Genomic DNA, 57,482 nt, shown 5'->3' with positions numbered 1-57,482 from the left:
GGGACAGGTCGGAGTGGCAGACCCCGGCGGCGGCGAGCCGGATCCGTACCCGGCCGGGACCGGGCTCGGGCAGCTCGATCCCGGTGATCTCCAGCGGGGCTCCGACGGCGGACAGGACAGCGGCGCGTACCACGAGGGTGGTCTCCCGGCTCAGAACTGGAGGGACTTGGTCTGGAGGTACTCGGCGAGCCCGTGGACCCCGAACTCGCGGCCCACGCCCGACTGTTTGTAGCCGCCGAAGGGCGCGAGCGGGTTGAAACGGCCGCCGTTGATATGGACCTGGCCGGTGTCCATGCGGCGCGCGAAGGCGGTGGCCTCGGCGTCGTCGCCGGCCCAGACCGCGCCCGCGAGGCCGTAGACGGTGCCGTTGGCGATACGGAGGGCGTCCTCCTCGTCCTCGTACCGCAGCAGGGAGACGACGGGGCCGAAGATCTCCTCCTGGGCTATGGACATGTCCGGGGTGACGTCGGCGAAGACGGTCGGCGCGACGAAGTAGCCGGTCCCGTGGGGGGATCGGGGGCCGCCCGCGACAACCCGGGCGCCGGCCGCGACGCCCGCCTCGATGTACCCCCGTACGCGTGCCTGTTGTGCCGCGTTGACGAGCGGGCCGAGGTGGCTCGCCTCGTCGCGCGGGTCGCCCGCGACGTGGGCGGCCGCCGCGGCCTTCGCCAGCTCCACCGCCTCGTCGTACCGGTCGGTGTGGACCAGGATCCGGGTCCAGGCGCTGCACGTCTGGCCGGAGTTGGACATGACGTTCGCGACGCCGACGGTGACCGCCTTGGCGAGGTCGGCGCTGGGCAGGACGACGTTGGCGGACTTGCCGCCCAGCTCCAGGGCGACCCGTTTCACGGCGGCGCCCGCCGCCGCGCCGATCCGGCGGCCGACCGCCGTCGAGCCGGTGAAGGAGACCAGGTCGACGTCCGGGTGCTCGGCGAGTGCCTGGCCCGCGACCGGGCCGAGCCCGGTCACCAGGTTGAACACCCCTGCGGGCAGGCCCGCTTCGTCGACGAGGTCGGCGAAGAGCTGTGCGGTGAGCGGGGTGTCCTCGGCGGGCTTGACCACGATCGTGCAGCCCGCGGCGAGCGCGGGGGCGACCTTGGCGACGATCTGGTGCAGCGGGTAGTTCCAGGGAGTGATCGCGCCGACGACCCCCACCGGCTCCTGGAACACGGTGGAGTTGCCGACCGTCGTCTCGAAGGCGTAGGTGGCGGCGAGTTCGGCGTACGACTCCATGACCCGTATCGGCAGTCCCGCCTGGACGCGCCGGGCGAAGGTGACGGTCGAGCCCAGTTCGGCGGTGACGATCTCGGCGATGTCGTCCCGGCGGGCCGTCATGGCCGCGGCCAGCGCGGCGATCCCGGCCGCGCGTTCGGCGGGCGGGGTGGCGGCCCAGGCGGGCAGGGCGGCCCGCGCGGCGCGGACGGCCGCGTCGATGTCCTCCGCCGTACCTGCCGGGACCGTGGCGATGACCTGTTCGTCCGTGGGGTTCACGACGGCGATCGTGTCCGTCCCCGCGGCGGGCCGCCACTGTCCGCCGATGTACATGCCGTCGTGTGCCTTCATGGTGATTCCCTCCGGGCCTGCCGAGTCGGCGCCTCGGTCCGCGTGCGCGTCGGCGTCCCGTCCAAACTAGCGGCGTTAGTTTTACGGCGCCAGGGTGTCGCTGCCCACAGTCGTACGGGCCCCGGCCCAGGGGAGGTCCCGCCTTCGACCCCGCTCAGCCGTCGAGGCCCGGCAGGTCCCGGGGCGCCGGGCAGATCCGGCGGCCCTGGTGGTCGAAGACGTAGAGGTGGGCGAGGTCGACGAGGAGGGGGACCTGGGCGCCCGTCCTCAGGCGCAGGTCGGGGCCGGTTCGTACGACGAGGTCGCTTGCCGCGAGGGCGGGGCGCTCCTGCGGGGAGGAGGGCGCATCGCTCCCCGGGTCGTCGAGCACGACGACGGGCCCGCTGACGTGGCCGCCGCCGGCCGGGGCGGCGGTTCGGCCGTTCTCCTGGCCGGTGGGGTGGGCGTCGCCGTGGCCGGTGCCGTTCCCGTACCCATTCCGGTTCTCCGTGCCCGCGCGCTGGCCGCCCCGCCGCCCCGCCGTACGCTCCCGCAGGCGTTCCAGGACACCCGGACCGCCGTTCCTGCGGCGGCGCGGGCCGGTCCGGGGCCTCGGTGATTCCAGATCCGTCACCACCGCCGCCCGCGAGCCGGTGTTGAGGTGCACCAGCGCCTCGTGCCCCTGGTACTCCATGTGCTCGACGATGCCGCTCAGCGCCACCTCCCCGGGCCGGGCCTGGCTGGGCGGTGCGATACGGACCGCCTCGGAGCGCAGTCCGACGATGACCTGCCGGCCCTGTTGGATCCGGAGCAACTGGTGGTCCTGGGTGAGAGGTTCGGGCAGGGGGAGGCGCTGGCGGCCGAGGTCGATCGACATGCGCCCGTCCAACGGGGCGTAGACCACGCCCTGGAGCAGGTTGATCCGGGGGGTGCCGATGAAGGCGGCGACAAACACGTTCTCGGGCAGGGCGTACACCTCGCGTGGCGCGCTGACCTGTTGGAGGACCCCGCCACGCATCACGGCGACGCGGTCGCCGAGCGACATCGCCTCGGCCTGGTCGTGGGTCACGTACACCGTGGTGACGCCGAGGTCGGCGGTCAGGCGGGCGATCTCGGCCCGCAGATGGTTGCGGAGCTTGGCGTCGAGGTTGGAGAGCGGCTCGTCCATCAGGAACGCGGAGGGCCGCCGGGAGATGGCCCGGCCCATCGCGACGCGCTGGCGCTCGCCGCCGGAGAGCTGGCTCGGGTAGCGGTCCAGGATGCTCTCGATGCCGAGCATCCTGGCCGTCGCCTCGACGCGTGCGGTGCTGTCCTCGCGGGGGTTCTCCAGGCGCAGCGGGAAGCCGATGTTGTCGCGGTTGGTCATCCTCGGGTAGAGCGCGAAGTTCTGGAACACCATGGCCATGCCGCGTTCGCGGGGCGGGACGAGGTTGGCGCGCTCGCCGTCGAGCAGCAGGTCGCCCTCGCTGATGTCCTCCAGACCGGCGATCATGCGGAGCACGGTGGACTTGCCGCAGCCGGAGGGCCCGAGGAGCACGACGAACTCGCCGGGCGCGATGTCGAGCGAGAAGCGGTCGACGGCGCGGGTGCCCCGTCCGTACACCTTGCTGACCCTGTGCAGGGAAATGGCGCGACTCATATGTGTTCCGCCCGGAAGAGGAGGTGGAGCGGCTGCGACGCCTGAAACTAGCCGACTACGCGCGGTCAGGGAATGACTCGCGCGAAGGTCGCGCCCGGTGCGGCGGACGGGGCGCGGGGCCCCTGAAGTGGCCCCGGACCTGGGGCTCTTGCGGTACGGGGCGGTTCGGCCGTGGCACGGGGCCGGGGACAACGCGGAAGCAATACGGCGGATGCGGTGGCCGTTATCCGGCCGCGAGACGTAGCTGAAGCGGGCCTGGTTGTGCGTCTGCCCGGTGCGTTTGGCGCGGCTTACTGATTGTCCTCAATCGCCGGACGGGCTTGGGTTTGTCGTGGTGACGGGGGGCGGGGCCTGCGGAGGTACGTATGTCCGGACTGCATGTTTTACGGCGCCTCAGGAACTCGCATAGTTCACCGGTAGCCATGCGCCACAAAACACGCTTTACGTCCGGCCACACGCACCTCCTCCGACCCCACCCCCCTCACGCCGAGGGTGAGCTCAACGACCCCCCGGCGCCACGGAGTGCCTGGCCTCTGCCCGGTGGACGGTGCCGCTTACTGATGTCCTCAATCGCCGGACGGGCTGGAGTGTGGCCCTGCCCGGTACGCGAGCGCGGCTCACCGATGTCCTCAAACGCCGGACGGGCTGGATGATGCCCCGGTGTCCTCCGACGCCGGGGCGGGCCGGGGTTGTCTTGAACGCGGGCGTGGAAGGGGGACGGGCAGGGGTCGTGTCCGGAACGTAAAGCGTGTTTTGTGTCGCGTGGCTACCGGTGAACAAAACAAGTCCCCGAACGCGACGTAAAACATGCAGTGCAGGACACGACCCCTGCCCGGCCCCCGGCAACCGACCCGCACCCAAACCACCGGCCCGCAGCGGGCACAACCAAGCCCGTCCGGCGATTGAGGACAATCAGTAACCCGCACCCACCCGCACCGGGCAGACGCAGAACCGCAACGCCCGACCTCAATCGAGCGCCCCAGCGAGATACGCACGGAGGAGCGTCCGCGTCTCCGCGACTATTCCGGGGTCCCCCGCCCCATCCGTGCGGAACGCCAGCTGGAGCAGGGCGTCCGCCGCCTCCACCGCCACCAGGACCGTGCGGTGCAGGGACGCGTCGGGGCCGCGGCCGAGGTGGCCCGCGAGCAGGACGGTGAGCCGGCCCGCGACCTGCTGGTTCGCGTTCCTGGCGGCCGCCCCCCGGACCCCCGCGGCCGGTCCCAGGTCGGCGCCGAAGTCGACGGAACCGAAGCCCGGCACCGTACGTTTCATGGTGAGGTACTCGTCCAGCACCACGTCGACCGCGCCCCGCCAGTCCCCGGACTCCAGGGCGGCGAACCGGTCGGTGACCCGCTCGGCGTAGCGGTCCAGGTTACGTTGTGCGAGGGCGTCGACCAGGGCGCGCTTGTTGTCGAAGAACCGGTAGACGGAGCCTATGGGGACGCCCGCGCGGGAAGCCACGGCGCGGGTCGTGAGCTGTTCGTAGCCCGCTTCGTCGAGGAGGGCCGCGCAGGTGTCGAGGATCCGGGTGAGCCGCTCCGCGCTGCGCCGCTGCACGGGCGCCCTGCGCAGCCTGCCGCCCGCGCCCACACTCCCGCCGCCCGCGCTCTCCGGGGCGCGGTTCGCGTTCGTACGGTCGTGGGGCACGTACTCCATCATGCCGCGCGTCCCCGTTGACGCGCCGCCCCCACAATCCTACGGTTGACCATAGGATTCCAGAGGCGCGGACCCATGGACTCCCCGGTCGAGCATGGGAGCGGACGATGAGCGGCAGCGGGCAAGGCAGCGGGCACAGCATCGAGCAGGCCAGGAAGACGGCCGAGGATCTGGCCCACTCCCCCGGCTTCGGCAACGAGCACAGCTCCGAGGCGGTGCCGGGCGCGCTCCCGCACGGACGCAACGCCCCGCAGCGCGCCCCGCTCGGGCTGTACGCGGAGCAGCTGAGCGGCAGCGCCTTCACCGAGCCGCGTGCCCACAACAAGCGCTCCTGGCTCTACCGCATCCGCCCCTCGGCCGCCCACCCGCCGTTCCGGCGGACGAGCAACGGCGGGCTGCGCGGCGCGCCCTTCACCGAGACCGTTCCCGATCCCAACCGGCTGCGCTGGGACCCGCTGCCCGACCCGGCGCCCGGTACGGACTTCCTCGCCGGTCTCTGGACGCTGGGCGGCAACGGCGACGCAACACAGCGCACGGGTATGGCGATTCACCTCTACGCCGCCAACGCGCCCATGACCGACCGGGTGTTCGGCGACGCCGACGGCGAGCTGCTGATCGTCCCCGAGCACGGCGGACTGCTGATCCGTACCGAACTGGGCCTGCTCGCCGCCCGTCCCGGCGAGGTCGCCCTCGTCCCGCGCGGGGTCCGCTTCCGGGTCGAGCTGCTCGACGAGACGGCGCGCGGGTACGTCTGCGAGAACTACGGCCGGCCGTTCACGCTGCCCGACCTCGGCCCGATCGGCGCCAACGGCCTCGCCAACGCACGGGACTTCCTCGCGCCGGTGGCCGCGTACGAGGATGTCGAACGGCCGGTGGAGGTGGTCAACAAGTTCTGCGGGAATCTCTGGTCCGCGACGTACGACCACTCGCCGCTCGACGTGGTGGCCTGGCACGGCAACCACGTGCCGTACGTGTACGACCTGCGGCGCTTCAACGTCCTCGGGTCCATCAGCTACGACCACCCCGACCCGTCGATCTTCACGGTGCTCACCTCGCCGTCGGACACCCCGGGGCTGGCGGGCGTCGACTTCGTGGTGTTCGCGCCGCGCTGGCTGGTCGGCGAGGACACGTTCCGGCCGCCGTACTTCCACCGCAACGTGATGAGCGAGTACATGGGCCTGATCGAGGGCGCGTACGACGCGAAGACGGCCGGCAAGGGCGGGTTCGTGCCCGGCGGCGGGTCCCTGCACAACATGATGTCGGCGCACGGGCCCGACCGCGAGACGTTCGACCGGGCGAGCGCGGCCGAGCTGCGGCCGCAGCGGATCGACGACGGGCTGGCCTTCATGTTCGAGACCCGCTGGCCGGTGACGGCCACCGCCCAGGCGGCCGGGGCCGACCACCTCCAGCCCGGTTACGACCGGGTGTGGGAGGGTCTTGAGCGCCACTTCAGGCCTTGATACGGAGTTGAACCGTGACCGCCTTCGCCCCCGACTCGCTGGTCCTGAACCGGAAGCTGCCGCTCTGGTACCAGGTCTCGCAGTCGCTGCGCGCCTCCATACTCGGCCGCCGCCCCGACGACCCGCTGCGGCTGCCCACGGAGGAGCAGCTCGCCGGTCACTACGGCGTCAGTGTGCTGACAATGCGTCAGGCCCTCAAGGAGTTGGAGGAGGAGGGTCTGATCAGCCGGCACCGGCGGCGCGGCACCTTCATCGAGCCGGGCGCGCGGCGGGGCGCGCCGCGCAGGCTGCTCGGTTCGATCGATGCCATCGTGGCGCAGCAGTCGGGCGAGCTGACGACGGTGCTCGGCCACGGGACCACTCCGGTGCCGGGTGAACTCGCCGAGTTCTTCCCGGAGTTGGACGAGGTGATGACGTACAGGCGGCTGCGCCGCGACGCGGAGAGCGGTGAGCCGGTCAACTGGGCGGAGAACGCGGTCCGTCCGGACGTCGCGGCCGGTATCGACGTCGGGGATCTGGCGAGCCGGCCGATGACGAAGGTCCTGCGGGACATGCCGGGGGTACGGATCAGCCGGGTCACCGACACGGTGGAGGCGCGGCTCGCCGACCCGGCGACGGCGGAGCTGCTGCGGGTGCCGCTGCTCAGCCCGATCCTGCACTACACAGGGGTGTCGTACGACGAGCGGGGCCGGGTGGTCGACGTGGCCCGGATCCGTTACCGGGGCGACCGGTTCGCGTTCTCGGTGACGGTGGAGACGGACGGGTAGGACGGTGGGGTTCGCAGCGGAGGTTCCCGGCGGGAAGGTTCCCAGCGGAGGGACCCAGCGGGCGGGTCCCAGCGGAGGGTTCGCTTCCCCCGCCCGGCCGCCGGGGGCGCGGCGTTACGATGCCGCGGGCGGTGCAGAGGGAGGCAAAAGCGACGGGGAGGGCCGCGATGGCATCGACACGGGCCGGCGGGGACGGCGGCCGCGTGCCGTCGGACGCGCCCCTGCTGAGCGACCTCATGCCGTGGTCCACGGCCCCGCTGCGGCTCGGCAGGTCCTGGGTCCTCGCCCCGGACGCGGCCTCGCTCACCGCCCGCTGGGACCGGCTCGTACGGGCCGAAGGGGCCGAGCGGGAGGCCCTGTTCGGGCCGACCCGGGCCCGTACCCCGTACAGCGCCGTCCCCGCGCTGCCCGGACAGGTCGCGGGCACCGGCCGGTTCGTACGGGAGCCGGGGCGCCGCCCCGAGCCGCTGCGGGTGCTCCACGGCCCGTTCGACGAGCAGTGGCTGATCCCCGACCACCGGCTGATCGACGCGGCGCGCCCCGAGTTGTGGCGGGTCGCCGACGCCCACCAGGTCTTCGCCGTGGAGCAGGGGTACGTCCCCGGGGCGGCCGGTCCCGCGCTGCTGGTCAGCGCCCTGCTCCCGGACGGCACGTCGCCCGCCGGGCGCCCCGGCCGGATCCGCCCGCTCTACCGCAGGCCCGGCGGCCTGGAGCCCAACGTGACTCCGGGCCTGACGGCCCTGCTGAGCGCGCGCCACGGCCGGGAGGCCGCCCCGGAAGAGGTGCTGGCCTGGGCGGTCGCGGCGGCCGTCCCCTCGCCGCGCGGACCGGTGGTGCCGCTCGCCGCCGACCCCGGCGTGTGGTCCGCCGGGGTGGAGCTGGGGCGGCTGATGACCGGGATCCAGCTGCGCGGCGCGCACGGCGGCGTACGGCACCGGCTGCCCGGCGGCCGCCGGCCCTACGTACGCGCCACGGTTCCCGACCGACCCGAGTCCCTCGCGTACGACCCCGCGGAGGAGGCGCTGTCGCTCGGTACGGGCCGCATCGCGCCGGTGCCCGCCGGGGCCTGGGACTTCATGATCGGGGGCGTACGGATCCTGGAGTTGTGGTTCGAGCGGCGTGCCGGGCTCCCCGAAGGAACCGAGCCCGGCACACTGGCGGCGATCCGGCCGCCGGGCTGGCGGCGGGAGTGGACCTCGGAGCTGCTCGACCTGATCACCGTACTGGCGCTCCTGGCCGAACTGGAGCCGCGCCGGGAGCGGTTGCTCACCGCGCCGACGCTCACGCGCGACGAGCTGTACGCGGCCGGCGTCCTGCCGGTCCCTGCGGCGTCCCGCCGCCCCGCGTCCGTACTGGACCACCATGAAGAGGGCCCCGAGGGCCAGTTCGCCCTGATCTAGACGAGTGGGGATCGCCGCCCGTCCAGGACCCCGGCGGCCGTCAGACCTCGTCGGAGGCGGCGACCAGCAACTGGGTGTCGATGTCGGTCACGTCGTCCGCGGAGCCCAGCTGGTCCGCCGCCCACATGAGCCGGTCGTACTCGTCCTGCCGGAGCGTGAGCCGACACGCGTTGACCGTGTTGACGAGGTAGTCGACCGCCATTTCCGATTCGTCGCTCTCGACCATGCTCCGGACCGAATCAAAAGCAGGCACGTTCTGCCCCCGAGCCAGGGCTCGCCGCTCCACCGCATCGGCCACCGAGCGAATGACGTCGTCCGCGGAACTGTTCATGAGCCGTCCCGTACCCCGCGCGCCGGCCCGCCGAACGAATCCAGGACCCGGTCCAGCGCCCGTTCGAACACCGCGTCCAGGTCCACCGGTTCGGACGCGGACGTCATCAGTGCCGCCAGGCGCGGGAAGCGGCCGGAGGCGATCTCGCGGCCCAAGTAGGCCATGCGGACGGCCTGTTCCTGTTCCGCCGTCCACGGCAGTGTGCGGTTGCGCTCCGCCGTCTGGAGTTCGTGGGCGACAAAGGTGGTGACCACCCCGCTGATCATCGAGATCAGCTCCATCTTCTCGCCGGGCGGCAGGTCGAGCGGATCGAGGCAGGCCAGGCTGAATTCGAGGTACAGCAGCCCGTTCGGGGTGAAGCCGTAGTTCGACGACATCACGGTCGACATCCAGGGATGGCGGTGCATCATCGCGCGCCCCCGGTGCGCGAGCGCCGCCGTGTCGGCCCGCCAGTCGCCGGAGGGTTTCTCCGGCAGCGGGAACTCCCCCGCCGCCGCGTCGAACATCAGCTCGTACAAATCCTCCTTGCGCGGCACGTAGTTGTAGAGCGACATCGTGCCGCAGCCCAGCTCGGCCGCCACATGGCGCATGGAGACGGCCGCGATGCCGCCCTCGTCGGCGAGTTTCACCGCCGCCGCCGCGATGTCGGCGCGGCTGAACGCCGGCCGGGGGCCGCGTCCCGCCCGCTCGGGGCGGGTCCAGATCACTTCGGGTTCAGCAGGTCGCCCCGCCATCGGTCATCACCTCGCCCACCATCGTAGTTACGTACGGCGTACGTAGTTTGCTATGGTGGGCCCATGACAACTACGTACGCTGTACTTAGTGAAGGTCTGGAGAAGCGCTACGGCGAGGTCCACACCCTGAGAGGCCTGGATCTGGCCGTGCCCGAGGGCACGGTCTGCGGGGTGCTGGGGCCGAACGGGGCGGGGAAGACCACGGCGGTACGGGTGTTGACGACCCTCACCCGCGCCGACGCCGGAAGCGCGCGGGTCGCCGGGCACGACATCCGCCGGGAGCCGGGCGCGGTGCGCCGGGCCATCGGGGTCGCGGGCCAGTACGCCTCGGTTGACGGCGATCTGTCGGGCCGGGAGAACCTCCGGCTCTTCGCGCGGCTGCTCGGCGTCCGGGGCGCGGCCGGCCGCGCCCGCGCCGACGCACTCCTGGAGCGCTTCGAGCTGGCGGACGCGGCCGACCGGACCGTACGGACCTACTCGGGCGGCATGCGCAGACGGCTCGACCTGGCGGCCGGCCTGCTGACCCGCCCGCGCGTGCTGTTCCTGGACGAGCCGACCACCGGGCTCGACCCGCACAGCAGGAACCAGATCTGGCACGCCGTCCGCGACCTGGCGGACCGGGGCACCACGGTCCTCCTCACCACGCAGTACCTGGAGGAGGCCGACCGGCTCGCCGACAGCATCGTGCTCATCGACGAGGGCCGGGCGGCCCATCGTGGCACCCCGGCCTCGCTCAAGGCGCTCATCGGCTCGTACGCGGAGGTCGTCGTCGCCGAGGAGGCGACCGGAGCGGCGGCGGAGGCCGCGCTGGTCGCGGCGGCGGGCGTCCTCGACCGGCTGACCGGGGCCGAGCCGGTGTTCGACCGGACGCGCCGGGCCGTCGGCGCCGTGGCCGCCGACCCCGCGCTGACCCTGCCCCGGATCGTCCGCGAACTGGACGCGGCGGGCGTGCCGGTGGTCGACGCGAGCCTGCGGCCCCCGACGCTGGACGAGGCCTTCCTGCGCCTGACCGGCCGTACGGGTCCCCTCGCCCCCGAACCGGCCCCCCTCACTCTCACCACCGCCCCGCGCGCCGGGCGCAGGTCCGGGAAGGAGCACGCCGTATGAGCACCGCCGCGTACGACCGCGCGCACGACGTCACGTACGACGAAGGAACACGCCGTCCGAGCACGCTCGCGTACGACAGCGCAGCCGTCCTCGGCCGCCACCTCCGGCGCATCAGGCGCGCGCCGGGCGTGGTGCTCCTCACCCAGAGCATGCCGATCAACATGCTGCTGTTCTTCGGTTACGTCTTCGGCAGCGCGCTCGCGACACCGGGGCGGGAGTACCGCGCCTTCCTCGTACCGGGGTTGCTGGCGGCGACGGCCGCGGGCGGCCTCATGACCGGGATGTTCCAGGCGTCCCAGGACGCGCAGCGCGGGGTCATGGACCGGTTCAGGACCCTGCCGATGAGCCGGGCCGCCGTACCGCTCGGCCAGACCGCGGCCGACCTGCTCACCACCGCCGCCGGGATCGTCCCGCTGATGCTCGTGGGGCTGGCGGTGGGCTGGCGGATCGAGGGGGGTGTACCGGGCGCGCTCGGGGCCTTCGGGGTGCTGCTGCTCTTCCGCTTCGCGACGGCGTGGGTGGGCACGTACCTCGGGCTGGTCCTCCGCGACGAGGAGGTGGCGGGGCAGTTGGGCGCGGTCACGTTCGTCCTGCCGCTGCTGTCCAGCGCGTACATCCCGACGGAGGGACTGCCGGGCTGGCTGCGGACGGTCGCGGAGTGGAATCCGATCAGCGCGATCGCGGGGGCCGTACGCGATCTCTTCGGCAACGCGGCGCCGAACGCCGACGCGGCCTGGCCGACGGCGCATCCGCTGGCCGGTTCCCTGCTCTGGTCGCTGGCGCTGCTCGCCGTGTTCGTACCGCTGACCGTACGGCGGTACGCCGACAGCGGGGAGTGAGCCGACCGGTGGCGGGGAGTGGTCCACCGGCCGGGTCACCGAGGGCGGTACGGAAGGAGCGGGGCGGTAGAGTTCAGCCGCGGCTGCCGAAGAGAGAGCGGCGCAGACGCCGCAGCGGCGCGAAGAGCGAGACGCGCGCACTTCTGCTCTTCTGGGTCTCCGTCCGGTCCCGCGAGGTCAGTTCACGCATCAGCAGAGTCGCCTCGGCCGTCTCCCGCTGGGGCACGGCGGGACCGCCGAGCACCGAGAGATGGCGGTCGAGGCGCGAACTGGTCGCGCTGGTTCCGCAGGTGATCGCAGGGACTCGCGCCCTGCTGTGGACCGTTATCTGTTTCATGTCACTCCCCACCCGTACGAGGGCACCCGACCCGGGCAGGTTAACCCTATCGTCCCCTACTGACACTCGTGTATCCCGTCTTCAGGATTCACCACACACATAAGGGCGTTGACGCCCGTTGCCTGATCCATCCTAATTCAGGGCGAGTTGGACAGTTCACCCCGGGGTGCGATGGTTGACCGGCGCACCAACTGGCGCCGGGCGCCCCCGACCTGACACGAGGAGGCCCTGGTCGCCCAGGGCCTCTTCGCACGGCGGTATGGCGCTTCGCGCCCCTTACGCGGCCGAGGTGAAGACCGGCAGGTAGCCGCCGGACTGGCCGGCGGCGGTCGGGTGGTAGGACTCGCTGATGTTGAGCAGGTTGACGCTGTGGAGCCACGAGGAGCCCGAGCAGATCTCGTGCCCCTGGAAGGCCGACGCGACCCCGGCGAAGGTGAAGCCGTGGTCGGCCGCCCGCTTGGCGGTCGCGGTGTTGAGGTAGTCGGAGGCGCTGTTGATCGCGGAGCGCTCCCTCTCGGAGAGGCCGGCGACGCAGGAGCCGCTGAGCTGGTAGAAGCGGGGGTAGCCGAGCACGACCACTCTCGCCGAGGGGGCTCTGGCCGAGATCGCCGTGTAGACGCGGTCGAGGTTGGCGGGCAGCGTGCTGTCGACGAACGCACGGGCCTGGGCGACCCGGTTGAGGCAGGTGGACTCCGACTGGAGGACGCAGGTCGTCATGACGTCCGCGAAGCCGGCGTCGTTGCCGCCGATGGTGATGCTCACGAGGTCGGTGGAGGCGTTGAGGGGGGTCAGCTGATTCGCGGTCACATCACCCGTACGAGCGCCCGAGCAAGCGGTGAACGCGAACGTGGCGGGTGAATGCGCGGCCGCCCAGAGGGCCGGGTACGCACGGGCGGTGCGCTTGCAGTCGCCGGCGGCGGAGTCGTACGCACCGGCGCCGAGTCCGGAGGAGTAGGAGTCGCCCAGCGCCACGTAGTCGGTGGCGGCGGCCGACGGCGCGGCCTGCGCGGAGGCCGCGCCGGTGAGAGCGAGCAGGGCTCCCAGGAGTAACGCGGACGAGAATGCCGTGATTCGGGACAGTTTCATGGAACCTCCCTTTAGCAGGATTTCTGCCTCTCCTTTGGTACCAGGCCCCACCCCTCACTGGAAGTGTCCATGTCAAGAACATTACGGCACGTTCCAGCCCTTGCCATACCGTCCCCGCCCTCAATACCGTCTTACGACCACCCGCATCGGTCCATCACGCAAAGCGGCGTCCTGGGGAGGGCTCATACGTCGCGATGGCTCCCGGGGCGGGGCGCGGTAGGGGGGTGCCGTGCTCGGTGACCGCACGTAGTGCCGAGTCGCGTGCCGCGCGGCCAGTTCCACAACTCACCCGTGCGCCAGGGAGATCCGTGCCGTGACGGCAGGGGTCTCGTTGTCGCCGGGGGTGAGAACCCCCCTTTCGAACCGGAAACACAGCCGGACCGCCCGGGGGTGGGCGGTCCACCGGACGAGAGGGAAACAGACTCGTGAGCTCTTTTGTGCGCCCGGCCCTGCCGGGCGAAGATCCGTTAACGGCGCGGTCGCGGAATTCAGCCGGTTCCGCGCAGACGCACGCTGTCAGGAACGGGTCCCATCGAACAGCGCGTCCGTACCGCCCGGTCTCACTCCATCTGGCGATCGCTCCGCCCGTGAGCGTCGTCATCCCGGCCATGAACGAGGCGGAGAACCTTCCGTACGTCTTCAAGACCCTGCCCGACTGGATCCACGAAGTGGTCCTGGTGGACGGCAGATCGACCGACAACACCGTCCGGGTGGCCCGCGAACTGCGGCCGGACGTCAAGGTCGTCACCCAGCGCGGCAAGGGCAAGGGGGACGCGCTGATCAGCGGGTTCGCCGCCTGCACCGGGGACATCATCGTGATGATCGACGCGGACGGCTCGGCCGACGGCAACGAGATCGTGTCCTACGTCTCCGCGCTGGTCTCCGGGGCCGACTTCGCCAAGGGCTCGCGGTTCGCCAACGGCGGTGGCACGGACGACATGACGCCGATCCGCCGGCTCGGCAACCGCGCCCTGTGCGCGGTCGTCAACGCCAAGTTCGGCGCGCGGTACACCGATCTCTGCTACGGCTACAACGCGTTCTGGCGGCGCTGCCTGGACGACATCACCCTCGACTGCACGGGCTTCGAGGTCGAGACGCTGATGAACATCCGGGTCGTGCAGGCCGGGTTGAAGGTGCAGGAGATCCCGAGCCACGAGTTCGACCGGATCCACGGGGTCAGCAATCTGCGGGCCGTCAGGGACGGACTCCGTGTCCTCAAGGTGATCCTCCGGGAGAAGGGCGTTCCGCGCGCCACGCGGCGGCGCCCTGCCGGACTCCGGATCACGGCGCTGCGGGGAGAGGTGTCTTGACCGGCCGCTCCCACCGTCCGGACCGCCGGCCCCGTCCCCATCGTCCTCACCATCCCCATCGTCCTCACCATCCCCATCGTCCTCACCGTCACCGGCCGTTCTCGGTGGTGATCTGCGTCTACACCGAGGACCGCTGGGAGGACATCCTCGCGGCGGTCGACTCGGTGCGCCATCAGTCCCTGCCCGCGCTGGAGATCCTTGTCGTGGTCGATCACCACCCCGCTCTGCTGGAGCGACTCCGGGTGGAGTACGGGGAGTTCGCGGCGCGCGGGGAGGTGCGGGTGCTCGCCAACGCGGGGGTCCGCGGCCTCTCCGCGGGCCGCAACACCGGGATCGCCGCCGCCCGGGGCGAGATCGTGGCGTTCCTCGACGACGACGCCGTGGCCGAGCGGGACTGGCTGCGGTTCTTCGACGAGTCGTACGACGATCCGCGGGTGCTGGCGGTCGGCGGGCGCACGCTGCCCGCCTGGGCGTCGGGCCGCAGGCCGGTGTGGTTCCCCGAGGAGTTCGACTGGGTCGTCGGCTGTACGTACCGGGGCCTGCCCGAGGGGAAGGCCCGGGTCCGTAACGTCCTGGGCGGGAACGCGTCCTTCCGGCGCTCGGCGTTCGACGCCGCCGGTGGGTTCGCGACGGGCATCGGGCGCGACGGCGACAAGCGGCCCCTGGGGTGCGAGGAGACGGAGTTGTGCATCCGGCTCGCCAGGGCCGTACCGGACGCGGTGCTGCTGATCGACGACCGGGCGCTGATCCGGCACAAGGTCCCCGAGGCACGGGAGCGGTTCGGGTACTTCCGTACCCGCGCCTACGCCGAGGGGCTCTCGAAGGCACTGGTGGCCCGAAGTGTCGGCGCGGGCAAGGGACTTGAGTCCGAACGGCGCTACACCACCCGGGTGCTGCCCGCCGGGGTGGTACGGGGTCTGCGCGACGCGGTACGGGGCCGGCCCGGCGGCCTGGGGCGGGCCGGCGCGATCGTGGTCGGCGTCTCGGCGGCCGTCGGCGGCTATCTGCTGGGGAGTTACCGGGCGCGCGGGGGCGGGGCCACGTTCTCGTCGGGCCCGATCGAGAGGACGGGGCGCCTCGGCAGCCCCAGGGGAGCCGTGGCGTGACGGAAGAACCACGCGACCCGCCGGACCTGCCACGTGCGGCGGGTCCGGCAGGTCCGGCAGGTCCGGGGGACGCGGGGGCGGGTCCTGCGGGTCCGGTCCTGGACGCGCGGGAGCCCGTACCGATCCTGATGTACCACGCCGTGGCGCACCGGCCCGCCGCCGCCACCCACGCCCTGTCCGTCTCCCCCGAAGCCTTCGCGGCGCAGATGGAGTTGCTCGACGCACGCGGGTTCACGCCCGTCACCACGGCAGCACTCGGCGACGCCTGGCGCACCGGACGCGCGCTGCCTCCGCGCCCCGTGCTGATCACCTTCGACGACGGCTACGAGGGCGTGCACCGCCACGCCCTCCCCGTCCTCGCCTCGTACGGCTTCACCGCCACCGTGTTCCTGACGACCGGGTGGCTGCGCGGGCCCGGCAACACCGGCGGCGCGCTCGACACCATGCTCGACTGGGGCCAGGTACGGGAGTTGGCGGCGGTCGGCACCGAGATCGGCGGCCACAGCCACACCCACCCCCAGCTGGACCAACTCGCCCTGGAGCGCCTGCGGTTCGAGGCGCTCCACTGCCGGGAGGTCATCGGCGAACGGCTGGGCGCCGCGCCGCCGGTCTCCTTCGCGTACCCGTACGGCTACTCCAGCCGACGGGTCCGCCGTACGGTCCGCGAGGCCGGGTTCGCCCAGTCGCTGGCCGTGGGCAACGCGCTCGCCCGGCCACGCCAGGGCCCGTACGCGCTGGAGCGGGTGACCGTCCGGCGCTCCACCGGCATCGAGGAGTTCGGACACCTGGTCGAGGGCCGGTCGCTCGGCCGGATCTTCGCCAGGGACCGGGCCCTGACCCAGGGGTACGCCGTCGTCCGCCGGACCCGCGCCGCCGCACGCCGGGTGGTGGGCGCGGGCCGCCGCTGACCGGGGGCGGGGGCGCGGGGGCCACCGCGCACCCGCACACCCGCGCGCACCGACGCGACAACGCGCCCGCGCACCCACACACCCGCCACGGGGCAAAACACCGTGCGTCGGACCTTCGTGTGCCGGATCATGGGCGACATGTCTGCCAAGCCTCAGGACGCACTGCCGATCCGGCTCAACGTCGATGACAGCGACTCGCCGTCGGATGTGGTCGACGCGCTGTTCCTCGGTCGCTTCGCGACGGGCGAGCAGCCGTTCTCGCACAGTTCGACGATCGACCGGGTCAAGTCGGGCGCGCCCCTGCTGCCGCCCGGCGCGACGATCCTGCGCCGCGCCAAGGACGACGACCGCAGCGCCACCCTGGCCGAGGGCGACGGCTGGACGCTGCTGGTGTCCCGCTGGAACCGGGGCGCGGACGTGACCGTGACCGCCGTCAGCGCCGAACTCGCCGAGAAGGTCCACCAGCAGACGACCGACGGCGCCCAGGACGAGCCGGAGCCGCAGCCCGAGAACGTGACGATGGGCTTCTGGTACGTGTCACCCCGGCGCGGCCCGCACCGCACCACCCGCCAGATCGCCGCCGGGACCTGGGACGAGGTCAGGCCCAACTACACCGCGCCCGTGGCCGAGGCGATGGACCGGCTGATGAAGGTGACGCCGGACGACATCGCGGGGCGGCTGCTCCTGCTGCACGGGCCGCCCGGCACGGGCAAGACGTCCGCGCTGCGCACACTGGCCCGTTCGTGGCGCGACTGGTGCCAGGTGGACTGTGTCCTGGACCCGGAGCGGCTCTTCAACGACGTCGGGTACCTGATGGACATCGCCATCGGCGAGGACGACGGCTCGGCGAAGGGGCGCTGGCGGCTGCTCCTGCTGGAGGACTGCGACGAACTGATCCGCGGCGAGGCCAAGCACACCGCGGGCCAGGCGCTGTCGCGGCTGCTGAACCTCACCGACGGGCTGCTCGGCCAGAGCAGGAACGTTCTGGTGGGGGTGACGACCAACGAGGACCTGGAGCGGCTGCACCCGGCGGTGGTCAGGCCGGGGCGGTGCATGGCGAGGATCGAGGTCGGTTCGCTGACGCGCGCGGAGGCGCTGGCCTGGCTGGGCCCGGAGGACGGCGAACGGGAGTCGGCGGTCGGCCGGGAGGGAGCGACGCTGGCGGAGCTGTACGCGATGCGGCGGGGCAGCGGCCCGGCATCGGTCCCGGCCCAGCACGCGGGCTCGGACGCGGGGCTCTACCTCTGAGCGGTCGTCCCGGGCCGCTGCCTCCGGGCCATGGTCCCGGGGCGCCGACGCCGGTCGGGCGTCCGGCCGCTCACTTCGCGTACGCGGCCCGTACCGCGTCCTCCGCCGCTCCCAGCGCCGCGTCCCTGCTGAGCCCGAGGCGCTGGGCGCGCTCCGCGTACGCCTGGGCGGCGGCGGCCGCCTCGCGCTCGGCCGCGTCCCCGGCGGCGGCGACGAACGTGCCGTTCCTCCCCCGGGTCTCGATCACCCCGTCGCCCTCCAGCGTCCGGTACGCCTTGGCGACGGTGTTGGCGGCCAGCCCCAGCTGTTCGGCGAGTCCCCGCACGGTCGGGAGCCGGTAGCCCACCGGCAGCGCGCCGGAGCGGGCCTTCGCCGAGATCTGGGTACGCAGTTGCTCGTACGGAGCCGTCGCGGCGGCCGGGTCGATCACGATCTTCAGGGTCACGGTCCGATTCTCCCCCGTGGGCCGGGAAAAGGAGAGGCGATCCGCCGCCCTGTCCCCGTAACGTGCCGCCCCATGACTGTGCTCGTCCGTGATTTCCGTACCGAGGACGCCGAGGCGGTGACCGCTCTGCGGCGCGTCTGCGTTCCCCACCAGGTGGTGACCGAGGAGTTGGTCCTGTTCGGGGTGGCCACCGCCGACCCGGCGAAGAAGTACCGGCTGTTGGTCGCCGAGGAGGAGGGGGTGATCATCGGCACGGCCCATGTGGGCATCGCGTACGGGAGCAGCGATCCCGGGCAGTCGTCCGTCACCCCGCACGTCCATCCCGGGCGGCGGGGCCGGGGCGCCGGGGCGCTGCTGCTCCGCACGGCGGAGGAGCACCTCGCCGCCGAGGGCGCCACGAGTGTGTACGCCTGGGTGATCGACGAACCGTCGTCCCGCGCCTTCGCCGAGCACCGTGGCTACCGGCCCTCGCGCGGGTCGCACTTCCAGCGGCTCGACCTGACCGGGGCCGCCCTGCCGGAACCGCCGCCGCTGCCGCCGGGCCTCACCCTCGGCACGGCCGCGGACTTCGCGGACAACCCCCGTCCGCTGTTCGAGGCGGACGCGGAGTCGACGTCCGACGAGCCCAGCGACATCGGCGCCGAACTGGACGACTACGAGGACTGGCTGCACCACACCTGGAACGATCCGACGCTCGACCGCGGCCTGTCGACGGTGGTGGTGACGGCGGACGGCCGGGTCGCCGCGTTCACGGCGGTGGTGACGGACGGGATGACCACCTACGCCACCGCATTCACCGGGACCCGGCGCGCGTTCCGCGGCCGGGGCCTGGCCAAGCTCGCCAAGTCCGACTCCCTGCGGCGCGCCCGCGCGGCGGGGTACAGGGACGCGTTCACCGCCAACGACGGGGACAACGGCCCCATCCTGGCGGTCAACAAGTGGTTCGGCTACGAGATCTGCGCGAGCGAGGTCCGGTACGTCCGGACGCTCGGCTGACGTCCGGAGCCGTACACACGCGGCTGATGTCCGAAGCCGTACGGAGCGCTGGGGCGCGCGGTCGTCAGAGCCGTACGGGCGTGGCCGGCGCCACCAGCTCCACCTCGTACCCGGCGGGGTCTTCCAGATAGGCCGCGTAGTGGTCCTCCCCGCCCGCGAACGGGTGGCGGTCCCCGTACAGCAGCGTCCAGCCGTGCTCCGGCGCCCTGGCCACCAGGGCGTCGAGCGCGGTCCGGTCGGCCGCGTGGAACGCGAGGTGGTTCAGCCCCGGTGCCCGGCGGTCGTGCGCTCCGGGCAGCATGCCGGGCGACTGCTCGATCACCACATACGTGTCCGCGCGGCGGAAGCTGCGTCCCTGCGCCCAGCGGCGGTACGGGGCGTAGCCCAGCTCACCGAGCAGCCAGCCCCAGCGCGCCTCGGCGGACGACAGGTCGGGGACCCACAGCTCTATGTGGTGGAGCGCGCCGCCGGTCGTGGCGGGCAGGGGGACGGCCCGGGTCGGTCCGTCGGGGGCGTACCCGATCGGGTCGTGGTCCTCGTGCCGGTGGATGAGGAACCGCTCACCGGCGCGATAGGCCTCCAGACCCGCACGGCAGTACGCGACCATGTCGTCCGGGAGGTCGGCCAGGGGGTGCCAGGAGAGGCCGGAACACTTATGCGGCTCTCTGTTGTACGGCTCTCCTCCCCGTCCGTACTCCGCCTCGAAGAACCAGCCGACGCGCGTGCCGCCCCCGGGGCCGCGGTGCTGCATGACCAGGGCGACCTTCAGGTCGTCGGGCGCCAGCTCGACGCCGATCTCCTCGTCCGCCTCGCGGATCATGGCCGCCCTGACGTCCTCGCCCGCCTCGACGTGCCCGGAGGGGCCGTTGAGCAGCCCGTCCCCGTACCCCGTGCCGGAGCGGCGGGCCAGCAGCACCTCGTCGCCCCTGCGCAGGATGAGGTGGACGTCGACCACCTCGGTGTGGCGCCCGGGGCGGGCGGCCTGCGCCACCAGGACGTACCGCTCGTCGTCCACGGGCCGGCCCCACAACTCGTGGTCGGCGGACAGACGTTCGTAGTGGACGCGCTCGGTGAGCGGGGCCAGCGCCTCCGTGAGGCGGGCCGGGGCCAGTCCCGTACCGGACCACACCCCCTCGATCAGCACGAACCTGCCGCCGGGCCTGAGCAGGGACGCCCAGTGGCGCAGCACCTCGCCGGGATCGGGCAGGAGCCACAGCACGTGCCGGGCGAGGATCACGTCGAAGGTCCGCTCCCCCACCGGCGGCCTCGTCGCGTCCCCCACCAGGATCTCGGCGTCCCGCCCGGCGAGCTTGGCCCTCGCCTGCCCGGCCATGGCGGGCGAGAGGTCGACGCCGGTCACGCGGTGGCCCTGCTCGGCGGCGAGCAGGGCCAGCGTGCCCGTACCGCACCCGAGGTCGAGCACCTGGGAGGGCTCCCGGGGCAGCCAGTCCCGCATGCGGTCGGCCCAGGCCATCCGGACGGCGGAGTCCAGCAGCCCGTGGTCCGGCTCCTGGTCGAAGGAGTCTGCGAGAGCGTCCCAGTCGATCGAGGTCATGTTCCGATGGTGCCAGCCACCACTGACAGCGGAAGCCCATTCACGGTCACCCGCGGTCACCTTTTCCGTCACCCATGCCCGAGTTGAGCGGTTTTCGGCCACGCTGTGTGTCGTCGGGCGCCTCGGGCCGTCCCTCGGCGCCCCCGGACGACGGCGTGCGGTGGCCGGCTTCCGGCCCATGTGAACGGCTGTGGACGGCTAGGGCGTGGACTCGCCACGCCCCCGTCCACGGGCGATCAGCTTGCCCACCAAGGGCCACACCAGCAACAGGAACACCACCGCGTACACGGTGACCGAGAAGGGTGTGTTGACGAGACCGCTCACACTCCCATCGCTGATCTGGAGCGCGCGCCGCAGCTGTTGTTCCGCCGCCGGGCCGAGGATCACCCCGATGACGGCCGGCAGCACGGGCAGCCCGTACCGCCGCATCCCGAACCCGATCAGACCGATGATCAGCAGGATCACCAGGTCCAGCGCCTCCCCGCCGACCGCGTACGCGCCGACGGCCGCGAAGAAGAGGATCCCCGCGTAGAGGTAGGGCCTGGGGATGCGCAGCAGCTTCGCCCAGACCGGCGCGAGCGGCAGGTTGAGCGCGAGCAGCAGCACCATGCCGACGAAGAGCGAGGCGATCAGGCCCCACACCAGGTCGGGTTCGCGTTCGAAGAGGAGCGGTCCGGGCTGGATGCCGTACTGCTGGAAGGCGGCGAGCATCACGGCGGCGACGGCCGTGGTGGGCAGGCCGAGGGTGAGCATCGAGACGAGGGTCCCGGCGGCCGAGGCCGAGGCGGCCGACTCGGGGCCCGCGACGCCCTCGATGGCGCCCTTGCCGAACTGGTCCTTGTGCTTGGAAAGCCGCTTCTCCGTGACGTACGAGAGGAAGGTCGGGATCTCCGCGCCGCCGGCCGGGATCGCGCCGAACGGGAAGCCGATGAGCGGCCCGCGCAGCCAGGGCTTCCAGGTGCGCCGTACGTCCTCCTTGCCGAGCCAGGGACGGCCGACCGGGATGGCCTCGCCCGAGGAGCGGCGCAGGTGGGCGGCGACCCACAGGGCCTCGCCGATCGCGAACAGGCCGACCGCGACGATCACCACGTCGATGCCGTCGGCGAGTTGGAGCGAGCCGAAGGTGAGGCGCTGCTGGCCGGTCATCTGGTCCAGGCCGACCAGGCCGAGGGTGAGGCCGATGAGCAGCGAGGCGAGTCCGCGGATCCGGGACGAGCCGAGGACGGAGGTGACGGCGATGAACGCCAGCACCATGATCGCGAAGTAGTCGGGGGCGCCGATGTCCACCGCGAGGGAGGCGACGGTCGGGGCGAGGACGACGAGCAGGATCGTACCGATCATGCCGCCGGCGAAGTGCCCGCCCGCGGCGGCGGCCAGGGCTTGGGCGCCGCGTCCCGCCTTGGCCATCGGGTTGCCCTCGATCGCGGCGACGACGGCCGCGCTCTCGCCGGGGGTGTTGAGCAGGATCGAGGTGGTGGAGCCGCCGAACATCGCGCCGTAGTAGATGCCGGCGAACATGATGAACGCGCCGGTGGGTTCGAGTCCGTACGTGACCGGGAGCAGCAGGGCGACGGCCATGGCCGGGCCGATGCCGGGCAGGACGCCGATCGCCGTGCCGAGCAGCACGCCGATCGCGGCCCAGAGCAGGTTCATCGGCGTGAGAGCCGTACCGAACCCGTCCATCAGGGAGTTGAGGGAGTCCATTTTTTACAGCACCCCCATCAGCGGGCCACCGGGGAGGGGGACACCGAGCAGGTTGTCGAAGACGAAGTAGGTGACGAGGGAGAGGCCCGCGGCGATCAGCGGGTCCCGGTCGAAATGGCGGCTGCCGAGCGCGTACGCCGAGCCCCAGAAGAGCAGGGCGCCGGATATCGGGAAGCCGAGGGGGCCGATGAGGACGGCGTTGCCGAGGAAGACTCCGGCGAGGAGCAGGACCGTACGCCAGTCGGCCGGTTCGGTCAGGTCGATGTCCTCGCCGCCCTCGGCCTCGCCCCGGCCGCCGCGCAGGACGTCGAGGGTGAGCAGGACGGCGACGACGACCAGGCCGATGCCGACCACGATCGGGACGGTCCTGGGGCCGACGGGGCCGCGCTGGGTGATCTCGACGTCCATGGTGAGGGCGTCGGTGAGGACGAGGACGCCGAGGGCGAGCAGCAGGACGCCGACGCCGATCTCGGAGTGCTCACGCAGCCAGGTGCGGCGTGCGCCGGGCCCGCCGGCGGGTGCCGCGGAGGGTGTCCCGGGGGGTGTCGCGGTGGATTCGGTCGGTGTGGTCACAGTCCCAGCTCCTTGAGGACGGAGTCCACGCGGCGGTCCTCGGCGGCGAGGAAGTCGCCGAACGCGTCGCCGGTCAGGAAGGCGTCGTCCCAGCCGTTCTTCTTGAGGGACTCGCGCCACTCGGGCGAGTCGTGCAGCTTCTTGACGAAGGTGAGGAGTTTGGCGCTCTCGGCGTCGGAGAGGCCGGGCGGCGCGACGATGCCGCGCCAGTTGGTGAAGTCGGTGTCGAGGCCGGCCTCGCGCAGGGTGGGGGCGTCCAGGCCCGGTATCCGCTCCGGTCCTGTGACGGCGAGGAGCCGCAGCTCACCGGCCTTGATCTGGTCGAGGTACTCCCCGAGGCCCGAGACGCCGAAGGCGACCTTGTCGCCGAGGATGGAGGCGAGGAGTTCCCCGCCGCCGTCGAAGGGGACGTAGTTGACGGTCCTGGGCGCGATGCCCGCGGCCTTCGCCATCAGCATGGGGGCGAGATGGTCGGGCCCGCCGGGCGAGGACCCGCCGCCGACCGGCACCTTGGCGGGGTCCTTCTTCCAGGCGGTGAGCAGGTCGGCGATGGTGCGGTACGGGGAGTTCTTGCCGACCACGACGATGTCCGACTCCTCCGTGATCCTGGCGATCGGAGTGGTGTCGGCGAGCGTCTTGGGGGACTTGTTGGTGTGGACGGCGCCGACGACGCCGAGGCCCATGGACATGGCGAGCTTGCCGTTGCCGTGCTCCCCGACGAGCCGGGTGAGGCCGACGGTGCCACCGGCGCCCGGCAGGTTGAACACCTCGATGTTGTGGGTCAGCCCGGCGTCCTCGGCGTTCTTCGCCAGGGTGCGTGCCGTGATGTCGTACCCGCCGCCGGGCGTGTTGGGGACCATGAAACGCAGGCCGGGGATCTGCGTGCCGGTGTCGTCGCCGCTGCCCGCGGTGAGCAGGGGCGGCCCCACCAGCACCAGGAGTGCCGACCCGAGCAGGGCGAGGGGAGTGCGGAGTCGCACGTGTGCCGCCTTTCGGATTTCCTTTCGGATTTCCCTCGGAAAACTGTGAAGTGGCCCACATGTTGCCCGCGTGTTAACAAGCTGTCTCTCTTCCGGAACCAACGGACGTTGTGGTCGTTGTGGTCGCGCCCTACGGTGTCGGCGTGATGAAAGTGCTGGTGGTGGACGACGACTTCATGGTCGCGAAGCTGCACAGCCGTTTTGTGTCGGCGATGGACGGCTTCACGGTCGTCGGGGTGGCGCACAACGGCGCCGACGCGCTGCGCGCCGCCGAGGCGCTGCGCCCCGACGTGGTCCTGCTCGACATCTATCTGCCGGACATGGACGGCATCAGCGTGCTGCGTGAGCTGCGGGCGGCGGAGGAGCGGGACACGGCCCGCGCGGTGGCCGACGCGCTGTTCATCACGGCGGCCAGGGACGCGGGGGTCATCAGGGCCGCCCTGCGGACCGGTGCGCTGCACTATCTGATCAAGCCGTTCAACCAGACCGCGCTCCAGGAGCAGTTGCGGCACGTGGCGGCGCTGCGGACCCGGCTGGCGGGGCTGGGCGAGGCGCGCCAGGAGGACGTCGACCAGATCTTCGGCACCCGGCCGCCGGGGAGCCGGGAGCTGCCGAAGGGGCTGGCCGCCCATACCGCCGACCTGGTGGAACGTACGTTGCGGGAGTACCCGGACGGGTTGTCGGCGACGGAGTGCGCGGACGCGGGCGCCTTGTCGCGCGTGAGCGCCCGGCGCTACCTGGAGTATTTCGCGGATACGGGGCGGGCGCGGGTGACGCTCAAGTACGGGGGGACGGGGCGGCCGGAGCGGCGTTACCGGTGGATCGGCTGAGGTGCGGTGCGGGGTGGTGGAGCCCGCGCGGTGGTTTCCTCAGGGGCTTCTTAGGTCTTCCTTAACAGAGACATAAGGATCGGCTCAGTCCCCTGGTGGAGGCGGATTCGGGGGTCGGGAGCGGCTAGTTTGCTGAGCGCCGGAGCGGGGTCGGGACCGGAGGGCATGGCATCGGGAGGTTGCCTTGTCATCTGGTGCCTCCCGCTCCGGACTGTTCGCCTGTACAGCTCCCGCAGCTGGTGCCGCTCAGAAGGAGAACCACTTCATGACCGTTCGTCGTACCGCCACCGGGATCGTCGTCCTCGGCGCCGCTCCCCTCGCGCTGGCCGCTCTCGCCGCCGGCCCGGCCGCCGCGCACGGTTCGATGACGGACCCGGTCAGCCGGGTGGCCGCGTGCTTCGCCGAGGGTCCCGAGAACCCCAAGTCGGAGGCGTGCAAGGCGGCGGTGGCGGTCGGGGGCACCCAGGCGCTGTACGACTGGAACGGGGTCAACATCGCCAACGCGGCCGGGAAGTCCCAGCAGTTGATCCCGGACGGCAAGCTGTGCAGCGCGGGCAACGACAAGTTCAAGGGGCTCGACCTGGCGCGCGCCGACTGGCCGTCGTCCCCGATGACGGCGGGCAACCGCACCTTCCGCTACAAGGGCACGGCGCCGCACCGGGGTTCCTTCGAGCTGTACGTCACGAAGGACGGGTACGACCCGGCCAAGCCGCTCAAGTGGTCGGACCTTGAAGCGAAGCCGTTCCTCAAGGTCACCGACCCGAAGCTGGTGAACGGTGACTACGTGTTCACGGGGATCGTCCCGAAGAAGACGGGCCGTCACCTGATCTACTCGATCTGGCAGCGCTCGGACAGCCCCGAGGCCTTCTACACCTGCTCCGACGTGGTCTTCGGCAAGGACAACGGCACGGTCGACGGCGCCGTACCGGCCCCGTCCGCGCCCACCGAGCAGGAAGTCGCCGACGGTACGGAGAAGTCGACCATCGAGCACAACGGGCACGGTGACAACGACGCCTCCACCGGCCCCGGCAGCGACTCGGGTACGACCGGGGCGACGGCCGCCGCGGAGAAGCCGGCGGGCGGGGCGGAGGACGACGACGACGCCAACTACCCCGAGGCGAAGAACGCCGCCGCCCCGGCCGAACAGGCCCCCGACTCGGCCGACTCCACCGGCGCCGACGCCAACACCGACGCCGCCACCGCCGCTGACACCGCCGCCGACGCGCAGCCCACCGGCACCGAGGAGAACCTCGCCGAGACCGGCGCCGACGGCACCACCCCGTACTTCGCGATCGGTGGCACGGCGGCGCTGGCCATCGGCGCCGCGGTGATGTTCGGCACGGTCCGCCGCAGGGCCGTACCCTCCGGACGCCACGGCCGCTGACCGCGCACGGACGCGGGTGGGCCCCGGTGTGACGAGCGCTCGTCACACCGGGGCCCACCGCTGTCCGGGACCCTCGGCCAAGGGCTGACGGAGAGCGGCTACGCCTGGTGGAAGATGGTCGCGCCCCAACGCGCCTTCCAGCGACCGTCACCGAACTTCAGATCCGCCGTACACGCGCCGGTGTCACCGTCACACGTCAGCCCGGTCACCGGGACCGGAGCGGCGAGCACCGCCGCACTCCGCTCCGCCGAGCCCGGCGCCTGGTGGAACACCGACGCGTCCCAACGCGCCTTCCACCGACCGTCACCGAACTTCAGATCCGCCGTGCACTTGTACGTGTCCCCGTCACACGTCAGCCCCGTCACCGGAACCGGAGCCGCGAGCACCGCCGCACTCCGCTCCGCCGAGCCCGGCGCCTGGTGGAACACCGACGCGTCCCAACGCGCCTTCCACCGACCGTCACCGAACTTCAGATCCGCCGTGCACTTGTACGTATCACCGTCACACGTCAGCCCCGTCACCGGAACCGGGGCGGCGGCCGTGGGCGCGGCCGCCGTCGCAGCCGTCGCAGCCGTCGTCGTGGCGGTCGCGGTGCTGGTCAGGCCGATGCCGAGAGCGGCGACCGCGGCGAGGGAGCCGGCCAGAATACGCAGCATGGGGTGTCCTTCCGTCGGAACGCGGACACGGGGTGTGTCCGCCGAGGGGAAGAATGCTGCTCCTGGCCGCTCACCAACCGTAATCAACCGGCCCTTCATCACAACGAGTTACGAAACCCGCCGCGGGACCGGCGTGGCGCGGGTCAGCCGATCACCGACGCGCAGGTGGTCGGGGTCGCCCGGCCCGGGTCCAGCGCGTTGGCCACCTCGTGGAAGGCGACCCGGTCGAGAATCCCGATCGCCACATGGTCGGAGAGGTCGACCGGGCACAGGTCCTGGAGCAGCACGTTGCGCACACCGGGACCGGTCAGGAACTGGGAGCGGTACGGCGTGACCACCTGGTCGTACCGCGTGGCGATGACGGTGTAGCGCACACCGGGGACGGTGTCACCGCCCTCGTTGAGCCGCGTCAGGAAGGGGGACCCGGCCACCTGGTCGGCGAGCCCCGGTGTCGCCTCGGTCAACAGGTCCTGCGCGCCCGGGAAGTACGGCAGGAGGCGGGTGAGCCCGAGCAGGGTGGTGCCGTGGTTGTCGGGGGCGATCCCGACCAGGGCGTTCACCTTCGCCGCCCCGCCCAGGAACTTCAGGTAGTGGCGCGGCATCATCCCGCCCTGCGAGTGCCCGACGAGGTCCGCCTCGGCCGCGCCGGTCGCGGCGAGGACCTTGTCGACGTACGTGGCGAGCTGCGCGGCGGACGCGTCGATGGGGCCCAGGCCGTAGAACAGCGGCACGCCGGGGAGTTGGCCGTAGTCGAGCGAGAAGACGCAGTAACCCCGGTTGACCAGGTAGGGCGCGAGCCCGAGCCAGTTGTCGACGGCGTTCCCGAAGGTGCCGTGGACGAGGACGACCGGACGGGGGTGCGCCGCCGAGGGCTTGCAGGAGTAGTTGTTCCACCCACTGCTCACGGCAGAGGCGGAGGAAGCGGCGGAGGAAGCGGCGGAGGAAGCGGAAACGGAAGCGGTAGCGGCGGCGGAAGCGGTGACGCGTGTGGGGGTGTCGATCGTGGTCGCGGCGGCCGGGGTCACCGTGATCGTCAGTGCGGTCAGCAGCGCGGCCAGCGACACCGGCACACGCTTCCACGACCGTCTGTTCGGATCGTTCCAGGGCAGCATCGGGCGATCTCCTTGCGGCTCAAGGGAAATGGCGATGACCGTCAGCCCATATGGCCCGGACCACAAGGTTGGCTGTTCTCCTGCAAGTTACGCACGAGTAGATAGCAGAAGGGAAGTTACGCGTCAGTAAAATGTGACGTGCTTCACGTTAACCTCACGCGGCCAGCGATCCCGGCAGCAACACTCCGGCCCCGAACTTCGCCCGGACCAGGTCGGCCACCGCCTCGATCCGCCGCGCCCGCTCGTCGGCCGGGTCGAACGTCAGCTGCCGGGCGGCCCGGTCGGCCGGGATGAGCCCCTCGGCCCGTACGGAAAGAGCCCGCACCCGCGCCCGTTGCAGTCCGAGCGACCCATGGATCCGGTATACGGCTCCGGCGAGCGCCGCGGAGTGCGCGGTCGGCTCACGCAGCGCGCGGGTACGGACGGTCGTGGACCGGTCCGCGTACCGCACGGTGAGGGTCAGGGCCCCGCACACCTGGCCCGCCCCCCGCATCCCGGCCCCCAGCTCCTCCGTGATCGAGAGCAGCGCGCGCCGCTGCCGCTCCTGGTGCAACTCGTCCAGCGGGAAGGTCCGTTCGGCCGCGATCGAGCGTGCGGCGGCGTTCGGGACGACCGGCGTACGGTCGACGCCGCGCGCCTTCTCGTACACCTCGCGCCCCAGGCGTACCCCGACGAGCCGCTGGAGCGTCGAGAGCGGTACGGCGGCGGCCGCGCCGATGGTGTCGAGACCGTACGACCGCAGCGTCCGGGCCGTCGCCGTACCGACGCCGGGCAGCGCGCCGACCGGTCCCGGCGCCAGGAACCGCTCGACCGCGCGCTCGTCGTCGGGCACCACGTACGTCGTCCCCGGCGCGGCCCGGTCCGCGGCCATCCGGGCCAGCATCGGGGTGGCGGCCACCCCGATCACACAGCCGGTCCCGAGGTGCGCGAGCGCCCGCACCCGCAGGACGGCGGCGATCCCGGCCGCGTCGAGGCCGAAGTACCGTTCGGCGCCGCGCACATCGACGAGCGCGGCGCCGGGGGGCAGCACCTGGACGACCGGGCTGATGTCCTCGATCAGCCCGAGCAGCGCGGGCAGGGCCGGTTCGGCGTCGCGGGGCAGGCGTACACAGAGGATCATCCGGCGCTCCCCGGGCTGGAGTGCCACAACTTCCGCCCGGTGGGCAGGCCTTCGCCGGGCGGCCGGAGGTCGGACCACGGGTTCATCTCGTAACCGGTGGACATCTTGATCCGCCGGCCGTTGTCCCCGGACGGGGCGGGGGCGGGGTCGGGCGAAGAAGCCGGTCCCGGCCCGAGCGCCGGCCCTGGGGCCAGGTCGGGCGAAGAAGAAGGCGAAGGAGCCGCCGCGTCCAGCGCCGCCGCGACCGCCTCCAGGCCGCCCTCCTTCCGCAGCTCCACCAGCTCCGCCAGGTTCCACGCCGCCGCCCCGACCACGCTCAGGCTCCGCGCCCCGCGCCGCTGTACCACCCCCCGTACCAGCAGCAGCCAGGAGTGGAACACCGTGTGCGCGCACGCCTCGTGGCTGTCGTCAAAGAAGGCCAGGTCGACCAGGCCCGTCCCGTCGTCCAGGGTCGTGAAGATGACCCGCTTCCCGGAGCGGATCGGCGGGGTCTGGGTCGCCACCTTGGCCCCCGCCACCAGGACGGTCCTGCCGTGGGGCACGTCCCGCAGCCGTTTGGCCGAGATCGCGCCCAGCTCCTTGAGGAACGCGTAGTGGTCCCCCATCAGATGACGGGAGGCGTCCATGCCGAGCACACCCAACTCGGCGCTGAGACGCTCCGCGTCACCCAGGTCGGGCAGTCCGACGGGAGCGGTCCGCTGCCCCCCGCCCAGGGGGAGTTGGTCACCGCGGGAGCCCACCCTCCGCTGCGCGCCGTGCAGTTCGGACAGGTGCAGCAGCAGGTCCCGGCGGTTGGCGCCGAAGGCGTCCAACGCGCCCACCTGCGCCAGTCGTTCGGCCACCGGACGGCCCGGCCTGGCCCGCTGCCAGAAGTCCAGCAGCGAGGAGTACGGCTGCCCCGCCTCGATCCGTGCCGTCTCCGCCTCGCTGATGCCATGGACGTCGGAGAGCGCGAGCCGCAGCCCCCAGGTCCCCGGCCGCACCTCTTCACCGGACACCAGTTCGATTCGATGAGTGACAGCCGACCGGTTCACATCCAGCGGCAGCACCGGCACCCCCCGCCGCCGTGCGTCCGCCAGCAGCAGCCTCTTCGGGTACATCCCCGGGTCATGGGTGAGCAGCCCGGCGTAGAAGGCGGCCGGGTGGTGCGCCTTGAGCCAGGCCGACTGATAGGTCGGTACGGCGAACGCGACCGCGTGCGCCTTGCAGAAGCCGAACGAGCCGAACGCCTCGATGATCTCCCAGGTACGCGCGATCACGTCGGGCGCGTATCCCCGCTCCCGCGCCAGCCGATCGAACCAGACCCGGATCCGGCCCTGCGACCCGGGGTCGGACAGTCCTCTGCGCACCTTGTCCGCCTCCTCCTTGCCGCAGCCCGTCATGATGTCCACCATCCGGATGATCTGTTCGTGGAAGACGACCACCCCGTACGTCTCGCTCAACGCCTTCTCCAGGTCGGCGTGGGGGTAGCGGACGGGCGCCCGGCCGTGCCGGGCCTCGATGAACGGGCGCACCATGTCGGCCGCCACCGGTCCCGGCCGGAAGAGCGAGATGTCGACCACCAGGTCGTGGAAGGTCGCGGGCTGGAGCCGGCCGACCAGGTCGCGCTGGCCCGGCGACTCGATCTGGAAGCAGCCCAGGGTCTCGGCGGAGCGGATCAGCCGGTACGTCTCCGGGTCGCCCTCCGGTACCTGTGCCGGATCGTCCAGGTCCAGTTCCTCGCCCGTGGCGCGCGCGATCTCCGTGACCGCGTGGGCCATCGCCGACTGCATCCGTACGCCCAGGACGTCGAGTTTGAGCAGCCCCAGCCGTTCGACGTCCTCCTTGTCGAACTGGGACATGGGGAAGTGCTCGCCGCTGGTCGGCACCACCGGGGTACGGCGCAGCAGCGAGGCGTCCGAGAGCAGCACCCCGCACGGGTGCATGGCGATCCCGCGCGGCAGCGCGTCGAGCGCCTCCACCAGGTCCCACAGCCGGGCGTACTTCGCCCCGCCCCGCTCCGACTCCCCGGCCAGCGCGCGCAGTTCGGGCAGTTCCTCCATCGCGGCGCGGGCGTCCCTGGCGCGGATGTGCGGGAAGGACTTGGCGATCCGGTCGATGTCGGCGGGGTCCATGGAGAGGGCCGCGCCCACGTCCCGTACGGCATGACGCACCCGGTACGTCTCCGGCATGGCGACGGCCGCGACCCGCTCGGGGCCGAACCGGTCGAGGATCGCGCGGTAGACCTCCAGGCGCCGCGCGGACTCGACGTCGATGTCGATGTCGGGGAGTTCCAGCTCACGCCATCCGGTGGACTGCCTGGGCGGCTGTCTGCGGGTGGAGAGGAAACGTTCCATCAGCAGGCCGTGCGCGACCGGGTCCGCGTGGGCGATGCCCAGCAGGTGGTTGACCAGGGATCCCGCGCCGGAGCCCCGTGCCGCGACCCTGACCCCCATCCCCTTCACGTCGTCCACGACCTGAGCCACCGTCAGGAAGTAGGAGGCAAAGCCGAGTTGGTCGATCGTGCGCAGCTCGTCGTCCATCCGGTCCCAGTACTCCCGGTGGTCACCGCGCCGGTCGTAGCCGCGCAGCACCATCCCGGCGGCGGCGCGTGAGCGCAGGACCCGCGCGGCGCTGCGGCGGTCCGCGCCGACCAGCCGGGGCTCGGGGAAGTGGACGGTGCCGATGCCCAGGTCGTCCTCGGGATCGACCACACAGCTCGCGGCGGTCTCCTCGGTCAGGGCGAGCAGCCGGTGGGCGATGTCCCGCCGGAATCCGGCGGCCTCGGCGACCAGCTCGGCGGTACGGACCATCGCGTCCGGCTCCTTGAGCCAGCGCTCCCCGCTGTCGAGGCCGCCGCGCGGGTCGATGGGCATGAGCCTGCGGGCCGAGTCGAGCACGTCGGCGACCGGCCCCTGCCCGGGGTCGGCGTAGCGCACGGCGTTGCTGAGCACCGCCCGTACCCCCTGCTCGGCGGCGAACCCGAGCGTGCGGGCGGCGTGCCGCAGCGATCCGGGTCCTGTGCCCGTACGTCCGTGGTGCACGATCTCCAGGCGCAGCGCGTCCCCGTAGATCTCGCGCCAGGGCGCGAGGAGCCGCGCGGCCCGGTCGGGGCGTCCCGCGGCGAGGGCCCGGCCGGTCTCGGAGCCGGGTCCGAGGAGCACGGTCAGCCCGTCGCCGTGGTTGTCCTGCCAGGGCAGCAGCGGGCCGCCCTCCCCGGCGGCATGCGCGGTGGAGACGAGCCGGCACAGGTCCGCCCAGCCGGTCGAGCCGTCCCGGGCGAGGAAAACCGCGCGGGGCGCGGACTCGTCCACGAAGGCACCGCCCCGCACAGGCACCCGCCGGCGCTCGGTGCCACCGGCCCCTGTCGTACGGGCCCACTCGCCGCCGCCGGATCGCGCTGCCGTACGGGCGGTACGGGCCCCCTCGGCATCCCGCTCCCCCACCGCCAGCTCCACCCCGAACAGCGGACGGATCCCCTCCGCGACACACGCCTTGGCGAAGCGGACCGTGCCCGCGAGGGTGTCGCGGTCGGTCAGCGCGAGGGCGTCCATGCCCCGCGCGGCCGCGCGCCCGGCCAGCCGCTCCGGATGCGAGGCCCCGTACCGCAGGGAGAACCCGGAGACGGTGCGCAGATGCGTGAACCTGGGCATCCGCACCTCCTGGCTCCGTCCGTTCTCACCGTTCTCACCTCCCCCGTCCCCACCATAGACCAAGTTTCGAACGTGCGTACGATTAGCGTTCTCTCGACCATTCAGCCCCCTCCCACCTGCGGGGATACCCCGGGCCCCGGACCGTGAGGGCATGACTTTCCTGGACGAGGTGAAGACGGCGGTCACTCCGAGGGCGGCGCTGCTGATCGCCGGCGTGCTGGGGTTGCAGCTGCTCTTCATCGCGTCCTACGTGGGGGCGCTGCACAGCCCGAGGCCCACGGATGTGAAGGTCGCCGTCGTCGCCCCGGGGCAGCTCGCCGGCCAATTGGCGGCCGAGCTGAGGCAGCTGCCGGGCGAGCCGCTCTCCCCGCGCACGCTCCCCGACGAGGGGACCGCGCGCCACCAGATGCTGAACCGCGACATCGACGCCGCGCTGATCATCGACGCCCAGGGCACCACCGACACCCTGCTGGTCGCGTCCGGGCAGGGGTCCACCGAGACCAGTGTCCTGGTGAGCGTCTTCGACCAGATCGAACAGCAGCAGCGGCGCGGCCTCCGGCTGGACGACGTGGCACCCGCCTCGGGGCACGACGCCCACGGGCTGTCCTCGTTCTACCTGGTCGTCGGCTGGTGCGTCGGCGGCTACCTGTGTGCCGGGGCCCTCGCGATCAGCGCCGGGGCGCGGCCGGCCAACCGCGGCAGGGCGACGATCCGGCTGCTCGTGACGGCGGTGTACGCGATCGTCGGCGGCCTGCTCGGCGCGGTGATCGCCGGGCCGATCCTGTCCGCGCTGCCGGGCAGCCTGTTCGGGCTGTGGGGACTCGGCGCGCTCACCGTCTTCGCGGTCGGCGCGGCCACCCTGGCGCTCCAGTCGGTCTTCGGCATCGTCGGCATCGGCGTGGCGATCCTGCTGATCGTCATCGCCGGCAACCCGAGCGCGGGCGGCGCCGTCCCGATCCCGCTGCTGCCGGACTTCTGGCGCTCGATCGGGCCCGCGCTGCCGCCGGGCTCCGCCACCTGGGTCGCCCGCTCGATCGCGTACTTCCACGGCAACGCGATCGCCGTGCGGCTGATCGTGCTCTCCGCCTGGGCGGTCGGGGGCACCCTGCTCCTGCTGGTCATGTCCTCGCTGCGCGGGAGGGGCGGGAGGGGCGGGAGAGGCGAGAGGGGCGGGAAGGCCGCCGGGCCGGACGGGGAGAGCGGGGAGCCCCCCGGCACCGCCCCGGGAACGGCGCACGCGCCGGACGGGTCCGATCCAGGCCCGTCCGGCGCGTGAGGTCGATCAGTCGATCAGTCGGCCGGTTGGCCGGTCAGTCGGCCAGTCGGCCAGTCGGCCAGTCGGCCAAGAGGGGAGGAGCGTCAGCCGATCTGCACCCCGAACGCCGCCAGCGCCTCCGGCACCGGCTGGAAGAACGTCGTCCCGCCCGCCGTGCAGTCGCCACTGCCGCCCGAGGTCAGCCCGAGCGCCGTGGAGCCCGCGAACAGCGAGCCGCCGCTGTCGCCCGGCTCCGCGCAGACCGTGGTCTGGATCAGCCCGTTGACGATGTCGCCGTTGCCGTAGTTCACCGTGGCGTCGAGCCCGGTGACCTGGCCGCTGTGCACCTGGGTGGTGGAGCCGCTCCGGGTCACCTGCTGCCCGACCGTCGCCGCGCCCGCCCCGGTGATCGCCTGCGCGCTGCCGTTGTAGAGATCGACCTCGCTGGGGTGGGCGATCCCGGCGGCGTACTTCACCAGGCCGTAGTCGTTGTCCGGGAAGCTGGAGCCCGCGTTGGCCCCAATCGGGGTGCCCTGCGCGTCGGACCAGGTCTGGATGGCCGCCGTGCAGTGGCCCGCCGTCAGGAAGAACGGCTCGCCGTCCTTGACCACGTTGAAGCCGAGCGAGCAGCGTCCGCCGCTGCCCGTGATCGCGTCACCACCGGCCACGAAGGGCGTGAACTCCCCGGCCACCTTTGACAGTTCCGCCCTGCCTCCCAGATCCTTCACCACACCGCTGAGCCGGTCCCAGGCGGCGCCCGCGACCGTGCTGTCGGCCGTGACGGCGAGTTTGTTGGTCACCGGGTCGACCGCCCAGGACGTGCCGGGGAGGGACGCCCGGTCGGCGAGGGTCTCCGACGCGTCCTTGAGTTCGCCCAGGGTGTTCTCGACCAGTCTGGCCCGGCCGCCGGCCTCGCGGACCGTCTCGGCCGCCCGCTCGTCGACCACGTTCACCACCAACGCCTTGGTCCTGGCGTCGTAGTACGAGCCGGCCGTGTCGCCGCCCAGGCTGTCGTCGAGCGTCGAGGCGAGGTTTCCGGCCGCCGCGGCCGTCAGTGTTTTCAGGGTGGGAGGAGGCGTTCCTTCGCTGGCGTTCGCAGTCTGGAAGGTAAGGCCGGCCGCCACCAACGCGACCACCGCACCACCTGCCAGCGTCGCCCGCTTCTTCGAAATGCGCCGGTGCTGCACCATCGACCTCCTGTGGGGGGAACCGCGCCGGAGCATGTGGGGTGTCCTGGCACGGGGATGAGGCGCCCACTATTCCGAGACCGGCGAGTGGCACACAAGGCCGAGTTCAGGACGCGCTCACCGCCAGCCGAACAGCCCCGGGCCCCTCGGCCATCCGGGGTGGGACAGGAACGGTTCCAGGTGCGAACACCCGGTGCGACCACCGGGGCAGCAGGGGGTAAGGACTAGTCCTGTCCTGAAACCGACCCTCACTGCTCACATCCGCCCCAGAGGCCCCACAGCCGCCACGGGACAAACGGCGTGAACCGGCCGCGCGGCCCGGCCTGATGGGTGATCAGCACGCCGGCGGGGAATGCAGGAACACGGTGCTTGTACACGAGGAAGGGGTGGGGGTTGCGACGTCGCGTGCGCGGGGCGGACGGGCGGCATCTGATGGTGGAGCGATTGGGCGACCCGCACGGCAGACCGATCTTCCTGATGCACGGCACACCGGGCAGCAGACTGGGCCCCGCCCCCCGCGGCCTGGTCCTGTACCAGCGGGGGATGCAGCTGATCGCCTACGACCGTCCGGGGTACGGGGATTCCGACCGGCTCCAGGGGCGCAGCGTCGCCGACGTGGCCCAGGACGTGACGACGATCGCCGACGCCCTGGGCCTGGAACGGTTCGCCGTCGTGGGCCGCTCGGGCGGCGCTCCGCACGCGCTGGCCTGCGCCGCGCTGCTGCCCGACCGGGTGACCCGTACCGCCGCGCTGGTCACCCTCGCGCCCCGGGACGCGGCCGGGCTCGACTGGTTCGAGGGCATGGCCGCCTCGAACGTCCTGGAGTACACCACCGCGTCCGTGGACCCGGACGGGGTGGCGGCCCGGCTCACCCCGCGCGCCGACGCGATCAGGAAGGACCCGGTGCGGCTGCTGGACGATCTGCGCAGGGAGCTGACCGACTCCGACCGGAGGGTGGTCGCCGACGCCGGTGTCAGGATGATGCTGCTGCGCAACTACCAGGAGGCGCTGAGGACTTCGGCGTACGGCTGGATCGACGACGCGCTCGCCTTCTGTAGCCCGTGGGGCTTCGACCCCGCCGACATCCAGGGTCCTGTGCTGCTGTGGCACGGCGAGCAGGACGTGTTCTCCCCGGTCGGTCACACCCGCTGGCTGGCGGAGCGCATCCCGGACGTGACAACCGTGCTGGAGCCGGCCGCCGCGCACTTCGCCGCGCTGCACGCCCTGCCCCGTACCCTCACCTGGCTGCTCAACGACTGACCCCGGCCTCGGTCCGGCTGTTCTCCCGTAGTGGGTCCCCCGGCCGCCGCCGTGGTGCGGTGTGACCCCTCGGACAGCCGCGCCACTTGTTTCAAAAACAGCGGCAACGGCAACTCCTTGTCCATGCGCACATCGAAGCCGGCCCCTGCCGCCGCTCGTGTGGAACGGGCGGACGAGACGGTCAGGCGGGCCGAGACGGCCCTGCTCGCGTCCGTGGACCGCCTCGGCCACCTCGAAAAGCTGGACCCGCTGATCACCGGGATGCGACGGCGGGTGCGCGCGCTGCCCCTGGGCCGCTATCGGGACGTACTGCACGGCAGGCCGCTGGGACACCCTCTCCATCCGGTCCTGGTCCAGGTCCCGACGGGCTCCTGGCTGTCGGCCGCCGTGCTGGACGTCGTGCCCGGTGGGGGGCGTCACGCACGACTTCTGGTGGGGCTCGGCGTGGTGTCGGCCCTCCCGGCCGCCCTGGCGGGATGGGTGGACTGGGCGGAGCAGCACGAAGAGCAGGGCCGTGTCGGACTGGTGCACGCGCTGGCGAACGGCGCGGCCATCGGGCTGTACACGGCGTCCTGGGTGGCCCGTGGCCGTCGCCGGCCCGTGCTCGGCCGGGCGCTCGGTCTCGCCGGCCTCGGAGCGGTGAGCCTCGGGGGAGCGTTGGGCGGGCACCTCGCCTATCGGCAGGCCGCCGGTGCCAACAAGGCGGAGCCGGTGTCGCATGTGATGGAACCGGGCTGGCAGACCCTGGGGCGGATGGAGGAGTTCCCGGTCGGTGAGGCGGTACGCCGGCTCGTGGGTGAGGTGGCCCTGCTGGTGGTACGTGAGGCGGGGGGTCACATCAACGTCCTGGCCGACCGGTGCAGTCACGACTCCGGCCCGCTCTCGCAGGGGACACTCGCCGACGGCTGCGTCACGTGCCCCTGGCACGGCAGCGTCTTCCGGCTCTCGGACGGCTGGAACGTGCGCGGTCCCGCCACCTCGCCACAGCCCTCGTTCGAGACCCGCACGGCCGGCGACGGCACGGTGGAGGTACGGGCACCGCAGGCGCACTGAGAGGCTTCGCCCGTCTCGCCTCCGTCCCGCCTCCGCCGCGTCGGCTCCCTCATCCGGTGCATCATCCGAACGCGCCGGCATGAGCAGCCGCACAGCGGCGACGGCGCTGTCGGCGGGGGACCGGGTCGTTGTGCCGTTCAACATCTCCTGCGGCACCTGCTGGATGTGCGGCCAAGGGCTCCACTCCCCGTGCGGGACGACACAGGTGCGCGACCGCGGCACGGGAGCCGCATTCTTCGGCTTCTCCCAGCTGTACGGAGAAGTCCCGGGCGGCCAGGCGGAGTTCCCGCGGGTCCGCTTCGGGAGCGCGCTGCCCGACGTCCTGCCGACGGCATGGCAGGCGGTCGAGTACGCGGGCGGGGCAGCGGCGCCGTCATCGACGCGGTCGGCATGGAGGCACACGGGGCGGGAGCCGCCGGCGCCGCGCGCCTTCACCATCGCTGTGGACGCGGTACGGCGCGGCGGGACCATCTCCGTCATCGGCGTCTACGGCGTCTACGGCGGAACGGTCGACCCGGTGCCGATGATGACCCTCTTCGACAAACAGATCCAACTGCGCATGGGCCAGGCGAACGTCAAACGCTGGGTGGACGACATCCTCCCGCTGCTGAACGAGAACGACCCCCTGGGAGTCCACGACTCCGCCACGCACCACCTCCCCCTGGAAGAAGCGGCGCAGGCGTACAAGACCTTCCAGGAGACGAAGGACGGCATGGTCAAGACGCTGCTCGTCCCCTGAGTTCGTCCCCTCAGGACGCCCGGCTCACCGATCGCCCCAGGGCCGACCGGAAAGCCCGATCGGGTGAACCCGTCGGGCGGCGGGCGGCTTCACCGCGTCGAGGATCTCAGAAGGGGCACCCGTCTTACGCGGATTCCGCACACTGCCCCCTGCGGCAGCCGGCGTCACTCCGCCCCCTCCCCCCAACGATCGGAACACAGTGAGCGCCAAGAAGAAGAACCCCGTGACGGCTGTCGCCGACAAGGTGGCAGAGAAGGTGCAGGACGCCGTCCGTCCCGGCAACGAGACCCCGGGTGCGCCGGGACCGGTGCCGCCGCCGCTGGACGAGCCGACCGAGCCGGCCGGTCCGCTGCCGCCCAAGTCCGACCAGCGCGGGCCCGACACGTACAGCCCGACCGGGCAGGAGACCGGAGTCCCGCCGAAGAAGGTGGCGCAGGGCGGGGAGCGGCTGACGACCGCGCAGGGTGCCCGGCTGTACGACACCGATCACTCGCTCAAGGCCGGCCCGCGCGGACCGGTGCTGTTGCAGGACCACCACCTGCGGGAGAAGATCACCCACTTCGACCACGAGCGCATCCCCGAGCGGGTGGTGCACGCCCGGGGCGCCGCCGCGCACGGCGTCTTCCAGGGCTACGGCACCGCCTCGGGGATCAGCAAGGCCGCGTTCCTCGCGAAGGACGTCGAGACGCCGGTGTTCGTCCGCTTCTCCACCGTGCTGGGCTCACGCGGTTCCGCCGACACCGTTCGCGACACCCGGGGCTTCGCGACGAAGTTCTACACCTCCGAGGGCGTTTTCGACCTGGTCGGCAACAACATCCCGGTCTTCTTCATCCAGGACGCGATCAAGTTCCCCGACGTGATCCATGCCGGCAAGCCGCACCCCGACCGCGAGATCCCGCAGGCCCAGAGTGCGCACGACACCTTCTGGGACTTCGTCACCCTGCACACCGAGGCCACCCACCACACACTGTGGAACATGTCGGACCGGGGCATCCCGCGGTCCTACCGCATGATGGAGGGCTTCGGCGTCCACACCTTCCGGCTGGAGAACGCCGAGGGCACCAGCACACTGGTGAAATTCCACTGGAAGCCGAAGCTGGGCGTCCACTCGCTGGTCTGGGAGGAGGCGCAGATCACCGCGGGCGTCGACCCGGACTTCCACCGCAGGGACCTGGCCGACGCGATCGAGGCGGGCGCGTTCCCCCAGTGGGAACTGGGAGTGCAGACCTTCCCCGACACCGACGACCAGATGTTCGAGGGCATCGATCTGCTGGACCCGACCAAATTCGTGCCCGAGGAACTCGCACCGATCCAGCCGATCGGTCTGATGACGCTGGACGCGAACCCGTCGAACTACTTCGCCGAGACCGAGCAGGTCGCCTTCCACGTCGGCCATCTGGTGCCCGGCATCGACGTCACCAACGACCCGCTGCTCCAGGGCCGCCTGTTCTCCTACCTCGACACCCAGATCAGCCGGCTGGGCGGCCCCAATTTCGGCCAGCTGCCGGTCAACCGCACCCACGCGCCGGTCAACGACATGCTGCGCGACGGCATGCACCAGAGCGCCGTCCACAGCGGTGTGGCACCCTACCGGCCGAACTCCCTCGACGGTGGCTGCCCGTTCCTGGCCGGCGCCGACACCGGTGCCTACATCGAGGTACCGGTCGAGGTACCGGCGTCCCGCAAGGTCCGCGAGGCCGCGGCGTCCTTCGACGACCACTTCAGCCAGGCCCGGCTGTTCTGGGTCAGCATGACGCCCACGGAGCGCGAGCACATCGTGGCCGCGTACACCTTCGAGCTGAACAAGTGCTGGGAGCAGACGATCAAGGAACGGGCCCTGCTCGTCCTCGCCAACATCGACGGCGAGCTGTGCGAGCAGGTCGCCGCCGGACTGGGTCTGCCGGCGCCGGGGGCGACCGTACCCCTGACCGAGCCGCGGCCCAGCCCCGCCCTGTCACAGCTGGGCGGCAGGTGGCCGAGCGACGGCCGGATCATCGGCATCGTCACCGCCGGCGACCAGGATCTGTCCGGGGTACGGGCGGTCCGCCGGGCGGTGTCGGACGCCGGCATGGTGCCGCTGGTCATCGCCCCGACCGGCGGGAAGCTCGACCAGGACGGCGACCCCGTGACCGTGCAGCGCACCTTCGCCACCGCCCGCTCCACCGAGTTCGACGCCATCCTCCTCGCCGGCGCACCGGCCCCCGGCGCCGACGCGAGCGGTGCCCGCGACGCCAAGGTCGACGACGACCTGGCGGTGGCCGCCGGGATCGACCCCCGGGTCCTTCTGCTGATCACGGAGGCGTACCGGCACGGCAAGGCGCTGGGCGCGTGGGCGGACGGGGCCGACGTCCTGGAAACCGCCGGCATCGCACCCGACGCCCCCGGCGTGGTGACCACCGCCACCGACCCCGCGGCGGTACTGGACGGCGTCACCGAACTGCTGGCCCACCACCGCGCCTGGGACCGCTTCGACCCGGCAGTGGGGCGCTAGGGCGTGTCCGCAAAGTGGGGCCTGGCTCACCGGCCGCCGCACAGAGGCGCTGACCACGGGACAGTCCGTGGTCAGGGCCTCCCTGCGGCCCGCGTTCACCGTCCGCCCTCCGGTCAGCCGAAGGTTGATTCCGCAAGCTCCTCGGGTTCCTTCTGTTCGTGCTGGGCCAGCGCCAGGCCCAGGCCGAACCAGGTGGCAGGCCACGTGCCCACCCAGGTCCCTACCCGGTCGGCCCGGTCGATCCCGGCCGGTTCGACCTTCATGGAGGCCGCCCACGAGACAACGGACAGCCCGATCGTCAGGCACGCCACGGTGTATGCGTGATCGCTGCGCAGTCCTTTGTCGTGCAGAAACTTGACGATCATGACACTCCCAGTGGTAGCAGGACAGTCCTACCACCGTCGCGTACATGTCCACGCGCCGCATCCTGGCGACCACCGGAGGAGCTCCCCGCGCTTCCGGCTGCCGGACGGGCCCGGGCCCGTCCGGCAGCCGGAAAAGGAGACAGCCTACACCACCAGGGGCTCCAGGTCGCGGTGCACCCTGCGCTCGTCCCGCGCCAGCCGGGTCAGCGCGTGGTCCTCGCCGAGCAGCTGGGTCAGCTCCTCCACCGTCTCCGCGCGGATCGGCGCCGCCTCGTCCTTGCGCCCCGAAGCCCCCAGCGTCACACAGAGGTTGGAGACGACGGCGAGCATCTCGGGGTGGTGCGCGCCCAGCGACTCGCGCAACCCGGCGACAGCGGCCCGCTCGATGGCCAGCGCCTCTTCCAACTCCCCCAGGTCCGCCTTGGCGTTGGCGAGGTTGACCGTGCAGAAGAGCGTGTGCGGATGCTCGTCCCCCAGCACCTCCCGCATGGCCCGCAGAGCGCCCTGGAGCAGTTGCTCCGCCAGCTCGGGTGCCCCGCAACCCCAGTGGTAGATACCGAGGTTGTTGATCGCGGCGAGGGTGTACGGGTGCCGCTCCCCCGGCACCTTCATGTACTGGTCCACGACCTCCTGCGCCAGGTCCCTGGCCGCCACCGGCTCCCCGGCCGAGAAGTGGTCGGCGGCCAGGTTCAGGTCGCAGGCCAGCGAGTCCGGGTTGACCTCCGTGCCGTACTTGGCGCGGTAGCGGTTGCGGGTGGCCGTGGTCAGCCGCCGCGCGTCCTCCAGGCGGCCCGCCCTGCGCAGCGACACGGCCAGGCTCTTGGCCGCGACGAGCGTGCCCGGGAACGCCTGCCCCATCTGCTCCTTGAGCGTCGCGTACGTCCGGCTGAGCAGCGCCGCCGAGTCCTCGTACCGGCCGATCTCCCGCAGGTCCCGCCCGAGGCTGGCGGCGGAGGAGAGGGTGTACGGGTGCACCGGGCCGAGCACCTCGGTGCGCCGGTCGAAGACGTCCTGGTCCAACTCCCGCGCACGGGCGAAGTATCCGACCATCCGCAGGTTGAGGGCCAGGTTGTTGGCGGCGGCGAGCGTCCGGGGGTGCGACTCGTGGAAGATCGAACTGAACCCTTCGTGCGCCTCCGTCGCCAGCTCCATCGCCTTGCCGTACTCGCCGAGTGTGCCCAGGTCCATGGCGAGTCCGCTGGTGGTCATGTACGTGTGCGGATGGGACGCCCCCAGCACCACGCGCTGGCGCGCCAGGGTCTCCTCGTCCAGCTCCCGGGCCTCCACGTAACGGCCTTGCGAGCGAAGGATGTTGGAGAGGTGGAACCGCAGGTAGAGGTATTGGAGATCGTCGTTGCCGAGCTTCTCCCGCCATACGTCCCGCAGGTCGTTGGCGAGTTCGAAGGCGGCCGGCAGGTCGCCGCGCTTCCAGAGGTAGCGCACGCGGTCGATCATCAGCCGGCGGGTCTCCGGCTTCCTGCACCGGGCGGCGTCCGACGGCACGAGGTGGGGCCAGATGGTGTTGAACCGCTCCCAGGTGCCCGGGTTGTCGATCGGCTCGTCGTCGTCGGGCCTGGCGCCCGCCAGGATCCGGTGGACGGCGTGCCGGGCGTCCTGCTGCTCCTCCTCGGTGAGCTGGGCCTTGATGATCGCCTGGACCAGCCGGTGCACCTGGATGCTGTTGCCGACCTGGTCGACCTTGGCCAGCGCGAACCGGCCGATCTCCCGGATGACACGGCCGAGGACCAGCGTCTCCTGGAGCGAGGCGTCGTACGGCTTGAGCGCCTCGATCATCTCCTTGCTGTAGAGGAGGTTCGCGGAGATCGGCTCGGGGGCGAAGAAGGCGCAGAGCTGGAGCAGCCGTACCGCCGCGGGCGAGCGCTCCTTGAGCCGCTGGATGGAGATGTTCCAGGTGGCGGCGACCGGTTCCGGGTAGCCGGCAGGCTGGTTGAGCGCCAGCACGCTGGGTGCCTGCTGGGCCAGTTGCTCCAGGTAGTCGCCGACGGGGGTGGCGGTCTCCGCGATCCAGGCGGCGGCCTGTTCGACGGCGAGGGGCAGATCCCCGACGGCGGTGGCGACCTTGTCGGCGTCCACGGCGCTCAGGCCGGGCGCGCGCCGCTGGAGGTGTTCGACGGACTCCTCGCGCAGGAAGACGTCGACGGGCAGCGCGTCGCCGTACTGCGACCAGGTCTGGTTGCGTGAGGTCACCAGTACGTGCCCGGGACCGCCCGCCGGGAAGAAGCGCTTGAGGAGTTCGGGGTCGTCGGCGTTGTCGAAGACCAGCAGCCAGCGCGAGGACGGTACGCCGCGCCGCAGCAGGTCGACGGCCTCCTGCGAGGCGGCCGCCATGTCCTCGCCGCCCTGGGCCCCGAGCCGTACGGCCAGTTCGGCGAGGCCGGCCACCACGTCCGCGACCTGCTCGGAGGAGATCCACCAGACCAGGTCGTAGTCGGCCATGAAGCGGTGCACGTACTCCAGGGCGACCTGGGTCTTGCCGATGCCGCCGAGGCCGTACAGGGTCTGCGGCTGGGGCAGCACCACGGCCATGCCGCCGCCGAGCTGGTCGCGCATCCGCTCCAGGACGAGGGAGCGCCCGGTGAAGCCGGGGTTGCGGGCGGGCGCGTTCCAGATCTTGGGGACGGTGCCGGGGAAGCGCGGGCCCGGCGCGACCGCGTCGGTGAGCTGGACGGGCCGCTCCAGCGCCCGTAACAGGGCGGTGGTGGCGTGGACTTCGTCCAGCCGGTAGAGGTCGACGGGGTTGCGGTCGATGTACGGCGTGGTGAGCCGTACGTCCCCGACCCGCAGCGGCACCAGCTGCCGCCGGCCGCCGCCCGGGTCCTCGGACGCGGCGCGGGTCCACACCTCCACGGCCCGCGCGGACTTGAGGTAGGCGGTGGACAGGAGCACGACGGTACGGGCCGCCGTCTCGGCGGTCGTGGCGCTTGTGGCCGCGCCCTTGCCGGTCCCGGCAGCGTCCGGATCGGCGGAGACGTCCCGGGGCACGACCCGGAACCCGGCCCGGGTGAGCACCGATTCGACCCAGTCGGCCCACATCCGGTTCTCGGCCACGTAGCTGAGGAAGAGGTCGGCGGGCAGCGAGGGGCGGCGGCGGGTGAAGGCGTCCCTGATGCGCAGTCTCGCCTCCTCCCCGACGGTGGGCATCGCGGTGACGGCGCCCTCGGTGACATAGGCGGTGACCCGTTCGAAGGCGGAGAGCAGGGAGTTGCTCAGCCCGGCCTCGTCGCCGAAGGTCGCGAGGGTCTCCTCGTAGGCGTAGTAGGGGCGGTACGGAATCTCCACCGCGCCCCAGTAGGCGGTGAGTTCCTCCCCGGAGAGGCCGCCGGGGAACCGGTCGAACTTGAGCCGGGCCAGGGCGCGTCCGGCGTCGGCCTTCTCCTTCTCGCCCTCGTCGATCCGCATCGGCACGGGGAAGATCTTGATGCCCCGGCCGCCGTAGCGCTCGTCGATCTGGCGGGCGACGGCCGCGGCGCCGTCGATGGACTGGTCGCTGAGGGTGAAGCAGTCGACGAGGACGTCGGGCAGGTGGACGGTGCAGATGTCGGCGATGTCGCTCAGACCGGTCCTGCTGTCGATGAGGACGTAGTCGTAGTTGGCCTTCATGTCGTCGCGCAGCGCGTCGAAGAAGTGGCCGCCGCCGAGCCGGTCGTAGAAGTTGTCCCAGTCGAAGGTGGAGACCGTCGCGGAGTACTCGCGGTTCTGCTTCCCGGCGGAGACGAAGTCGAGCGTGCCGCCGGCCGGGAACTCCCAGCCCAGGTTCTCCGGGGTGAGGGAGACGGCGTGCGGCTGGATACGCGCGTAGTCGCGGTGCCAGTCGTCGGAGCGCTCCACGGGGCTGGTCGCGGCCCACGCGTACTCGGTGATCAGGTCGATGACCCCGGTGGTGGCACCGAGCGTGGAGGGGTCGAGGAAGGGGTGGAAGAACCGGTGCAGGCCGGGTGCCTCCAGGTCCCAGTCGACCGCCAGGACGCGCTTCCCGTTGGCGGCGAGAATCCAGGCGGTGTTGGCCAGGGCCATCGTGCGGCCCGTACCTCCCTTGTACGAGTAGAAGGTGACGATGCGTCCGTCACGACGTTCTGTCATCCGTGTCCTCCGCATCGGGCGCCAGGTCGTGCGTCTCGGGTATGTAGTGCGTCGTCGCGTACTCGGCGGCCATCGGGCCGCGCAGGCGCGGCCGTTCGGTGTGGCTGCCGCCGGCCGGCGGGTAGACCGCCGCGTGTCTCAGGTACTGCTGGGCCGCCGCCTCGACGACCTGCGGCAGGATCTGGCCGAACGCCTCCATGCTGGGCACGCCCTTGGCGGCGGCCCGGCAGGCGGTACGGCCCTGCCCCATCTTCCTGGGCATGGTCCGCTCCAGCTGTTCGCTCAGCTCCGTCTCGGCCGCCCTGCTCTGCTGGTCCTCGCGGTTCCACGGCACGACGACGCTCACCCAGGGCCGGTGCTCGGCGTCGAACGCGGCGAGCCGCTGGCGCTGTTCCTCGTCGTGCAGCGCCCACCGGTCGACCAGCAGGATCTCCGGCCGGGTGGGCGCCTGTTTGCCGTCGTGCGGTACGGCGACGTCGTCGAACGACATGATGTCCGCCTGGTAGTTGAGCGAGCGCACCAGATCCCGTGCGACGTACGCCAACGGCCTGACGGAGTCAGGGTGGTAGGGATTCCAGTCCTGGGCCGTACCGCCGTAGTAGTGCGGGGTCCGCCCCTCGGGCAGGTCGTGGTGGGTGGGAGCGGCCACGGTGACCTGCATGGGGCGCGGACCGCCGTTGGCCCCGAACGCGCTGGGCACCTGGCGGTAGTCGAGGGGCCGGCCGGGGCCGACGGCCGCGGTGTCGGCGACGCTGACGATGCGTTTGGCGAGTTCGTAGACCGCCCGCTCGTACTCCTCGGCGAAGATCCGGAGCTTGATCAGCCCGTAGAGCCCGTCGGTGACGTAACGGTCCCCGAAATCGCGGTGGTTGAACTGCAACCGCTCGGCGGGTCCGGGGAGTTGCTGCGGTGGCACCGGCACCCACAGGGCAGGCACAATCGCGTCCGACGGGTTGTTGCTCTTCGCCTGCTGGTAGATGACGCGCTGGGCGAACGCGTACCACTCCTTGCCGCACATCTCGCTGGCGAAGTAGCGCGGCGAGAACAGCGGCACGAACACCCGGCACGTGGAGAGGACTTCGCCGAGCCGTTCCGACCAGCCCTCGCCGGAGCGTATCTCCCGGTCGATGAAGCCGGGCGGCGCGCCCGCCGGCAGGTCGGTCATGGCCAGCACATGGCCGCACAGATCCCGGAAGAGCCGCTCGACCCACATGTCCGGGTCGGGCCCTCCCGCCCCGTCCCTCGGTGTGTGTGCGTAACTCAGAAAGAAATACGGCCGATGGTCAGCCGCTCGCTGCTGTGGTGACGCCTGCACACGACCCCCGTCCTGTGTCTTGGCGAACTAATCATTCCGGAGCGAAGCCCTCTCCCTCCCTTGACGTTCGGTCAATCAACGCCGCTTTTCGGTCATCCACGACTCCGCGTGATCAACCGCGTCTTTGATCGGGAACAGCCTCGCGGATGTTCCTCCCAGTTGTCCCTTCTGTTCCATACCCCAGGGGAACGAAGCGCCCACGGCCTCGAAATCACTGTCGTCGAGGGTGACATCCTCATATTCCACCCACCGCGCGATCCCGTCAGGGCCTTTCAGCACACAGCGGTAGGAACGCGTCGGCGCGCCGACCCGGTATTCCGCGAGATGGAACGCGGTGCAGACGGCGAATCCCACATTGACCATCAGAACGTGCGCACCGGCCGCGGCGAGAGCGCCCAGCGGGGAGTCCTCGCCCAGATGACTGTGCAGGGGATGCTCGGCCAGCAATTCCTTCGCCCGGCGTCCGACGGCCGCGAAAGAGGTCTGCGGATGGGCGCTGCGCACCGCGCCCGGATGGGTGCGTACGGACTCGGCCAGCCGGCCCATCCCCGTCGAGGGCGTGGTCGCCGGGTCGAAGGCGGGCATCCGCTCCCGGAAGGCGGCCGCCTCCCGGCGTGTCTTCCCCCGGATACGCGCCAGATGGGCCGAGGAGGTGTCGGAGTTGTCCTCCGTGAACGCGGGCACGACCAGGGTGCCCGTGTCGCCCACGGCCGTCAGCAGGGCGGTGCGCAGGGTGTCGGCGTCGAGGCCGGTGGAGCCCAGGGAGGCGTGGACGAGGAGGATCGACCCGTCCATGACCCCCAGGGCCGCCAGCTCGGCGGCCAGCGCGCCCACGGTGGCGGGGCGGTCCGCCGCCCCGGCCGCCGTACTCGCCGTCGCCTCGTCCGTCGCGTCAGGCATGGTCGACCTCTTTCCACAGGGCGGCCAGCAGGCTCTTCCCGCTGACCGTGAGTTCGGCCGTGTCCTCCAGCGTGTCCAGCGCCCGGCGGGCGTGGTCCCGGTAGGCGGTGTCGTACGCCGCGAGGCCCACGCGTTCGTACGCCCCCGCCAGCAGCTCCGACACCGGGACCGGCGTGTCCCGCCAGGGCGCCCGGCGGGACTGGCCGGGCGCGGTGTCCAGCGCGTACAGGTCGGTGACCTCGGTGAGCGCCCGCAGCTTCGCCGCGCGGAAGCCGCGCAGGAGCGCGAGCGCCAGCTCCCCGGCGTCTCCGTGGACGGGGACCCCCAGGGCTCCGTAGCCGGGCGGCCCGCTCACCGCTCCGGTGTCCGCCGACAGCAGCGGCGTCAGCGTGGACAGCGTCCCCGCCGCCTCCGCCGCCTGGTCCGGTACGGCGTCCCGCAGCAGCCCCCAGGCCGCCGCGAGACGGGCGCTCCAGCCCGCCGCCTCCGCGTCCCCGAGCCCCGGGTGGACGGGGGCGCCGAAGCGGTCGCGGTACGGATCGAGGTCGTCGAGCGCGAGGTCGGGTGCGCCGTCCCGGCCGAGCCGGCGCACGGGCCGCCAGTACGGGGTGGCCTCCCCGGGGCGTACGACCAGCCGCTCCACCGCGCCGGCGCGCACCAGGAAGCCCTTCTCCACGACGCGCACCTCGGCGTCCCCGTACGCGCCGTAGGAACCGGCGCCGTCCGGTCCCGCGCCGTCCGGTCCCGCGCCGTCGTCCAGCCGCAGCACCCCGAGGGTCGGGAGGTGCAGGGCGCCGTCCCGGTGGCCGACCCGGACGGGCACGTCCAGGCCGCCGCGGATCACGGCGGCGGCGACGTAGGCCGCCAGGCGGCGCGCGGTGCCCGGCGCCCCGGGGCGCTCCTCGCGCAGGGCCGCGACGGAGTCGACCAGCCAGGGCCGGGTGTACGGGTGGGCGAGCAGCTCGTCCAGGCCGTCGGAGTGCCGCTCGACCACCCCGGCCAGCTCCCAGGCCTCCTGCCAGGACGCGCCGCCCCGGCCGGCCAGTTCGGAGTGCAGCTCCGCGAGGAGCGAGCGGGTCAGGTCCAGCTGGGCGGCGAGCAGCTCGCCGGTGTCCGTGACGGCGGGCGAGGTGGTCGCGGCGGCCGTACGGGACTCGATGCCGCGGATCAGGGCTTCGAGGTCCGCGCAGTAGACCGAGGTCCGGTCGAACCCGGCGGGTCCCGCCGCGGGCCCGGACGCGGCGCCGGAGCCGTACCGGTGGGTGTAGAGGCCGCCGCCGCAGGAGCGGACGACCGGGCACTGCCGACAGGTCTCGCTCACCCCGGCGAGGCCCAGCTGACGGGTCCGTACGCCGGGGTGGGCGGCGACCTCGTCGAAGGTGTGGGAGAAGACGTCGAACCCGGTGGCCGCCGCGCCGTCGTAGGCGCTCTTGAGCGAGTCGACCTGCTCCAGCGTGCCGTCCGTCTCCACGACGACCAGGTCGGTGGGGGCCAGTCCGAGGGATTCGGTGAGGCTGGGGCCGCCGCCGAGGGTGGAGAGCACCGACTCGAAGAGCCGTACCGGCATGGGCCGGCCCTGCTCCTCCCAGCGGTCGAAGACGGTCAACAGCCAGTCGGCGTACGCGGTGGGCGAGCCGTCGGGGCGCGGCGGGGGCTCGTCCCAGGTGGCGTGCGGGAGCAGGAAGTCGATGCGCGGCGGATCGAGGGCGGCGAGCGCGTCGTACACGGCGAGAGGGTCGTTGGCCGCGTCGATCGTGCAGAGCAGCCCGAGGTCGAGGTGGCGGTAGCGCTCCTCGCGGAGCAGGGCGACGGCCTTGAGGACCTGGGGGTGGCTGCTGCGGCCGTCCGCGTAGCGACGGTGCCGGTCGTTGGCCGTCCGGTCGCCGTCCAGGGAGATGCCCACCCGGACGCCGAATTCGTCGAACAGGTCTAGATAACGGGGAGAAAGCTGGAGCCCGTTGGTGTGGATGCGCAGATCGAGGGCAGCGATACCGTCGAGAGCCGCGGTCAGCTCGGCGCAGACCTGTCGCAGCCGGGCGGGGCCCGCCAGCAGAGGCTCCCCTCCGTGCAGGATCACTGACACGGAGGGCAGGGCATGAGTCTTGGCATGCTCTGCCAGTCGCAGAGCCGTCCAGGAAATCGCCTCTTCAGAGATCACCTTGGGGCGGGTGCGCCAGCTCTGATCGGCGTGCTCGTAGATGTAGCAGTGGTCACAAGCGAGATCGCACCGGCTGTGGACCTTTAAGACGATCTCGCGGAATGGGACCAGGGGTCCAGTCATTCCGCCAGTCTAGAGGGCGGAGTTGAAGCTCGAAACGCGCGCGACACGGCCGGTGGGCATGGGCAGTACCCGGTTGAGCTTCTTGGCGACCTCGGTGTCGCGTACGTCGATCTCCGCGAGGGGGACTCGGTTCTTCTTCGCAGGAGCGAAGGTGACAGAGGTCTGAAAGGTCACGACGGCCGTCCTTGATCATCAGGTGCGAACAGGAGACACGGCACCGTTGCAGTGTCAGCGGCTCGACTTTACTCTTCAGAACTCGTACAGCAACTCGGCACGGGCGGCCGAGACAAAAGCGTTGTCAGGAATTCGCGACGCGGTGCGGAAGGCGCCATTCAGCTGAACGAGTGACAACACCACAGCAGACGGGGGCGCGCGCATGGCCGAGTTACGCGGACCACTGCACAGTATGGTCTTCCGAAACGCTGATCTGCCGGTTCTCTTCCACTACGCGGACGCGATCGCCATCACGCGCCAGCGGCAGGCGGTCAACGCCAACCGCAGCCAGCTGGTGCTGCTGGTCCTGGCCGCCGCGCTGGCCGCGCTGCCGTGGGAGGGGAAGCTCGGGGGTACGTTCCAACTCGTGGGCGCGTTCAGCGCGTTGGCGTACGCGGGCGTACTCCTGTTCACCCTCAGGTCCGCCGGGCACCGAGCAAAGTCGCATTGGCAACTCAACCGCTCCGCCGCCGAGTTCATCAAGTCGATGTCCTGGCGGTACGCGGTGCACGGGGCCCCCTTCGATTCCGGGGCCGAGGACCCGGCGGGACTCTTCACCACCCGGATGGAGGCGGGTCTGAGGGAGCTCAAGAAAGTGGGCTGGGAGGATCCGCGCGATGGGGACGGGACCCCGGCGGGAGCGGACCGACTCATCACTCCTCCCATGCAGATGCTGCGCGACAAGGCGTTCAGCGCCCGCAAGGAGACCTACGTCAGGGACCGGCTCATCGAGCAGCGCAACTGGTACCACCGGCGCACGGTGATCTCCCGTCACGCCACCACGCTCTGGGGGGTGAGCATCACCCTCATCACCCTGCTGGCGCTCTTCCTGGCCGTTCTGCGTACGTTCTCCGTCACCGGATCGTCCGCCGTGCTGGGGCTGTTGTCGGCGTCCGCGGCGGCCTGTCTGGCGTGGAGCGAGATCCGGCGCCATCAACCGCTCATCTCCGCGCACTCGTTGGTGGAGGACGATCTGGCGGCGATGCACACGGCGATGGCGACGATGGTCACCGAGGCGCAGTGGGCGAACGCCGTGTACGAGACCGAGCGGATCGTCTCGCCCCAGCACACGGACTGGCTGGTACGGCACCGGAGTTGAGGCGCGGGAGTGCAAAGGGCGCGGCGGGAGTGCAAGGGGGCGGGAGTGCGGGGGCGCGGCCGGTCAGGCCCGCTCCACCCCGTCGCACCAGATCACCGTCACCGGCTTCCCGCGCTCACGCGCGTACCGCACGATGTCGCCCGTCCCGCCGAGGCCGCGGGCCGGGCGGCCGTCCCACACCGCCAGCAGCCGGTCGCAGTGGTCGGCGATGTACGCGCCCGCCGCGTAGTAGGCCTCGTCCGTGGAGTGCGGGAACTCCATCCTGACCTCCAGGGTGGCCCGGTCCTTGAGGTGCCGGTAGCGGGCCAGTTCCTCGGGGTCGTCGAAGCCGTCCTCGTAGTCCCCGCTGGGGATGACGACGGTCAGTTCCGCGCCCCGGTCGAGCGCGAGGTCCGCGAAGAGCTGGTCCGCGCCCGCGGCCAGGCTGGAGAGCGCCTCCAGCGAGCCCTGCTGGGCGCGGAGCACGGCCAGGATGGCGGCTCTGATGTGTGCCCTGGCCGCCGCGGGGATGTCCCGGTGACCGGTCACTCCGATGCGTTTCACTGCCCGCGGCCCCCCGTTCCGTACCACCGACCACCCGGCATTGTCGCAGAGGTGAGCCCCCGTCCGGTCCGGACGGGGGCTCAGCGAGCGCGCCGGAGCCCCCGTCAGTAGACGCTGACGCCGTAGGCGCTCAGCGCCTCCGTGACCGGCTGGAAGTACGTGGTACCGCCGGAGGCGCAGTTGCCGCTGCCGCCCGACGTCAGGCCGATGGCGCGGCCGGCCGAGTGGAGCGGGCCGCCGCTGTCGCCCGGTTCCGCGCAGACGTTGGTACGGATCAGGCCGGAGACGATGTCGCCTCCCCCGTAGTTGACCGTGGCGTTCAGGCCGGTGACCGTGCCGCTGTGGGTGCCGGTGGTGGAGCCGAGGCGGGTGACGGACATGCCGACCGTGGCGTTGGCGGCGCCGGTGATGTCGACGCTGCCGACCGTGCCCGGGTGGGTCACGGCGGGGTTGTCGTACCGGACAAGGCCGTAGTCGTTGCCCGGGAAGCTGGAGCCCACCGTGGGGCCGATGCTGATGGTGTGCGCCGGGTCCGCGTACCAGGGCGGGTAGCCCTCCGTGCAGTGGCCGGCCGTCAGGAAGTAGTAGGTGGTGCCGCTGCGGACGTTGAATCCCACGGAGCAGCGCCAGCCGGGGGCGTAGACGGCGTCGCCGCCGGATATGAAGCGGGAGAGCGTGCCCGGGGTGCGTTCGATGCGCAGCGCGCCGGCGTTGGCCCCGGCCGCCCGCCGGATCGAGGCGATCTCGGTCGCGGAGACCGTGCTGTCGGCCGTGACGACCAGTTCGCCGTTGGCCCGGTCCGTGTACCAGGCGGTGCCCGCCACGTCGGCGGTGAGGACGGCGTCGTGCGCGGCGGTGAGCTGCTGGGCGCCGAAGGCGGCGGCCCGGTCCTGGGCGCTCGCTCCGGCGCCCGGTATCGCGAGTGCCACGGCGGCTGCCAGTCCGGCGGTGACGGCCGACAGCCGGGTCCTTCTCGCCCTTGAGCCTGGGGGGTTGGTGCGCTTGATCCTCACGTGTCGTTCCTCCGGGGGAATCGGGGGCCCGGCGGTGGGGTGCCCGGCCCGTGAGGCGCGGCCGGGACGCCCGTCCGGATCCCGGACAGGCGTCCCGGCAAGCGCTGTTGGGGAGTATCGAGGCCGCCGGCTCCCCGGCGCAAGGGCGCCCTCGGGCCCACCGCGACGGATGGTGTCCAGGGGCCGGAAGTGCCGGATCAGCCGGTCACGAGCCGCCGTTCGCCGGCCGGGACCGCGATCGGGAGCCGGTTGCCTGGCGGCGGGAACGGGCAGAGGAAGTGGTCCGCGAAGGCGCAGGGCGGCAGCACCGCCCGGTTGAGGTCGACGCTCACCGTGCCGTCCGCGTCCGGGGCCGGCGGCCGCAGGAAGCGGAACCGGAAGCTGTCCGTCCCGCTGGTCGTGTCGGCGAAGACCACCCAGAGGGAGCCGTCGGGCTCCACGGCGGCCTGGAAGGTGTGGTCCGTACCGTCCACCGTGAAGGAGATCTCCCCGCCGAGGGTGAAGTCCCGCTCGCGCCCGTCCGCGTTCGGGAGCAGGATCGTACGGCTCTCGTACGGCCGGAAACGCCCGGTCAGCGCCCAGTCGCTGTCGTACGGGGCCGCCTCGATGCCCAGGAACGACCGCCGGGCCGGCGATCCCGGGTCGAAGTCGCGTACGGCCCACAGGCCTTCGCGGCGCAGCACGACCAGCCGGCGCGATCCGGCCGCGATCCTGCTGTCCTCGAACGCCCCGGTGTCGGCCGTCAGCCGGATCTCACCGGTCAGCGGTGCGCCGTCGGCGGTGAGCCCGTCGCCGTCCCCGGCGGTGAGCACCACCTCGTCGCCGTCCGCGCGCCACACGCCCGGTACGGCGGGCAGGCGGCCCTCGGGGAAGTCGGTGAGCCAGTGGGTGCCGGTGAGGGAGAGCGGGCCGTACGGCGCGGAGACGGCGAAGACCCGCTGTTCGTGCCAGCGCTTCCACTCCTGGGCCGGGTCGGTGTCGGTCGCTGTGCCGGGTGCGCCGGACGTGTCGGTGGTCATGCTGATCAGCCTTTCCAGACGGGGTGGGGAAGCCCCAGGTGGGACCGCAACGTGGTCCCCGCGTACTCCGTACGGAAGACACCGCGTTCCTGGAGCAGCGGTACGACCCGGTCGACGAAGTCGTCCAGGCCGCCCGGGGTGAGATGGGGAATGAGGATGAAGCCGTCCGCCGCCTCCTGCTGGACGAAGGTGTCGAGCGCCTCGGCGACGGTCCGGGGGGTGCCGATGAAGGACTGCCTGGCGGTGGTCTCGATGACCGTGCCCCGGAGGGACAGCCCCTTGGCCTCGGACAGGGCGCGCCAGCGCGCGGCGACCGCGAGCGGGTCGCCGTCCGTCACCCGGCCCTGGGCGATGACGGCGGTGGGGTCGGGGTCGAGGTCCGGGAGCGGGCCTTCGGGGTCGTACGCGGAGAGGTCGCGGCCCCAGACGCGTTCCGCGGCGAGGAGGGCGTTCTGCGGGGAGACCTGTTGCCGTCGGATCTCGGCTGCGCGCTCCTGGGCCTCGGCGTCGGTGTCGCCGAGGACGTAGGTCACGCCGGGCATGATCTTCAGGTCGCCGGGCCGTCTGCCGTACCGCGCCAGCCGGGCCTTGGTGTCGGCGTAGAAGGCCCGGCCCGCCTCCAGGGTGCTGTGGCGGCTGAAGACGACGTCGGCGGCCGAGGCGGCGAACTCCCTGCCCTCCTCGGAGTCACCGGCCTGGATGACGACGGGGTGGCCCTGCGGGGAGCGCGGGACGGTGAACTCGCCCTCGATCTCGAAGTGTTGGCCCGTGTGGACGAAGGGGCGCGGGACGCCGTACGGGGCGCCGGGTGCGGCCGGGGTCCAGGAGTCCCAGAGTTCACGGGCGGTGGCGACGAACTCGGCGGCCCTGGTGTAGCGGTCGGCGCGGTCGAGGTAGCCGCCGCGCCGGAAGTTCTCCCCGGTGAAGGCGTCGGAGGAGGTCACCACGTTCCAGGCGGCGCGGCCCTCGCTGAGGCGGTCGAGGGTGGCGAGCCTGCGGGCCAGTTCGAACGGCTCGTTGAAGGTGGCGTTCACGGTGGCGGCGAGGCCGAGCCGGTCGGTGACGGCGGCGAGGGCGTTGAGCACGGTGATCGATTCCGGCCGGCCGACGACGTCCAGGTCGTGGATCAGTCCTCTGTGCTCGCGCAGCCGCAGCCCCTCGGCGAGGAAGAAGAAGTCGAAGAGGCCGCGCTCGGCGGTACGGGCCAGCCGCTCGAAGGACGCGAACGCGATCTGCGACTTGGCGCGGGGGTCGGCCCAGACGGTGGTGCTGTTGACGCCGGGGAAGTGGGCGGCGAGGTGGAGGGTCCTGCGGCCGGAAGTGGCGGTGGGGGTGTCGGTGGGGGTGTCGGTGGTCATGAGGCTCCCCCGGCGTGGGTGTACCGGTTGGCGGGCCGGGTCAGGCCCAGGTGCTCGCGCAGCGTGCCGCCCGGGTAGAAGGTGCGGAACCGGCTGCGGTGCTGGAGCAGCGCGACCGTACCGTTGACCAGCCGTTCCAGGTCGCGGGCCGGCTCGGCGGGCGCGACGTGGAAGCCGTCCACGGCGCCGCCCCGGTGCCAGGCGGCGATCAGTTCGGCGAGGTCGACGGGGCCGCCCCGGTAGTACGGGCCGCCGGCGCCGCCGGTGGTACGGGGCGCGCTCTCCAGCCCTGGTTCCGCCGGGCGTTCGCCGTCGCCGAGGTCGACCGTGAGCGCCGCGAGCACCCGCAGGGCGTCGGGCCGCCGGCCGTGGGCGGCGGCGCGGGCGCGGAGCCGCTCGCGGATCCCCGCCGCCTCCTCCGGGCGGGTGGCCCTGACGAGGACGACGTCCGCGTGGCGCGCGGCGATGTCCTCGCTGTGCTCGCCGGCCGCGTCCACGACGGTGACGGGGTGGCCCTGCGGGGGCCTCGGCACGATCGCCGGGCCGCGGACCGTGAACGTGCTGCCCTCGAAGTCGACATGGTGGAGCTTGGCGCGGTCGATGTAGCGCCCTGTCGACGTGTCGCGGATCTCGGCGTCGTCCTCCCAACTGTCCCACAGCCGCGCCGCCACCTCGGCGACCTCGCCCGCCTCCCGCCACAGGGCCTCGGCGGGCGCCGCGTGGCGGCGGCCGAAGAGCCGGGCCTGCGCGGGGGTGGTCGACACGTCGACCACCCAGCCGGCCCGGCCGCCGCTCACCCAGTCCAGGGTGGCCACGGCGGAGGAGACGTGGAACGGCTCGGTGTGGGTGGTGGTGACCGTCGCGACCAGCCCGATCCGCTCGGTGGCCGGGGCGACCCGGGACAGCACGGCGAGCGCGTCGAGACCCGGCCGGGTGAACGAGTCCTGGAGGGTGACGAAGTCGAGGGCGCCCCGCTCGGCGAGCCGGGCGAGGGTGACGTAGTCGGCGGCGTCGTACCGCGGCGGACCGCCGATCTCGGCGGCGAGATGCAGGGGTCGGATGGCGGACAATGTCGGGCCTCTCAGCTTCGGTTCAGGAGTCGGACACGACACGGGGACGGTCGGTACGGACCTCACCCCCGGGGTCCTGATGGTCGGCGGGATCCCGGAGGAAGGTCAGTACGGCCCGTGCCACGTCGTCGTTCTGGCGGAAGGCGGGGCCGCCGGTGCGGGGCCGGGTGAAGGCGCCGCTGGACCGGGCGGTGGTGTACGGGCCGAGGGCGAAGCGGCGCGGATGCGGGCGGCCGTCGCTCTCGACCAGCCGCCCGTCGTCGGGGTCGACCCGGACGAGCCCGGCGGAGGTGGCGGCGGCGCCCTCCTCGTACAGCGCGCGCAGCAGCGGGCTGCGGGTGCGCTCCGGCGACGGGTCGGGGAGCCGGGCCTCCACCAGGGCGCGCGCTTCGACGTCATGCCCCGGTACGGACGGGCTCCCCGCCCGGAAGAGTCCGTTCCGCTCGTCGGCCTCGACCGTCGTGTCGGCGCCGAGGAAGCGGACGATCCCGGCCCGGGACAGGGCGAGGAGCTGGCGCAGCCGGGGTCCCGGCGGCCCCGAGGCGAGGTAGCTGAAGAAGCCGTGCCACTGCCCGCCCATGTCCCCGAGGTCGCCGAGCCGGGTCAACTGCCCGTAGACGGAGAGCAGTCCGAGGAAGACGGCGAGGTCGGCGCTGTGGGCCGGGTCGTGCCGACGGGTGAGGTCGGCGGTGATGTAGGCGCGCAGCCCGTCCTGGAGCGCCTCGGGCGACGCGAAGCTCACGCCGGTCAGCGGACGGTCGAGAAGGCCGAGGTCGAGCCGGTCGGCGGGGTCGGGCACGGCGGCGGCGGTGAGCGCGTCCAGCTCCGGGCTGCCGGGCCCGGCGGCGGCGTACTTCTCCTCGAAGTCCGTCCAGGCCATGCGGGTGCGCTCGGGATGGGCGGTGAAGAGGCGGTGGTAGTGGGCGAAGCCCAGCTCCTTGTCGACCAGGGGCCGGACGTCGCGCCGGAAGTCCAGCGGCCGGGGCCCGCGGAGCAGTTCGTCGATCTGCTCGGGACCGAGGAAGCGCGGCAGCGGCGGTCGGTCGCCGGTCAGGCCGTATCCGATCTTGGAGTGGTACGGGACACCGCGCCGCGACCCCACGTACAGCACCGGCTCCCGCCCCGAGGGGTGGTAGACCAGCTCCTCGCCGACGCCCTCCCCCGGGGTGCCGGGTGCCACCGAGTAGCGCCCTCCCCGGCCCTCGGTGAGCAGCACCATGAGGTCCACGAAGGCGAGGCCGAAGCCGCGCACGATCACGGGCTCACCGGCGGGCAGGGCCGACAGGTCGCTGTCGGCGGTGAAGTCGGGCGGCACGTGGGTCAGCCCGTGCCGCCGGGCGAACCCCGCCAGCTCCACGTGCTCGGGCTCCGGTTCCGCGTCGAGATGGCCGAGGGTCAGGACCACCAGGTCGGCGAGCAGCGGTTCCGTACGGTCCTCCAGCCAGACGCGCTGCCTCCCGCCGCGCGGCCCGCTCACCCGCAGGGCGCGGGCCGGGTGCCGGTGCAGGGTGACGCCGGGCGGCAGGGCCGCCACCGTCCGCTCGTACACCCAGCTCAGATAGGCGCTCTGCACCCGTCTGCTGGGAAAGGCCTGGCCGCTCAGGGCGACTATCTCGGCGCGCAGTCCCGGGTCGGCGCGCGCGGTCTCCTCGGAGAGGCCCGCCCTGCCCTCCCGGACGTCCCGGGCCCACTGGTGGAGCGCGGGCCCCTCGGTGACGGGACCGCCCAGCTGCACCGTGTCGTCGGTGAACATCGTGACGTCC

Annotated in this window: 47 protein-coding genes and 1 pseudogene (2 of these 48 running past the window's edge); 18 read left to right on the top strand and 30 right to left on the bottom strand. The window is 72.2% G+C overall.

From position 1 onward, the window contains the following. The 4 genes from OG349_RS28635 to OG349_RS28620 form a co-directional block, all read right to left on the bottom strand. Positions 1-133 carry the 5' end (the start) of a Zn-dependent alcohol dehydrogenase gene (locus OG349_RS28635; protein ID WP_327237322.1) on the bottom strand. The gene continues 947 nt to the left of window position 1, outside the view, so 133 of the gene's 1,080 nt are visible here — the first part of the coding sequence; its start codon is at positions 131-133; the stop codon falls past the left edge of the window. A gap of 17 nt (positions 134-150) precedes the next feature. Beyond that, positions 151-1,563 carry an aldehyde dehydrogenase family protein gene (locus OG349_RS28630; RefSeq protein WP_327237321.1) on the bottom strand — a complete coding sequence of 471 codons (1,413 nt, stop codon included), beginning with the start codon at positions 1,561-1,563 and terminating at the stop codon, positions 151-153. Between the two features lie 154 nt (positions 1,564-1,717). Further along, complete coding sequence (locus OG349_RS28625; RefSeq protein WP_327237320.1) at positions 1,718-3,181, bottom strand: ABC transporter ATP-binding protein; 1,464 nt, start codon at positions 3,179-3,181, stop codon at positions 1,718-1,720. Between the two features lie 966 nt (positions 3,182-4,147). Next, entirely contained in the window at positions 4,148-4,837 is a 690-nt protein-coding gene (locus OG349_RS28620; protein ID WP_442806430.1) for a TetR/AcrR family transcriptional regulator, read from the bottom strand. A gap of 107 nt (positions 4,838-4,944) precedes the next feature. Here OG349_RS28620 and hmgA point away from each other — a divergent pair, with 107 nt between their 5' ends. The 3 genes from hmgA (at position 4,945) to OG349_RS28605 (ending at position 8,464) form a co-directional block, all read left to right on the top strand. Next, positions 4,945-6,297: a homogentisate 1,2-dioxygenase gene (gene hmgA, locus OG349_RS28615; protein ID WP_327237318.1), complete on the top strand. Its 1,353-nt coding sequence runs from the start codon at positions 4,945-4,947 to the stop codon at positions 6,295-6,297. A 14-nt stretch (positions 6,298-6,311) separates the two neighbouring features. Then, positions 6,312-7,064, top strand: coding sequence for a GntR family transcriptional regulator (locus OG349_RS28610; protein WP_327237317.1), 753 nt, complete (start codon positions 6,312-6,314; stop codon positions 7,062-7,064). Positions 7,065-7,231: 167 nt separating this feature from the next. After that, positions 7,232-8,464: a type ISP restriction/modification enzyme gene (locus tag OG349_RS28605; protein WP_327237316.1), complete on the top strand. Its 1,233-nt coding sequence runs from the start codon at positions 7,232-7,234 to the stop codon at positions 8,462-8,464. 40 nt (positions 8,465-8,504) lie between these two features. Here OG349_RS28605 and OG349_RS28600 read toward each other — a convergent pair whose 3' ends face one another. Continuing rightward, positions 8,505-8,690 carry a hypothetical protein gene (locus OG349_RS28600; protein ID WP_327237315.1) on the bottom strand — a complete coding sequence of 62 codons (186 nt, stop codon included), beginning with the start codon at positions 8,688-8,690 and terminating at the stop codon, positions 8,505-8,507. Positions 8,691-8,791: 101 nt separating this feature from the next. After that, positions 8,792-9,529 carry a TetR/AcrR family transcriptional regulator gene (locus OG349_RS28595; protein ID WP_327237314.1) on the bottom strand — a complete coding sequence of 246 codons (738 nt, stop codon included), beginning with the start codon at positions 9,527-9,529 and terminating at the stop codon, positions 8,792-8,794. A 63-nt stretch (positions 9,530-9,592) separates the two neighbouring features. On the opposite strand from OG349_RS28595, the gene OG349_RS28590 reads away from it, so the two are divergent. Both OG349_RS28590 and OG349_RS28585 read left to right on the top strand, forming a co-directional pair. Then, positions 9,593-10,636 (top strand): ATP-binding cassette domain-containing protein, encoded by a 1,044-nt coding sequence (locus OG349_RS28590; RefSeq protein WP_327237313.1) that lies wholly within the window; start codon positions 9,593-9,595, stop codon positions 10,634-10,636. Further along, complete coding sequence (locus tag OG349_RS28585) at positions 10,633-11,475, top strand: ABC transporter permease (protein ID WP_327237312.1); 843 nt, start codon at positions 10,633-10,635, stop codon at positions 11,473-11,475. The genes OG349_RS28590 and OG349_RS28585 overlap by 4 nt, the downstream gene beginning before the upstream one ends. 73 nt (positions 11,476-11,548) lie before the next feature. Here the strand turns inward: OG349_RS28585 and OG349_RS28580 are convergent, their stop codons facing one another. Together OG349_RS28580 and OG349_RS28575 are read right to left on the bottom strand one after the other, a co-directional pair. Further along, positions 11,549-11,812, bottom strand: coding sequence for a hypothetical protein (locus OG349_RS28580; protein WP_327237311.1), 264 nt, complete (start codon positions 11,810-11,812; stop codon positions 11,549-11,551). Positions 11,813-12,088: 276 nt separating this feature from the next. Then, the gene (locus OG349_RS28575) at positions 12,089-12,898 is read right to left on the bottom strand and encodes an SGNH/GDSL hydrolase family protein (RefSeq protein WP_327237310.1); all 810 of its coding nucleotides are present in this window, start codon (positions 12,896-12,898) and stop codon (positions 12,089-12,091) included. A gap of 425 nt (positions 12,899-13,323) precedes the next feature. Between OG349_RS28575 and OG349_RS28570 the strand changes: the two genes are divergently transcribed. The 4 genes from OG349_RS28570 to OG349_RS28555 all read left to right on the top strand — a co-directional run bounded on the left by OG349_RS28570 (position 13,324) and on the right by OG349_RS28555 (position 17,470). Next, positions 13,324-14,208 (top strand): glycosyltransferase family 2 protein, encoded by an 885-nt coding sequence (locus OG349_RS28570; protein WP_327237309.1) that lies wholly within the window; start codon positions 13,324-13,326, stop codon positions 14,206-14,208. A gap of 107 nt (positions 14,209-14,315) precedes the next feature. Then, complete coding sequence (locus tag OG349_RS28565) at positions 14,316-15,314, top strand: glycosyltransferase family 2 protein (protein WP_327237308.1); 999 nt, start codon at positions 14,316-14,318, stop codon at positions 15,312-15,314. Between the two features lie 128 nt (positions 15,315-15,442). Continuing rightward, a complete protein-coding gene (locus OG349_RS28560; protein WP_327238772.1) occupies positions 15,443-16,222 on the top strand; it encodes a polysaccharide deacetylase family protein in 780 nt (259 codons plus the stop codon). 138 nt (positions 16,223-16,360) lie between these two features. Then, positions 16,361-17,470, top strand: coding sequence for a DUF5925 domain-containing protein (locus OG349_RS28555; RefSeq protein WP_327237307.1), 1,110 nt, complete (start codon positions 16,361-16,363; stop codon positions 17,468-17,470). Positions 17,471-17,540: 70 nt separating this feature from the next. Here the strand turns inward: OG349_RS28555 and OG349_RS28550 are convergent, their stop codons facing one another. Continuing rightward, positions 17,541-17,915: a GntR family transcriptional regulator gene (locus OG349_RS28550; RefSeq protein WP_327237306.1), complete on the bottom strand. Its 375-nt coding sequence runs from the start codon at positions 17,913-17,915 to the stop codon at positions 17,541-17,543. Positions 17,916-17,987: 72 nt separating this feature from the next. Here OG349_RS28550 and OG349_RS28545 point away from each other — a divergent pair, with 72 nt between their 5' ends. Continuing rightward, positions 17,988-18,911, top strand: coding sequence for a GNAT family N-acetyltransferase (locus OG349_RS28545; RefSeq protein WP_327237305.1), 924 nt, complete (start codon positions 17,988-17,990; stop codon positions 18,909-18,911). A gap of 64 nt (positions 18,912-18,975) precedes the next feature. Here OG349_RS28545 and OG349_RS28540 read toward each other — a convergent pair whose 3' ends face one another. The 4 genes from OG349_RS28540 to OG349_RS28525 all read right to left on the bottom strand — a co-directional run bounded on the left by OG349_RS28540 (position 18,976) and on the right by OG349_RS28525 (position 23,723). Next, on the bottom strand, positions 18,976-20,466 hold the full coding sequence (locus tag OG349_RS28540; RefSeq protein WP_327237304.1) for a trifunctional class I SAM-dependent methyltransferase/NUDIX hydrolase/VOC family protein: 1,491 nt from the start codon (positions 20,464-20,466) through the stop codon (positions 18,976-18,978). Between the two features lie 198 nt (positions 20,467-20,664). After that, positions 20,665-22,170 (bottom strand): tripartite tricarboxylate transporter permease, encoded by a 1,506-nt coding sequence (locus OG349_RS28535; protein WP_327237303.1) that lies wholly within the window; start codon positions 22,168-22,170, stop codon positions 20,665-20,667. A 3-nt stretch (positions 22,171-22,173) separates the two neighbouring features. Continuing rightward, complete coding sequence (locus tag OG349_RS28530; protein ID WP_442806328.1) at positions 22,174-22,743, bottom strand: tripartite tricarboxylate transporter TctB family protein; 570 nt, start codon at positions 22,741-22,743, stop codon at positions 22,174-22,176. Next, complete coding sequence (locus tag OG349_RS28525) at positions 22,740-23,723, bottom strand: Bug family tripartite tricarboxylate transporter substrate binding protein (RefSeq protein WP_327237302.1); 984 nt, start codon at positions 23,721-23,723, stop codon at positions 22,740-22,742. The genes OG349_RS28530 and OG349_RS28525 overlap by 4 nt, the downstream gene beginning before the upstream one ends. A 146-nt stretch (positions 23,724-23,869) precedes the next feature. On the opposite strand from OG349_RS28525, the gene OG349_RS28520 reads away from it, so the two are divergent. Both OG349_RS28520 and OG349_RS28515 read left to right on the top strand, forming a co-directional pair. Further along, entirely contained in the window at positions 23,870-24,553 is a 684-nt protein-coding gene (locus tag OG349_RS28520) for a response regulator (RefSeq protein WP_327238770.1), read from the top strand. 265 nt (positions 24,554-24,818) lie between these two features. Beyond that, entirely contained in the window at positions 24,819-25,937 is a 1,119-nt protein-coding gene (locus OG349_RS28515) for a lytic polysaccharide monooxygenase (protein WP_327237301.1), read from the top strand. A gap of 98 nt (positions 25,938-26,035) precedes the next feature. Here the strand turns inward: OG349_RS28515 and OG349_RS28510 are convergent, their stop codons facing one another. From OG349_RS28510 to OG349_RS28495, 4 genes are all read right to left on the bottom strand, one after another. Beyond that, positions 26,036-26,593, bottom strand: coding sequence for a hypothetical protein (locus tag OG349_RS28510; RefSeq protein WP_327237300.1), 558 nt, complete (start codon positions 26,591-26,593; stop codon positions 26,036-26,038). Positions 26,594-26,736: 143 nt separating this feature from the next. Beyond that, the gene (locus OG349_RS28505) at positions 26,737-27,705 is read right to left on the bottom strand and encodes an esterase/lipase family protein (RefSeq protein WP_327237299.1); all 969 of its coding nucleotides are present in this window, start codon (positions 27,703-27,705) and stop codon (positions 26,737-26,739) included. A gap of 154 nt (positions 27,706-27,859) precedes the next feature. Continuing rightward, positions 27,860-28,825 (bottom strand): DNA polymerase Y family protein, encoded by a 966-nt coding sequence (locus tag OG349_RS28500; protein WP_327237298.1) that lies wholly within the window; start codon positions 28,823-28,825, stop codon positions 27,860-27,862. After that, positions 28,822-32,457, bottom strand: a complete 3,636-nt coding sequence (locus tag OG349_RS28495; RefSeq protein WP_327237297.1) for a DNA polymerase III subunit alpha — start codon at positions 32,455-32,457, stop codon at positions 28,822-28,824. The genes OG349_RS28500 and OG349_RS28495 overlap by 4 nt, the downstream gene beginning before the upstream one ends. A gap of 151 nt (positions 32,458-32,608) precedes the next feature. On the opposite strand from OG349_RS28495, the gene OG349_RS28490 reads away from it, so the two are divergent. Continuing rightward, a complete protein-coding gene (locus OG349_RS28490) occupies positions 32,609-33,733 on the top strand; it encodes an ABC transporter permease (protein WP_327237296.1) in 1,125 nt (374 codons plus the stop codon). A gap of 83 nt (positions 33,734-33,816) precedes the next feature. Here the strand turns inward: OG349_RS28490 and OG349_RS28485 are convergent, their stop codons facing one another. Further along, the gene (locus tag OG349_RS28485) at positions 33,817-34,899 is read right to left on the bottom strand and encodes a S1 family peptidase (protein ID WP_327238769.1); all 1,083 of its coding nucleotides are present in this window, start codon (positions 34,897-34,899) and stop codon (positions 33,817-33,819) included. A 393-nt stretch (positions 34,900-35,292) separates the two neighbouring features. Between OG349_RS28485 and OG349_RS28480 the strand changes: the two genes are divergently transcribed. The 4 genes and pseudogenes from OG349_RS28480 to OG349_RS28465 all read left to right on the top strand — a co-directional run bounded on the left by OG349_RS28480 (position 35,293) and on the right by OG349_RS28465 (position 40,442). Then, positions 35,293-36,159, top strand: coding sequence for an alpha/beta fold hydrolase (locus tag OG349_RS28480; protein ID WP_327237295.1), 867 nt, complete (start codon positions 35,293-35,295; stop codon positions 36,157-36,159). A gap of 123 nt (positions 36,160-36,282) precedes the next feature. After that, entirely contained in the window at positions 36,283-37,212 is a 930-nt protein-coding gene (locus OG349_RS28475; RefSeq protein ID WP_327237294.1) for a Rieske 2Fe-2S domain-containing protein, read from the top strand. Positions 37,213-37,312: 100 nt separating this feature from the next. Further along, positions 37,313-37,951 (top strand): annotated as a pseudogene (locus OG349_RS28470) (hypothetical protein); the annotation flags it as partial. Positions 37,952-38,195: 244 nt separating this feature from the next. After that, the gene (locus OG349_RS28465; protein ID WP_327238768.1) at positions 38,196-40,442 is read left to right on the top strand and encodes a catalase; all 2,247 of its coding nucleotides are present in this window, start codon (positions 38,196-38,198) and stop codon (positions 40,440-40,442) included. Positions 40,443-40,555: 113 nt separating this feature from the next. Here the strand turns inward: OG349_RS28465 and OG349_RS28460 are convergent, their stop codons facing one another. The 6 genes from OG349_RS28460 to OG349_RS28435 form a co-directional block, all read right to left on the bottom strand. Then, positions 40,556-40,807, bottom strand: a complete 252-nt coding sequence (locus OG349_RS28460; protein ID WP_327237293.1) for a hypothetical protein — start codon at positions 40,805-40,807, stop codon at positions 40,556-40,558. A 144-nt stretch (positions 40,808-40,951) separates the two neighbouring features. Beyond that, positions 40,952-44,908, bottom strand: coding sequence for an FxSxx-COOH system tetratricopeptide repeat protein (fxsT, locus tag OG349_RS28455; RefSeq protein WP_327237292.1), 3,957 nt, complete (start codon positions 44,906-44,908; stop codon positions 40,952-40,954). Beyond that, positions 44,892-46,223 carry an FxsC protein gene (gene fsxC / locus OG349_RS28450; protein ID WP_327237291.1) on the bottom strand — a complete coding sequence of 444 codons (1,332 nt, stop codon included), beginning with the start codon at positions 46,221-46,223 and terminating at the stop codon, positions 44,892-44,894. The genes fxsT and fsxC overlap by 17 nt, the downstream gene beginning before the upstream one ends. A gap of 75 nt (positions 46,224-46,298) precedes the next feature. After that, a complete protein-coding gene (locus OG349_RS28445) occupies positions 46,299-47,018 on the bottom strand; it encodes an aminoglycoside N(3)-acetyltransferase (RefSeq protein ID WP_327238767.1) in 720 nt (239 codons plus the stop codon). A 97-nt stretch (positions 47,019-47,115) separates the two neighbouring features. Continuing rightward, positions 47,116-49,404, bottom strand: a complete 2,289-nt coding sequence (gene fxsBH, locus OG349_RS28440; RefSeq protein ID WP_327237290.1) for a radical SAM/SPASM protein FxsBH, inactivated beta-hydroxylase extension form — start codon at positions 49,402-49,404, stop codon at positions 47,116-47,118. A gap of 9 nt (positions 49,405-49,413) precedes the next feature. Then, positions 49,414-49,578, bottom strand: a complete 165-nt coding sequence (locus OG349_RS28435; protein ID WP_327237289.1) for an FXSXX-COOH protein — start codon at positions 49,576-49,578, stop codon at positions 49,414-49,416. Positions 49,579-49,810: 232 nt separating this feature from the next. Between OG349_RS28435 and OG349_RS28430 the strand changes: the two genes are divergently transcribed. Next, on the top strand, positions 49,811-50,716 hold the full coding sequence (locus OG349_RS28430) for a DUF4231 domain-containing protein (RefSeq protein WP_327237288.1): 906 nt from the start codon (positions 49,811-49,813) through the stop codon (positions 50,714-50,716). A 63-nt stretch (positions 50,717-50,779) separates the two neighbouring features. Here OG349_RS28430 and OG349_RS28425 read toward each other — a convergent pair whose 3' ends face one another. From OG349_RS28425 to OG349_RS28400, 6 genes are all read right to left on the bottom strand, one after another. Continuing rightward, positions 50,780-51,259 carry a hypothetical protein gene (locus OG349_RS28425; protein ID WP_327237287.1) on the bottom strand — a complete coding sequence of 160 codons (480 nt, stop codon included), beginning with the start codon at positions 51,257-51,259 and terminating at the stop codon, positions 50,780-50,782. 104 nt (positions 51,260-51,363) lie between these two features. Then, positions 51,364-52,272: a S1 family peptidase gene (locus OG349_RS28420; protein WP_327237286.1), complete on the bottom strand. Its 909-nt coding sequence runs from the start codon at positions 52,270-52,272 to the stop codon at positions 51,364-51,366. 197 nt (positions 52,273-52,469) lie between these two features. Beyond that, positions 52,470-53,291: a DUF1684 domain-containing protein gene (locus OG349_RS28415; RefSeq protein WP_327237285.1), complete on the bottom strand. Its 822-nt coding sequence runs from the start codon at positions 53,289-53,291 to the stop codon at positions 52,470-52,472. A gap of 5 nt (positions 53,292-53,296) precedes the next feature. Next, positions 53,297-54,649, bottom strand: a complete 1,353-nt coding sequence (locus OG349_RS28410; protein ID WP_327237284.1) for an NtaA/DmoA family FMN-dependent monooxygenase — start codon at positions 54,647-54,649, stop codon at positions 53,297-53,299. After that, positions 54,646-55,719: an LLM class flavin-dependent oxidoreductase gene (locus tag OG349_RS28405; RefSeq protein ID WP_327237283.1), complete on the bottom strand. Its 1,074-nt coding sequence runs from the start codon at positions 55,717-55,719 to the stop codon at positions 54,646-54,648. The genes OG349_RS28410 and OG349_RS28405 overlap by 4 nt, the downstream gene beginning before the upstream one ends. A 22-nt stretch (positions 55,720-55,741) precedes the next feature. Next, a protein-coding gene (locus tag OG349_RS28400; protein WP_327237282.1) for an FAD/NAD(P)-binding protein crosses the window boundary here: on the bottom strand, positions 55,742-57,482 show its 3' portion. The gene runs 239 nt beyond the window's last position; the window shows 1,741 of its 1,980 coding nt (coding positions 240-1,980); its start codon lies off the right edge, out of view; its stop codon occupies positions 55,742-55,744.

It is taken from the genome of Streptomyces sp. NBC_01317 (genome assembly GCF_035961655.1).
Taxonomy (GTDB): Bacteria; Actinomycetota; Actinomycetes; order Streptomycetales; family Streptomycetaceae; genus Streptomyces.
This window is presented reverse-complemented; position numbering and strand designations above follow the sequence as displayed.

Coding starts and splice junctions, on each gene's coding strand:
- OG349_RS28505 (WP_327237299.1), bottom strand. CDS start 27,705: ATGCTGCCCTGGAACGATCCGAACAGACGGTCGTGGAAGCGTGTGCCG.
- OG349_RS28495 (WP_327237297.1), bottom strand. CDS start 32,457: ATGCCCAGGTTCACGCATCTGCGCACCGTCTCCGGGTTCTCCCTGCGG.
- OG349_RS28540 (WP_327237304.1), bottom strand. CDS start 20,466: ATGACCTCGATCGACTGGGACGCTCTCGCAGACTCCTTCGACCAGGAG.
- OG349_RS28585 (WP_327237312.1), top strand. CDS start 10,633: ATGAGCACCGCCGCGTACGACCGCGCGCACGACGTCACGTACGACGAA.
- OG349_RS28430 (WP_327237288.1), top strand. CDS start 49,811: ATGGTCTTCCGAAACGCTGATCTGCCGGTTCTCTTCCACTACGCGGAC.
- OG349_RS28605 (WP_327237316.1), top strand. CDS start 7,232: ATGGCATCGACACGGGCCGGCGGGGACGGCGGCCGCGTGCCGTCGGAC.
- fxsBH (WP_327237290.1), bottom strand. CDS start 49,404: ATGACTGGACCCCTGGTCCCATTCCGCGAGATCGTCTTAAAGGTCCAC.
- OG349_RS28515 (WP_327237301.1), top strand. CDS start 24,819: ATGACCGTTCGTCGTACCGCCACCGGGATCGTCGTCCTCGGCGCCGCT.
- OG349_RS28510 (WP_327237300.1), bottom strand. CDS start 26,593: ATGCTGCGTATTCTGGCCGGCTCCCTCGCCGCGGTCGCCGCTCTCGGC.
- fxsT (WP_327237292.1), bottom strand. CDS start 44,908: ATGACAGAACGTCGTGACGGACGCATCGTCACCTTCTACTCGTACAAG.
- OG349_RS28520 (WP_327238770.1), top strand. CDS start 23,870: ATGAAAGTGCTGGTGGTGGACGACGACTTCATGGTCGCGAAGCTGCAC.
- OG349_RS28575 (WP_327237310.1), bottom strand. CDS start 12,898: ATGAAACTGTCCCGAATCACGGCATTCTCGTCCGCGTTACTCCTGGGA.
- OG349_RS28600 (WP_327237315.1), bottom strand. CDS start 8,690: ATGGTCGAGAGCGACGAATCGGAAATGGCGGTCGACTACCTCGTCAAC.
- OG349_RS28590 (WP_327237313.1), top strand. CDS start 9,593: ATGACAACTACGTACGCTGTACTTAGTGAAGGTCTGGAGAAGCGCTAC.
- OG349_RS28460 (WP_327237293.1), bottom strand. CDS start 40,807: ATGATCGTCAAGTTTCTGCACGACAAAGGACTGCGCAGCGATCACGCA.
- OG349_RS28595 (WP_327237314.1), bottom strand. CDS start 9,529: ATGGCGGGGCGACCTGCTGAACCCGAAGTGATCTGGACCCGCCCCGAG.
- OG349_RS28410 (WP_327237284.1), bottom strand. CDS start 54,649: ATGACCACCGACACCCCCACCGACACCCCCACCGCCACTTCCGGCCGC.
- hmgA (WP_327237318.1), top strand. CDS start 4,945: ATGAGCGGCAGCGGGCAAGGCAGCGGGCACAGCATCGAGCAGGCCAGG.
- OG349_RS28490 (WP_327237296.1), top strand. CDS start 32,609: ATGACTTTCCTGGACGAGGTGAAGACGGCGGTCACTCCGAGGGCGGCG.
- OG349_RS28555 (WP_327237307.1), top strand. CDS start 16,361: ATGTCTGCCAAGCCTCAGGACGCACTGCCGATCCGGCTCAACGTCGAT.
- OG349_RS28625 (WP_327237320.1), bottom strand. CDS start 3,181: ATGAGTCGCGCCATTTCCCTGCACAGGGTCAGCAAGGTGTACGGACGG.
- OG349_RS28630 (WP_327237321.1), bottom strand. CDS start 1,563: ATGAAGGCACACGACGGCATGTACATCGGCGGACAGTGGCGGCCCGCC.
- OG349_RS28475 (WP_327237294.1), top strand. CDS start 36,283: ATGCGCACATCGAAGCCGGCCCCTGCCGCCGCTCGTGTGGAACGGGCG.
- OG349_RS28500 (WP_327237298.1), bottom strand. CDS start 28,825: ATGATCCTCTGTGTACGCCTGCCCCGCGACGCCGAACCGGCCCTGCCC.
- OG349_RS28535 (WP_327237303.1), bottom strand. CDS start 22,170: ATGGACTCCCTCAACTCCCTGATGGACGGGTTCGGTACGGCTCTCACG.
- OG349_RS28545 (WP_327237305.1), top strand. CDS start 17,988: ATGACTGTGCTCGTCCGTGATTTCCGTACCGAGGACGCCGAGGCGGTG.
- OG349_RS28415 (WP_327237285.1), bottom strand. CDS start 53,291: ATGACCACCGACACGTCCGGCGCACCCGGCACAGCGACCGACACCGAC.
- OG349_RS28620 (WP_442806430.1), bottom strand. CDS start 4,837: ATGGAGTACGTGCCCCACGACCGTACGAACGCGAACCGCGCCCCGGAG.
- OG349_RS28580 (WP_327237311.1), bottom strand. CDS start 11,812: ATGAAACAGATAACGGTCCACAGCAGGGCGCGAGTCCCTGCGATCACC.
- OG349_RS28445 (WP_327238767.1), bottom strand. CDS start 47,018: ATGGACGGGTCGATCCTCCTCGTCCACGCCTCCCTGGGCTCCACCGGC.
- OG349_RS28560 (WP_327238772.1), top strand. CDS start 15,443: ATGTACCACGCCGTGGCGCACCGGCCCGCCGCCGCCACCCACGCCCTG.